Annotated in this window: 53 protein-coding genes and 1 pseudogene (1 of these 54 running past the window's edge); 12 read left to right on the top strand and 42 right to left on the bottom strand. The window is 73.1% G+C overall.

Features of this window, described 5'->3' with window-relative positions; genetic code table 11:
* The 14 genes and pseudogenes from nuoL to ACFUC1_RS01955 form a co-directional block, all read right to left on the bottom strand.
* Positions 1-1,844, bottom strand: partial view of an NADH-quinone oxidoreductase subunit L gene (nuoL, locus tag ACFUC1_RS02020; protein WP_379116230.1) — the 5' portion only. 94 nt of this gene lie to the left of the window's left edge; only the first 1,844 of its 1,938 coding nucleotides appear in the window; the start codon lies at positions 1,842-1,844; the stop codon falls past the left edge of the window.
* A gap of 13 nt (positions 1,845-1,857) precedes the next feature.
* Positions 1,858-2,157 (bottom strand): NADH-quinone oxidoreductase subunit NuoK, encoded by a 300-nt coding sequence (gene nuoK / locus ACFUC1_RS02015; RefSeq protein WP_310153813.1) that lies wholly within the window; start codon positions 2,155-2,157, stop codon positions 1,858-1,860.
* Positions 2,154-2,924 carry an NADH-quinone oxidoreductase subunit J gene (locus ACFUC1_RS02010; RefSeq protein WP_316007548.1) on the bottom strand — a complete coding sequence of 257 codons (771 nt, stop codon included), beginning with the start codon at positions 2,922-2,924 and terminating at the stop codon, positions 2,154-2,156. Before ACFUC1_RS02010 ends, nuoK begins: the two co-directional genes overlap by 4 nt.
* Entirely contained in the window at positions 2,921-3,625 is a 705-nt protein-coding gene (gene nuoI / locus ACFUC1_RS02005; RefSeq protein ID WP_379116228.1) for an NADH-quinone oxidoreductase subunit NuoI, read from the bottom strand. Before nuoI ends, ACFUC1_RS02010 begins: the two co-directional genes overlap by 4 nt.
* The gene (gene nuoH, locus ACFUC1_RS02000; RefSeq protein WP_379116286.1) at positions 3,618-4,976 is read right to left on the bottom strand and encodes an NADH-quinone oxidoreductase subunit NuoH; all 1,359 of its coding nucleotides are present in this window, start codon (positions 4,974-4,976) and stop codon (positions 3,618-3,620) included. Before nuoH ends, nuoI begins: the two co-directional genes overlap by 8 nt.
* Positions 4,977-5,023: 47 nt before the next feature.
* The gene (locus tag ACFUC1_RS01995) at positions 5,024-7,534 is read right to left on the bottom strand and encodes an NADH-quinone oxidoreductase subunit G (protein WP_379116227.1); all 2,511 of its coding nucleotides are present in this window, start codon (positions 7,532-7,534) and stop codon (positions 5,024-5,026) included.
* On the bottom strand, positions 7,531-8,844 hold the full coding sequence (nuoF, locus tag ACFUC1_RS01990; protein ID WP_379116226.1) for an NADH-quinone oxidoreductase subunit NuoF: 1,314 nt from the start codon (positions 8,842-8,844) through the stop codon (positions 7,531-7,533). Before nuoF ends, ACFUC1_RS01995 begins: the two co-directional genes overlap by 4 nt.
* Positions 8,841-9,737: an NADH-quinone oxidoreductase subunit NuoE gene (gene nuoE / locus ACFUC1_RS01985; protein ID WP_379116225.1), complete on the bottom strand. Its 897-nt coding sequence runs from the start codon at positions 9,735-9,737 to the stop codon at positions 8,841-8,843. Before nuoE ends, nuoF begins: the two co-directional genes overlap by 4 nt.
* Entirely contained in the window at positions 9,737-11,089 is a 1,353-nt protein-coding gene (locus tag ACFUC1_RS01980) for an NADH-quinone oxidoreductase subunit D (RefSeq protein WP_379116224.1), read from the bottom strand. The genes nuoE and ACFUC1_RS01980 overlap by 1 nt, the downstream gene beginning before the upstream one ends.
* Complete coding sequence (locus ACFUC1_RS01975) at positions 11,089-12,000, bottom strand: NADH-quinone oxidoreductase subunit C (protein WP_379116223.1); 912 nt, start codon at positions 11,998-12,000, stop codon at positions 11,089-11,091. The genes ACFUC1_RS01980 and ACFUC1_RS01975 overlap by 1 nt, the downstream gene beginning before the upstream one ends.
* A gap of 107 nt (positions 12,001-12,107) precedes the next feature.
* Positions 12,108-12,656, bottom strand: a pseudogene (locus tag ACFUC1_RS01970) (NuoB/complex I 20 kDa subunit family protein); the annotation flags it as partial.
* A 76-nt stretch (positions 12,657-12,732) separates the two neighbouring features.
* A complete protein-coding gene (locus tag ACFUC1_RS01965) occupies positions 12,733-13,095 on the bottom strand; it encodes an NADH-quinone oxidoreductase subunit A (protein WP_310153794.1) in 363 nt (120 codons plus the stop codon).
* A 148-nt stretch (positions 13,096-13,243) separates the two neighbouring features.
* On the bottom strand, positions 13,244-14,566 hold the full coding sequence (locus tag ACFUC1_RS01960) for a geranylgeranyl reductase family protein (protein WP_379116222.1): 1,323 nt from the start codon (positions 14,564-14,566) through the stop codon (positions 13,244-13,246).
* 113 nt (positions 14,567-14,679) lie between these two features.
* Complete coding sequence (locus ACFUC1_RS01955; RefSeq protein ID WP_379116221.1) at positions 14,680-15,378, bottom strand: demethylmenaquinone methyltransferase; 699 nt, start codon at positions 15,376-15,378, stop codon at positions 14,680-14,682.
* A gap of 87 nt (positions 15,379-15,465) precedes the next feature.
* On the opposite strand from ACFUC1_RS01955, the gene ACFUC1_RS01950 reads away from it, so the two are divergent.
* Positions 15,466-16,761: an isochorismate synthase MenF gene (locus tag ACFUC1_RS01950; RefSeq protein ID WP_379116220.1), complete on the top strand. Its 1,296-nt coding sequence runs from the start codon at positions 15,466-15,468 to the stop codon at positions 16,759-16,761.
* Positions 16,762-16,774: 13 nt separating this feature from the next.
* Here the strand turns inward: ACFUC1_RS01950 and menD are convergent, their stop codons facing one another.
* Positions 16,775-18,562, bottom strand: coding sequence for a 2-succinyl-5-enolpyruvyl-6-hydroxy-3-cyclohexene-1-carboxylic-acid synthase (gene menD / locus ACFUC1_RS01945; protein WP_379116219.1), 1,788 nt, complete (start codon positions 18,560-18,562; stop codon positions 16,775-16,777).
* A gap of 45 nt (positions 18,563-18,607) precedes the next feature.
* Positions 18,608-19,900, bottom strand: a complete 1,293-nt coding sequence (locus tag ACFUC1_RS01940; RefSeq protein WP_379116218.1) for a DUF1479 domain-containing protein — start codon at positions 19,898-19,900, stop codon at positions 18,608-18,610.
* Positions 19,901-19,986: 86 nt separating this feature from the next.
* Between ACFUC1_RS01940 and ACFUC1_RS01935 the strand changes: the two genes are divergently transcribed.
* Complete coding sequence (locus tag ACFUC1_RS01935) at positions 19,987-21,207, top strand: ROK family transcriptional regulator (protein ID WP_379116217.1); 1,221 nt, start codon at positions 19,987-19,989, stop codon at positions 21,205-21,207.
* Positions 21,208-21,241: 34 nt separating this feature from the next.
* Here ACFUC1_RS01935 and ACFUC1_RS01930 read toward each other — a convergent pair whose 3' ends face one another.
* The 8 genes from ACFUC1_RS01930 to ACFUC1_RS01895 form a co-directional block, all read right to left on the bottom strand.
* Positions 21,242-22,675: a hypothetical protein gene (locus ACFUC1_RS01930; protein ID WP_379116216.1), complete on the bottom strand. Its 1,434-nt coding sequence runs from the start codon at positions 22,673-22,675 to the stop codon at positions 21,242-21,244.
* On the bottom strand, positions 22,668-22,994 hold the full coding sequence (locus ACFUC1_RS01925) for a hypothetical protein (protein ID WP_379116215.1): 327 nt from the start codon (positions 22,992-22,994) through the stop codon (positions 22,668-22,670). The genes ACFUC1_RS01930 and ACFUC1_RS01925 overlap by 8 nt, the downstream gene beginning before the upstream one ends.
* 368 nt (positions 22,995-23,362) lie before the next feature.
* Complete coding sequence (locus tag ACFUC1_RS01920; protein ID WP_379116214.1) at positions 23,363-24,754, bottom strand: dipeptidase; 1,392 nt, start codon at positions 24,752-24,754, stop codon at positions 23,363-23,365.
* Positions 24,751-25,473, bottom strand: coding sequence for an esterase family protein (locus ACFUC1_RS01915; RefSeq protein WP_379116213.1), 723 nt, complete (start codon positions 25,471-25,473; stop codon positions 24,751-24,753). Before ACFUC1_RS01915 ends, ACFUC1_RS01920 begins: the two co-directional genes overlap by 4 nt.
* A 10-nt stretch (positions 25,474-25,483) precedes the next feature.
* Positions 25,484-26,629 (bottom strand): alpha/beta hydrolase-fold protein, encoded by a 1,146-nt coding sequence (locus tag ACFUC1_RS01910; RefSeq protein ID WP_379116212.1) that lies wholly within the window; start codon positions 26,627-26,629, stop codon positions 25,484-25,486.
* Positions 26,630-26,698: 69 nt separating this feature from the next.
* Complete coding sequence (locus tag ACFUC1_RS01905) at positions 26,699-27,613, bottom strand: hypothetical protein (RefSeq protein WP_379116211.1); 915 nt, start codon at positions 27,611-27,613, stop codon at positions 26,699-26,701.
* 15 nt (positions 27,614-27,628) lie between these two features.
* On the bottom strand, positions 27,629-28,858 hold the full coding sequence (locus ACFUC1_RS01900) for an acetyl-CoA carboxylase biotin carboxylase subunit family protein (protein WP_379116210.1): 1,230 nt from the start codon (positions 28,856-28,858) through the stop codon (positions 27,629-27,631).
* Positions 28,859-28,916: 58 nt separating this feature from the next.
* Positions 28,917-29,909, bottom strand: a complete 993-nt coding sequence (locus ACFUC1_RS01895) for an o-succinylbenzoate synthase (RefSeq protein ID WP_379116209.1) — start codon at positions 29,907-29,909, stop codon at positions 28,917-28,919.
* Between the two features lie 94 nt (positions 29,910-30,003).
* On the opposite strand from ACFUC1_RS01895, the gene ACFUC1_RS01890 reads away from it, so the two are divergent.
* Both ACFUC1_RS01890 and ACFUC1_RS01885 read left to right on the top strand, forming a co-directional pair.
* Positions 30,004-30,486, top strand: a complete 483-nt coding sequence (locus ACFUC1_RS01890; RefSeq protein ID WP_379116208.1) for a glutathione peroxidase — start codon at positions 30,004-30,006, stop codon at positions 30,484-30,486.
* A gap of 208 nt (positions 30,487-30,694) precedes the next feature.
* Positions 30,695-31,633 carry a 1,4-dihydroxy-2-naphthoyl-CoA synthase gene (locus tag ACFUC1_RS01885; protein ID WP_379116207.1) on the top strand — a complete coding sequence of 313 codons (939 nt, stop codon included), beginning with the start codon at positions 30,695-30,697 and terminating at the stop codon, positions 31,631-31,633.
* Here ACFUC1_RS01885 and ACFUC1_RS01880 read toward each other — a convergent pair.
* Positions 31,630-32,082, bottom strand: coding sequence for a hemerythrin domain-containing protein (locus tag ACFUC1_RS01880; protein WP_379116206.1), 453 nt, complete (start codon positions 32,080-32,082; stop codon positions 31,630-31,632). The two genes, ACFUC1_RS01885 and ACFUC1_RS01880, sit on opposite strands and share 4 nt — an antisense overlap.
* A gap of 90 nt (positions 32,083-32,172) precedes the next feature.
* Here ACFUC1_RS01880 and menE point away from each other — a divergent pair, with 90 nt between their 5' ends.
* Genes menE through ACFUC1_RS01865 form a run of 3 tightly spaced genes read left to right on the top strand, consistent with a single transcriptional unit; the run spans position 32,173 to position 34,598 of the window.
* Positions 32,173-33,396, top strand: a complete 1,224-nt coding sequence (menE, locus tag ACFUC1_RS01875; protein WP_379116205.1) for an o-succinylbenzoate--CoA ligase — start codon at positions 32,173-32,175, stop codon at positions 33,394-33,396.
* Complete coding sequence (locus ACFUC1_RS01870; RefSeq protein ID WP_379116204.1) at positions 33,393-33,665, top strand: PLD nuclease N-terminal domain-containing protein; 273 nt, start codon at positions 33,393-33,395, stop codon at positions 33,663-33,665. Before menE ends, ACFUC1_RS01870 begins: the two co-directional genes overlap by 4 nt.
* 45 nt (positions 33,666-33,710) lie before the next feature.
* Positions 33,711-34,598 (top strand): 1,4-dihydroxy-2-naphthoate polyprenyltransferase, encoded by an 888-nt coding sequence (locus ACFUC1_RS01865; RefSeq protein ID WP_379116203.1) that lies wholly within the window; start codon positions 33,711-33,713, stop codon positions 34,596-34,598.
* Positions 34,599-34,664: 66 nt separating this feature from the next.
* On the opposite strand, the gene ACFUC1_RS01860 is transcribed toward ACFUC1_RS01865, so the two are convergent.
* From ACFUC1_RS01860 to ACFUC1_RS01825, 8 genes are all read right to left on the bottom strand, one after another.
* Complete coding sequence (locus ACFUC1_RS01860) at positions 34,665-34,946, bottom strand: DUF4229 domain-containing protein (RefSeq protein ID WP_379116202.1); 282 nt, start codon at positions 34,944-34,946, stop codon at positions 34,665-34,667.
* Position 34,947: 1 nt separating this feature from the next.
* Positions 34,948-35,946 (bottom strand): c-type cytochrome biogenesis protein CcsB, encoded by a 999-nt coding sequence (ccsB, locus tag ACFUC1_RS01855; protein WP_379116201.1) that lies wholly within the window; start codon positions 35,944-35,946, stop codon positions 34,948-34,950.
* The gene (locus ACFUC1_RS01850; protein ID WP_379116200.1) at positions 35,943-37,574 is read right to left on the bottom strand and encodes a cytochrome c biogenesis protein ResB; all 1,632 of its coding nucleotides are present in this window, start codon (positions 37,572-37,574) and stop codon (positions 35,943-35,945) included. The genes ccsB and ACFUC1_RS01850 overlap by 4 nt, the downstream gene beginning before the upstream one ends.
* A 1-nt stretch (position 37,575) precedes the next feature.
* The gene (locus ACFUC1_RS01845; RefSeq protein WP_379116199.1) at positions 37,576-38,358 is read right to left on the bottom strand and encodes a cytochrome c biogenesis CcdA family protein; all 783 of its coding nucleotides are present in this window, start codon (positions 38,356-38,358) and stop codon (positions 37,576-37,578) included.
* Between the two features lie 12 nt (positions 38,359-38,370).
* Positions 38,371-38,982, bottom strand: a complete 612-nt coding sequence (locus ACFUC1_RS01840) for a TlpA family protein disulfide reductase (protein ID WP_379116198.1) — start codon at positions 38,980-38,982, stop codon at positions 38,371-38,373.
* A gap of 8 nt (positions 38,983-38,990) precedes the next feature.
* Complete coding sequence (locus ACFUC1_RS01835; RefSeq protein ID WP_379116285.1) at positions 38,991-39,605, bottom strand: histidine phosphatase family protein; 615 nt, start codon at positions 39,603-39,605, stop codon at positions 38,991-38,993.
* 35 nt (positions 39,606-39,640) lie between these two features.
* A complete protein-coding gene (gene hemL / locus ACFUC1_RS01830; RefSeq protein ID WP_379116197.1) occupies positions 39,641-40,975 on the bottom strand; it encodes a glutamate-1-semialdehyde 2,1-aminomutase in 1,335 nt (444 codons plus the stop codon).
* A 127-nt stretch (positions 40,976-41,102) separates the two neighbouring features.
* Positions 41,103-41,633: a MarR family winged helix-turn-helix transcriptional regulator gene (locus ACFUC1_RS01825; RefSeq protein WP_379116196.1), complete on the bottom strand. Its 531-nt coding sequence runs from the start codon at positions 41,631-41,633 to the stop codon at positions 41,103-41,105.
* 139 nt (positions 41,634-41,772) lie between these two features.
* Here ACFUC1_RS01825 and ACFUC1_RS01820 point away from each other — a divergent pair, with 139 nt between their 5' ends.
* On the top strand, positions 41,773-42,306 hold the full coding sequence (locus tag ACFUC1_RS01820; protein ID WP_379116195.1) for a YceI family protein: 534 nt from the start codon (positions 41,773-41,775) through the stop codon (positions 42,304-42,306).
* A gap of 365 nt (positions 42,307-42,671) precedes the next feature.
* A complete protein-coding gene (locus ACFUC1_RS01815) occupies positions 42,672-43,610 on the top strand; it encodes a LysR family transcriptional regulator (RefSeq protein ID WP_379116194.1) in 939 nt (312 codons plus the stop codon).
* On the opposite strand, the gene hemB is transcribed toward ACFUC1_RS01815, so the two are convergent.
* The 6 genes from hemB to ACFUC1_RS01785 form a co-directional block, all read right to left on the bottom strand.
* Positions 43,600-44,634 carry a porphobilinogen synthase gene (hemB, locus tag ACFUC1_RS01810; protein ID WP_379116193.1) on the bottom strand — a complete coding sequence of 345 codons (1,035 nt, stop codon included), beginning with the start codon at positions 44,632-44,634 and terminating at the stop codon, positions 43,600-43,602. The two genes, ACFUC1_RS01815 and hemB, sit on opposite strands and share 11 nt — an antisense overlap.
* A gap of 1 nt (position 44,635) precedes the next feature.
* On the bottom strand, positions 44,636-46,276 hold the full coding sequence (locus ACFUC1_RS01805; protein ID WP_379116192.1) for a uroporphyrinogen-III synthase: 1,641 nt from the start codon (positions 46,274-46,276) through the stop codon (positions 44,636-44,638).
* Positions 46,273-47,346, bottom strand: coding sequence for a hydroxymethylbilane synthase (hemC, locus tag ACFUC1_RS01800; protein WP_379116191.1), 1,074 nt, complete (start codon positions 47,344-47,346; stop codon positions 46,273-46,275). Before hemC ends, ACFUC1_RS01805 begins: the two co-directional genes overlap by 4 nt.
* Positions 47,343-48,650 carry a glutamyl-tRNA reductase gene (locus tag ACFUC1_RS01795; RefSeq protein WP_379116190.1) on the bottom strand — a complete coding sequence of 436 codons (1,308 nt, stop codon included), beginning with the start codon at positions 48,648-48,650 and terminating at the stop codon, positions 47,343-47,345. The genes hemC and ACFUC1_RS01795 overlap by 4 nt, the downstream gene beginning before the upstream one ends.
* Complete coding sequence (locus ACFUC1_RS01790; RefSeq protein WP_379116189.1) at positions 48,647-49,336, bottom strand: redox-sensing transcriptional repressor Rex; 690 nt, start codon at positions 49,334-49,336, stop codon at positions 48,647-48,649. The genes ACFUC1_RS01795 and ACFUC1_RS01790 overlap by 4 nt, the downstream gene beginning before the upstream one ends.
* A gap of 181 nt (positions 49,337-49,517) precedes the next feature.
* Complete coding sequence (locus ACFUC1_RS01785; protein ID WP_379116188.1) at positions 49,518-49,775, bottom strand: glutaredoxin family protein; 258 nt, start codon at positions 49,773-49,775, stop codon at positions 49,518-49,520.
* 50 nt (positions 49,776-49,825) lie between these two features.
* On the opposite strand from ACFUC1_RS01785, the gene ACFUC1_RS01780 reads away from it, so the two are divergent.
* The 3 genes from ACFUC1_RS01780 to ACFUC1_RS01770 all read left to right on the top strand — a co-directional run bounded on the left by ACFUC1_RS01780 (position 49,826) and on the right by ACFUC1_RS01770 (position 52,940).
* The gene (locus tag ACFUC1_RS01780) at positions 49,826-50,635 is read left to right on the top strand and encodes an HAD family hydrolase (RefSeq protein WP_379116187.1); all 810 of its coding nucleotides are present in this window, start codon (positions 49,826-49,828) and stop codon (positions 50,633-50,635) included.
* Between the two features lie 148 nt (positions 50,636-50,783).
* The gene (locus tag ACFUC1_RS01775) at positions 50,784-51,635 is read left to right on the top strand and encodes a sigma-70 family RNA polymerase sigma factor (protein WP_379116186.1); all 852 of its coding nucleotides are present in this window, start codon (positions 50,784-50,786) and stop codon (positions 51,633-51,635) included.
* Positions 51,636-51,746: 111 nt separating this feature from the next.
* Positions 51,747-52,940 (top strand): DUF5667 domain-containing protein, encoded by a 1,194-nt coding sequence (locus ACFUC1_RS01770; RefSeq protein WP_379116185.1) that lies wholly within the window; start codon positions 51,747-51,749, stop codon positions 52,938-52,940.
* A gap of 52 nt (positions 52,941-52,992) precedes the next feature.
* Here the strand turns inward: ACFUC1_RS01770 and ACFUC1_RS01765 are convergent, their stop codons facing one another.
* The 3 genes from ACFUC1_RS01765 to ACFUC1_RS01755 all read right to left on the bottom strand — a co-directional run bounded on the left by ACFUC1_RS01765 (position 52,993) and on the right by ACFUC1_RS01755 (position 55,955).
* The gene (locus ACFUC1_RS01765; protein ID WP_379116184.1) at positions 52,993-54,615 is read right to left on the bottom strand and encodes a lysophospholipid acyltransferase family protein; all 1,623 of its coding nucleotides are present in this window, start codon (positions 54,613-54,615) and stop codon (positions 52,993-52,995) included.
* Entirely contained in the window at positions 54,615-55,664 is a 1,050-nt protein-coding gene (locus ACFUC1_RS01760) for an NAD-dependent epimerase/dehydratase family protein (RefSeq protein ID WP_379116183.1), read from the bottom strand. Before ACFUC1_RS01760 ends, ACFUC1_RS01765 begins: the two co-directional genes overlap by 1 nt.
* A 192-nt stretch (positions 55,665-55,856) precedes the next feature.
* Positions 55,857-55,955, bottom strand: a complete 99-nt coding sequence (locus tag ACFUC1_RS01755) for a 30S ribosomal protein bS22 (RefSeq protein WP_003792170.1) — start codon at positions 55,953-55,955, stop codon at positions 55,857-55,859.
* Positions 55,956-56,105: the final 150 nt, after the last annotated feature.

Below are 56,105 nucleotides of genomic sequence, written 5' to 3'. Positions count from 1 at the left end.
AGGCGGCTCGACGTGCCACCGACGAGGGCGGCCAGGCCACCGACGCCACCGTCGACGCCGCGGTTGTCGGCGAAGACGAGGGCGCGGGTCAGGTGGATGCCGGGGCGCATGAACGCACCCTCGTTGACGTCGTCCTGGTACAGGTCACGCCGGGCCGCACGGGTCAGCAGCGAGCCGGTCGGCTGCACCTGCGGGACCTCGTCGCGCCAGTAGCGCATCCACGCCAGGACGATGCCGCCCGCGACGAGCAGCAGCGTCAGCGTCATCAGGACCGGCACCGACAGGACGGCGTGCGCGTTCTCGTCGTGCGCGCCGACGACCGGCTCGAGCCAGTGCGCGAACGTGTTGCCGAGCGCCAGGACGAGGCCGAGCAGGGCGGACCCGACGGCCAGCACCATCATCGGGACCGTCATGGTCAGCGGCGACTCGTGCGGGTGCACGTCGTCGGTCCAGCGCTTCTTGCCGTGAAAGGTCATGAAGAACAGGCGCGACATGTAGAAGGCGGTGATGCCGGCGCCGATGAGCGCGGCGCCGCCGAAGACCCACGGCCGCCAGCCCTCGCCGACGAACGCGGCCTCGATGATCTTGTCCTTGGACCAGAAGCCCGAGAACGGCGGCACACCGAGGATCGCGAGCCAGCCGAGGCCGAAGGTGATCCAGGTGGTCTTCATGGCGCCGGACAGGTTGCCGAACCGGCGCATGTCGACCTGGTCGTTCATGCCGTGCATGACCGAACCGGCCCCGAGGAACATGCCGGCCTTGAAGAAGCCGTGCGTGAGCAGGTGGAAGATCGCGAACGCGTACCCGACCGGGCCGAGGCCTGCGGCGAGCATCATGTAGCCGATCTGGCTCATCGTCGAGGCGGCCAGCGCCTTCTTGATGTCGTCCTTGGCGCAGCCCACGACTGCCCCGAACAGCAGCGTGATCGCGCCGACGATGACGACGACGAGCTGGGCGTTCGGCGCGTGGTCGAAGATGAAGTTGCTGCGCACCACGAGGTAGACGCCGGCGGTGACCATGGTCGCCGCGTGGATGAGCGCCGACACGGGGGTCGGGCCGGCCATGGCGTCACCGAGCCAGGACTGCAGCGGGAACTGCGCCGACTTGCCGCAGGCGCCGAGCAGCAGCATGAGGCCGATCGCGGTGAGGACGCCCTCCCCCGCCTTGCCGGATGCCTGCGCGACACCGGCGAAGGTGACCGTCCCGAACGCCGCGAACATGATCATGATCGCGACCGAGAGGCCGAAGTCGCCGACGCGGTTGACGACGAACGCCTTGTTGGCGGCCGTGGCATACGCCGGGTTGTGGTTCCAGAACCCGATGAGCAGGTACGAGGCGAGGCCGACGCCCTCCCAGCCGACGTAGAGCAGCAGGTAGGAGTCCGACAGGACGAGCAGGAGCATCGCCGCGACGAACAGGTTGAGGTAGGCGAAGAACCGGCGCTTGTCGGGGTCGTGCTCCATGTACCCGAGCGAGTACACGTGGATCAGCGAGCCGACGAAGGTGATGAGCAGGACGAACACCACCGACAGCTGGTCGACCAGCATCCCGGCGTCGAGGTTGAACGACCCGGCCGGCACCCAGGTGAACAAGTGCAGGTGCTCGGCCCGGGCCTCGCCGTGGCGGCCGAGCATCGCGATCCACACGAGCAGGCCGACGACGAACGCCGCCCAGGACATGGCGACCGCGAACAGCGGGCCCCACTTGTCGGTGGCGCGGCCACCGAGCAGCAGGACCGCGGCGCCGAGCAGCGGCAGCGCGACGAGCAGCCAGGCGTATGCCGTGACGCCGGTGGCCGCCGAGGCGGCCCCTCCGGCGGTGGCGAGGGTTGCGAGGGAAGTCACCGGGTGGCCCCTTCTACAGCTTCAGCAGGTTGGCGTCGTCGACCGAGGCCGACCGGCGGGCACGGAAGATGGCCATGATGATGGCCAGCCCCACGACGACCTCGGCCGCGGCGACCACCATGACGAACAGGGCGATCACCTGCCCGTCGAGGCTGCCGCGCATCCGCGCGAACGTCACGAACATCAGGTTCGTCGCGTTGAGCATGAGCTCGACACCCATGAACACGACGATGGCGTTGCGGCGCATGAGCACCGTCGCACCACCGATCGCGAACAGGATGGTCGCGAGGTAGATGTAGTTGACGAGGTTCATCGGGCGTCGCCCTCCTCGATCTCGTGCTCGATGGCGTGCTCGGCGTCGACGTGGCGGGTGGGCACGGCCACCTGCTCACGGGCGTTCAGCACGCGCGAGACGGACAGCTCGCTGGGGGTGCCGTCGGGGAGCAGCGCCGGGGTGTCGACCGCGTTGTGCCGGGCGTAGACACCCGGGACCGGAAGGCCGGCGACGTTGCGGTTCTCACGGATCCGGCGCTCGGACAGCTGCCGCTGGGTCGGCTTGGTGCCGATCCGCTCGCGGTGGGCGAGGACCATCGCGCCGAGGGCTGCCGTGATGAGCAGGGCGGAGGTGACCTCGAAGGCCCAGACGTACTGGCCGAAGATCAGCTCGGCCACGCCGGAGACGTTGCCCTTGGAGGCGTTGACCTCGGAGAGGCCCTTCATCGGGCCGAACTGCACGCGGCCGACCGCGCTGAACAGCAGGACCGCGAGGCCCAGGCCGAGCAGCAGCGAGGCGACCTTCTGGCCCTTGAGGGTCTCCACGAGGGAGTCGGAGGAGTCGACACCGACGAGCATGAGCACGAAGAGGAACAGCATCATGACCGCGCCGGTGTAGACGAAGATCTGGATGATGCCGAGGAAGTCGGCCTCCTGGGCGATGTAGAAGATGCCCAGGTTGACCATGACCAGCGCCATGCCGAGCGCCGCGTGGACCGCCTTCTTGGCGAAGAGCAGGCCCAGGGCCGCCAGCACGCAGATCGGGCCGAGGATCCAGAACATGATCTGCTCGCCCAGGCCGGTCATCGGTGCACCGCCTCGGTGGTCTCACGGGTGGCCTGGCGGCCGTGGTCGACGACGTCGACACCCTCCACCGGGTCGCCGCTGGGGGCCAGCCCCTCCTCGGGCTGGGCGTGGTGAGCCTTCACCCACTCCTCCTGCTCGTCGGTCGCGCGCGCGACCTTGCCCTGGTAGTAGTCGCGCTCCTCGAGCCCGTCCACCATCGGGTGCGGCGGCAGCAGCATCCCCTCCTGCAGCGGCGCGAGCAGCTGCTCCTTGGTGAAGATCAGGTCGCCACGGTTGTGGTCGGCCAGCTCGTAGAAGTTGGTCATCGTCAGCGCGCGCGTGGGGCAGGCCTCGATGCACAGGCCGCAGAAGATGCAGCGCAGGTAGTTGATCTGGTAGACGCGGCCGTACCGCTCACCGGGGCTGAACCGCCCGGTGCCGCCCTCGCTGTCGTCGTTCGACGCGCCCTCGACGAGGATCGCGTCCGCGGGGCACGCCCACGCGCACAGCTCGCAGCCGACGCACTTCTCGAGCCCGTCGGGGTGGCGGTTGAGCTGGTGCCGCCCGTGGAACCGCGGCTGGGTCGGCCGCTTCTCCTCGGGGTACTCCTCGGTCTCCAGCTTGCGGAACATCGTCGCGAAGGTGACGCCGAAGCCGCCGACGGGCGCGAAGAGGTCGGCGAAGAAGCCGCCCTTCTTCTCCTCGGTGGGGCGGTCAGGCATGGATGTCCTCCTCGGTGGGGTCGGACGCCCGGTCGCTCAGGGAGAGCGAGGGCTCGCGCAGGCGCTGGCCGGGCAGCGGCGGCACAGGGTAACCACCCGCGAACGGGTCGATCTCCTCCGGCGGCGCGGCGTTGCGGGCCGCGTCGCGCTCGATCCTCTTGTTGTCCCGGATCCACACGACGAGCAGTGCCGCCAGCGCGACGACCACGACGAAGACGATGCTGAAGACCGGGAACCTGCGGTTGCCGAGCGTGAACGCCGCGCTCCCGAAGTAGCCGAACTGGCTGCCGCGGATGAAGGCCACGACGACGACCCAGGCGAGGGTGACGGGGATGAGGAACCGCCAGCCGAACCGCATGAACTGGTCGTAGCGCACGCGGGGCAGGGAGCCACGCAGCCAGACGAAGAAGAACATGAACAGCCAGAGCTTGATGACGAACCAGAGCAGGCCCCACCAGCCGTGGTTGAAGTAGCCGTGGCCGATCGCCGCGATGCCGGGAGGCGCCTGCCAGCCACCGAGGAACATCGTCGTGGCCAGGGCCGAGACGGTGAACATGTTGACGTACTCGCCGAGGAAGAACATCGCGAACTTCAGCGAGGAGTACTCGGTGTGGAAGCCACCCGTGAGCTCGCCCTCACCCTCGGCGAGGTCGAACGGCAGCCGGTTGGTCTCGCCCACCATCGTGATGACGTAGACGAAGAAGCTGAAGAACGCCGGGATGATGAACCACAGGTTGGACTGGGCCGCCACGATCTGCGAGGTCGACATCGACCGGCTGTAGAGGAAGACGGCGACGAGCGACAGGCCCATCGCGATCTCGTACGAGATGACCTGGGCGGTCGAGCGCAGGCCACCGAGCAGCGGGTAGGTCGAGCCCGAGGACCAGCCGGCGAGCACGATGCCGTAGACGCCGACACCCGCGACCGCGAGCACGAGCAGCACTGCGACCGGCAGGTCGGTGAGCTGCAGCGGCGTGCGGTGCCCGAACATCGACACCGTCGGCCCGAGCGGGATGATCGCGAAGGACACGAACGCCATCGCGCCCGCGATCGCCGGGGCGAGCGCGAAGACGAACTTGTCGGCGTTCTTGGGGGTCAGGTCCTCCTTGAGCGCCAGCTTGATGCCGTCGGCGAGCGTCTGCAGCAGGCCGAACGGACCGGTGCGGTTCGGGCCCGGGCGCTGCTGCATCCGGCCGATGACGCGACGCTCGAACCAGATGACGATGAGCGTGTTGACGAGCAGGAAGACGAAGACGAACAGCGCCTTGACCAGGTGCAGCCACCACGGGGTGTCGCTGAAGTCCGCGGTCGGGTTGTCCCCGCCAGGTGCGGCGCCGGCGAGCGGCGCCACGAGGTGCGGTACGCCGGCGAGCACCTCGCCGGCATACGTCACGGTGCTCACGGGGTGACCTCCAGGGTGGTCTCGGCCTTGGCCAGGGTGACGACGGCCCCCGCGTCCACCGCCAGGGTGGCGCGCACGGCGCTGCCCGCGGAGTTCGTGGGCAGCCACACGACGTGGTCGACCATGTCCTCGGTGACTGCCAGCGGGACGGTCACCGCCCCGGCCGGGCTGGCCACGCGCACGGTGTCGCCGTCGGCTAGGCCGAAAACCTCGGCCGTGGCCGGCGAGACGCGCGCCAGGGTGCGGTGGGCGGTGCCGGCGAGGAACGGCTCGCCGTCCTGCAGCGACCCGCGGTCGAGCAGGTGGTGCCAGGTGGCCAGGACGACCTCGCCCTCGCCGAAGGTCGGCACCGCAGCGGGCTCGGCGGTGGGCGCCGGCAGCCGGTCGCCGCCCCATGGCCCGAGGGCCGCCATCTCGGAGCGGACCTCGGCGAGCGTGCGGGTGCCCAAGAAGGAGCCCATCTCACCGGCCAGCATGTCCAGGACGCGGTAGTCGGACATCGCGTTGGTGTCGAGCGCGGTCGCGAACTGGCGGGTGCGGCCCTCCCAGTCCACGAACGTGCCGCCCTTCTCGGCGTGCGGGGCGACCGGCAGCACGACGTCGGCGACCTCGGTGACCGAGGACGGGCGGAAGTCGAGCGAGACGACGAACGTCTTGGCCAGGGCCTCCTCGGTGCGCGGGTCGGCCAGGTCGGCAGCGTCCACGCCACCCACGAGCAGGGCGTCGACCTCGCCGGTCGTGGCCGCGCGCAGGATGCCCGCGGTGTCGCGACCCGGCTGGTCGGGCAGGCCCACGACGTCCCAGACGTCGGCGACCTGCTCGCGTGCCGCCGCGTCGCCGACGGGACGGCCGCCGGGCAGGAGCGTCGGCAGGGCGCCGGCCTCGAGCGCGCCGCGCTCGCCGGCCCGGCGGGGCACCCACGCGAGGCGCGCGCCGCTGGACGACGCCAGCGCCACGGCCGCGGAGAGCGCGCCCGGCACGGTGGCCAGTCGCTCACCGACGAGCACGACGACGCCGTCACCCTCGAGCGCTGCGGCAGCCTTCGCGGCAGCGCCGTCGCCGGTCACGCCGTCGCCGAGGGCGCGGAGCACCTCGGCCTCGGTCCCGGGTGCGGACGGGATCAGGGTGCCGCCGAGCTTCTCCAGGCCGCGCGTGGCGAACGGCGCCACGGCGTACACGGCCGTCTTGTTGCGGCGGTGCGCCTTGCGCAGCCGCAGGAAGACGATCGGGCTCTCCTCCTCGGGCTCGAAGCCCACGAGGACGACGGTCTTGGCCTTCTCGAGGTCTGCGTAGGTGACGGCGCCACCGTCCGGACCGGTCGCCACGACGGTGGAGGCGAGGAACTCGGCCTCCTCCTGCGAGTGCGGCCGGGCGCGGAAGTCGACGTCGTTGGTCGCCAGGACCGCACGGGCGAACTTGCCGTAGGCGTAGGCGTCCTCGGCGGACACACGCCCACCGGTCAGGACACCGACGGCCTTGGCGGCCGCGAGCCCGCGGGCCGCGGCGGTGAGCGCCTCGGGCCACGACGCGACCTGCAGCTCGCCGTCCTCGTCGCGGACCATCGGGAACTCGAACCGGTCACCGGTCGTGGCGTACTGGAAGGCCCAGCGGCCCTTGTCGCAGTTCCACTCCTCGTTGACAGCCGGGTCGTTGACGGCCATCCGGCGCAGCACGGCGCCGCGGCGGTGGTCGGTGCGGATCGAGCAGCCGGAGGCGCAGTGCTCGCAGACGCTCTGCGTCGACACGAGGTCGAACGGGCGGCTGCGGAAGCGGTAGGCAGCACCGGTCAGCGCGCCGACCGGGCAGATCTGGACCGTGTTGCCGGAGAAGTAGGACTCGAACGGCTTCTCCTCGTAGATGCCGACCTGCTGCAGCGCGCCGCGCTCGACCAGGGCGATGAACGGGTCACCGGCGATCTGGTCCGAGAAGCGGGTGCAGCGGGCGCACAGGACGCAGCGCTCGCGGTCGAGCAGCACCTGCGAGGAGATGTTGATCGGCTTGGGGTAGGTGCGCTTGACGTCCTCGAAGCGGGACACCGCGCGGCCGTTGCTCATCGCCTGGTTCTGCAGCGGGCACTCGCCGCCCTTGTCGCAGACCGGGCAGTCGAGCGGGTGGTTGACCAGCAGCAGCTCCATGACGCCCTGCTGCGCCTTGTCGGCGACCTTGGACGTGTGCTGGGTCTTGACCTCCATGCCCTCGGACACGGTGATGGTGCACGAGGCCTGCGGCTTCGGCATGGCGCGCAGGGACCCGTCGGGGCCCGGCGTCGCGACGTCGACGAGGCACTGGCGGCACGCACCGACCGGCTCGAGCAACGGGTGGTCGCAGAACCGCGGGATCTCGACGCCGACCTGCTCGGCCGCGCGGATCACCAGCGTGTTCTTGGGGACGGACACGGCCACGCCGTCGATGGTGAGGTTCACCAGGTCGACGGGCGGCGGCGTGCTCGCGTCGCCGCCCTTGCTGACGGCGTTCCCGCCGGCGGCCGGGGAGGTGGTCACGGTCATGCGGACACCGAATCCTTCGCGAACAGGGTCGAGTCTCGACGGTCGAACGGGCAGTGGCCCAGCTCGAGGTGCTGCAGGTACTCCTCGCGGAAGTACTGGATGCTGCTCGTGATCGGGCTGGTCGCGCCGTCACCCAGCGCGCAGAACGACCGACCGAGGATGTTGTCACAGATGTCGAGCAGCTTCTCGAGGTCCTCCTCGGACCCCTGCCCGTGCTCGAGCCGCCCGAGGATCTGCTTGAGCCACCAGGTGCCCTCACGGCACGGGGTGCACTTGCCGCAGGACTCGTGCTTGTAGAAGTCGGTCCACCGGTCGACGGCGCGCACGACGCAGGTCGTCTCGTCGAAGATCTGCAGCGCGCGGGTGCCGAGCATCGACCCGGCCGCGGCCACCGACTCGAAGTCGAGCGGGGTGTCGAGGTGCTGGTCGGTGAACAGCGGCGTCGAGGATCCACCCGGCGTCCAGAACTTCAGCTTCTTGTTGGGGTCGCGCATGCCGCCGGCCATGTCGAGCAGCTCGCGCAGCGTGATGCCGAGCGGGGCCTCGTACTGGCCGGGGCGCTTGACGTGGCCCGAGAGGCTGAAGATGCCGAAGCCCTGCGACTTCTCGGTGCCCATGCCGGAGAACCAGTCGGCCCCGTGGAGCAGGATCGGCGGGACCGACGCGATCGACTCGACGTTGTTGACCACGGTCGGGCGGGCGTAGAGGCCCGCGACGGCGGGGAACGGCGGCTTGAGGCGCGGCTGGCCGCGACGGCCCTCGAGGCTGTCGAGCAGCGCCGTCTCCTCACCGCAGATGTACGCGCCGGCACCGGCGTGCACGGTGACGTCGAGGTCGAAGCCGGAGCCGTGGATGTTCTTCCCGAGGTGGCCGGCGGCGTACGCCTCCTCCACCGCGCGCAGCAAGCGGCGGTAGACGTGCACGACCTCGCCGCGCAGGTAGATGAAGGCGTGGTTGCAGCCGATCGCGAAGGAGGTGATCGCCACGCCCTCGATGAGGAACTGCGGCGCCGCCATCATCAGCGGGATGTCCTTGCACGTGCCCGGCTCGGACTCGTCGGCGTTGACGACGAGGTAGCGGGGACCGCCGTCGTCCGGGGGCAGGAAGCCCCACTTCATGCCGGTGGGGAAGCCGGCGCCGCCGCGGCCACGGAGGCCGGAGTCCTTGGTCATCTGGACGAGGTCGGCCGGCTTCATGCCGAGCGCCTTCCTCAGCGCCTGGTAGCCCTCGTGCTTCTCGTACGTCGCGAGGGTCCAGGACTGGGGGTCGTCCCAGAACTTCGTGAGGATCGGGGTCAGCGTGGTGCTCACTTCGCGTCCTTCCCGTCGCCCTTGTCGTCGGCGTCGAACAGGGTCGCCGGGGCGACCGAGCCCTCACCGGGCTTCTCGTCCGGCTCGTTCGCGGGGCTGTCGGTGGAGCCGCTCAGGCCGGGGGCCGTGCGGTCCGACGTCGCCTCGGGCTGGTGCTCCTCGCGCGACTGGGCGCCGTCCGGAGCCGTCCAGTCGTTCTCCTTGGCCAGGCGCAGGCCCTCCAGGGAGGCCGGCCCGGCACCGACGCCCTCGTCGGCCAGGCCGTCGGGGAAGCCGGCGAGGACGCGCGAGACCTGCTTGAAGGTGCAGACGCGGGCGGGGCCACGCGTGGGGCGGACGTCCTTGCCCGCGCGCAGGTCGTCCACGAGCTGCTTGGTCGACTCGGGCGTCTGGTTGTCGAAGAACTCCCAGTTCGCCATGACGACCGGCGCGTAGTCGCACGCCGCGTTGCACTCGACCCGCTCGAGGGTGATCTTGCCGTCGGGCGTCGTCTCGTCGTGGCCGATGCCCAGGTGCTCGGACACCTCGTCCCAGATCTGGTCGCCGCCCATGATCGCGCACAGCGTGTTGGTGCAGACGCCGACGGTGTACTCACCGTTGGGGTGGCGCTTGTACTGCGTGTAGAAGGTCGCGACGCCGGAGACCTCGGCCGTGGTCAGGTCGAGGACCTCGGCGCAGAAGTCGATGCCGCGGCCGGTGACGTAGCCGTCGACGCTCTGCACGAGGTGCAGCAGCGGCAGCAGGGCCGAGCGCTTCTGGGGGTAGCGGGCCACGACCTGCGCGGCGTCCTCGTGCAGGTGCGCGAGGACGTCCGCGGCATACGGCTCCTTGGACTCGGCGGGCACCGTGAGGTGGCCGGCCGCGGTCTGCATCCCGAAGTTGTCTCCGCTCATCAGCGGTCCACGCCTCCCATGACGGGGTCGATCGAGGCGACGGCGACGATGACGTCGGCAACCTGGCTGCCCTCGCACATCACGGCCGTGGCCTGCAGGTTGTTGAACGAGGGGTCCCGGAAGTGGGCGCGGTAGGGCCGCGTGCCCCCGTCGGAGACCGTGTGGCAGCCCAGCTCGCCCTTGGGCGACTCGACCGCGGCGTACGCCTGGCCCGGCGGGACGCGGAAGCCCTCGGTCACCAGCTTGAAGTGGTGGATGAGCGACTCCATCGAGGTGCCCATGATCTCGCGGATGTGGTCCAGGCTGTTGCCCATGCCGTCGCCGCCGATGGCCAGCTGCGCCGGCCAGGCGATCTTCTTGTCCGCGACCATGACCGGGCCCGGCGTCGAGGCGAGGCGGTCGATGGCCTGCTCGGCGATCTTGAGCGACTCGTACATCTCGTCGATGCGGATCCGCAGGCGTGCGTAGGCGTCGGCCTCGGTGCGGGTGATGACCTCGAAGTCGTAGGTCTCGTAACCGCAGTACGGGTCGAGCTTGCGCAGGTCGTGCGGCAGGCCGGTCGAGCGCAGGATCGGGCCGGTGATGCCCAGGGCCATGCAGCCGGCGAGGTCGAGGTAGCCGACGTCGACGGTGCGGCCCTTGAGGATCGGGTTCTCGTTGAGGAGCAGCTCGAGCTCGCCGAGGCCCTTGCGCACCAGCGGGATGGTGTCGCGCACCTTGTCGATGGCGCCCGGGGGCAGGTCCTGCGCGACGCCGCCGGGACGGACGAACGCGTGGTTCATCCGCAGGCCGGTGACCATCTCGAAGATCGACAGGATCCGCTCGCGCTCGCGGAAGCCGACCGTCATGACGGTGGTCGCGCCCATCTCCATGCCACCGGTGGCCAGCGCCACGAGGTGGGAGGTGATGCGGTTGAGTTCCATCATGAGCACGCGGATGACGCTGGCGCGCTCGGGGATCTGGTCGGTGATGCCGAGCAGCTTCTCCACGGACAGGCAGTAGGCCGTCTCGTTGAACAGCGGCGTGAGGTAGTCCATCCGGGTGCAGAACGTGGTGCCCTGCGTCCAGGTGCGGAACTCCATGTTCTTCTCGATGCCGGTGTGCAGGTAGCCGATGCCCGCACGGGTCTCGGTCACCGTCTCGCCGTCGAGCTCGAGGATGAGCCGGAGCACTCCGTGCGTCGACGGGTGCTGCGGGCCCATGTTGACGACGATGCGCTCCTCGTGGAGTGCCGCCGCCTCGTCGACGAGCTGGTCCCAGTCACCGCCGCTCGCGTTGAACACGTGCGCGCCCTCGGCAGCGGCCGCGTCGGCCCCGGAGGTCGCGTAGATGTCGTCGTGGGTCGTGGTCATCAGCTGTAAGACCTCCGCTGGTCCGGCGGCGGGACGGTGGCGCCCTTGTACTCGACGGGGATGCCGCCGAGCGGGTAGTCCTTCCGCTGCGGGTGGCCCGGCCAGTCGTCGGGCATGAGGATGCGAGTGAGCGAGGGGTGGCCGTCGAACTGGATGCCGAACATGTCCCAGGTCTCGCGCTCGTGCCAGTCGTTCGCCGGGTACGTCTCGACGATCGACGGGATGTGCGGGTCGGTCTCCGGGCAGGTCACCTCGACCCGGACCCGGCGACCGCCGTGGGTGATGGAGAGGAAGTGGTAGACCGCGTGCAGCTCGCGGCCCTCCTCGTGCGGGTAGTGCACTCCGGAGACGCCGGTGCAGATCTCGAACCGCAGGCTCGGGTCGTCGCGCAGGGCCCGCGCCACGGCAGGCAGGTGCTCACGCCGGACGAACAGGGTCAGCTCGCCGCGGTCGACGACGACGCGCTCGACCGCCTCGGAGTACGACGCGGTGCCCCCGACGAGGGCGGACTCGAGCCGGTCGGCGACCTCGTCGAAGTAGCGGCCGTAGGGCCGGGTGGCGGCTGCCGGGAACAGGATCGGGCGGACCATGCCGCCGTACCCCGTGGTGTCCCCGGTGTCACGGGCGCCGAACATGCCGTGGCGCTCGCCGATGACGACCGGGTCCGGGCCGGTGCCGGGGGCTGCGGGCAGCCGCTCGTCGGTCTCGCGGTCGACCACGGTGCCCGGCTGGGTGGCCGCGGTCGAGGTCGCGATCTCGGAGGCCGGCTGGTCGGTGGCCTCGCCCTTGTCGGCGGCGGCGTCCTTCGCCTTGTTGCCCAGCACGTCGCTGTTCGCGGTCGCCTGCGTCGGGTCCTTCTCGGGCGTGCCGTCGGCCTTGTCGGGCGTCACGTCGTCCTTCTCGTCGGCCATCAGGCCACACCTCCACGAGCGGTGTCGTGCGCGTGGTCGTGGCCGTGGGTGTGGCCGACCGCCGACACGGGCAGCTGGTGCGGGCTGCGGCTGCCGGCGCCCTGCGCGAGCAGGCCGGTCATCTGGTGCGTCGGGGTGGCCGCGAGGGCGGCCTCCTCCGCGGCCCGGGCGGCCTTGACGCGGTTGACGCCGAGCTTGGAGCCCTGGATCTGCTCGTGCAGGGTCAGGATCGCGTTGAGCAGCATCTCCGGGCGGGGCGGGCAGCCGGGCAGGTAGACGTCCACGGGCACGATGTGGTCGACGCCCTGCACGATCGCGTAGTTGTTGAACATGCCGCCGGAGCTGGCGCAGACACCCATGGAGATGACCCACTTGGGCTCGGGCATCTGGTCGTAGACCTGGCGCACGACCGGGGCCATCTTCTGGCTGACGCGGCCGGCGACGATCATGAGGTCGGCCTGGCGCGGGGTGGCGGAGAACCGCTCCATCCCGAACCGGGCGATGTCGTAGTCGGGCGTGCCGACGGCCATCATCTCGATGGCGCAGCAGGCGAGGCCGAACGTGGCCGGCCAGACCGAGCTCTTGCGCATGTAGCCCGCGACCTGCTCGACCGTGGTCAGCAGGAAGCCGGCGGGCAGCTTCTCCTCAACACCCATCAGGCGATCCTTCGTTTCGAGGGCGAACCGGTCGCGGTCCGGCGGTCGTGCCTACCCGGCGTGCACGGCATACCGGTCAGTCCCAGTCCAGGCCGCCGCGGCGCCACACGTAGGCGTACGCGACGAAGACGGTCAGGATGAACAGCACCATCTCCACGAGCGCGAACAGGCCGAGCTTGTCGAAGGCCACCGCGAACGGGTAGAGGAACACCGACTCGATGTCGAAGATGATGAACAGCATGGCCGTCAGGTAGTACTTGATCGGCACGCGCCCGCCACCGGCCGCCTGGGGCGTCGGCTCGATGCCGCACTCGTACGCGTCGAGCTTGGCCCGGTTGTAGCGCTTGGGGCCGGAGATGGCGGCTGCGAAGACGGAGAAGACCGCGAAGCCCCCACCGATCGCCAGCAGGAACAGCAGCGGGACGTAGGGGTTGCTCATCGCCGTGCCACTTCCCTTCTGTTCGTGCGCCCGGAGGGGCGTTCGTCGTGGTCTGCCTGGGGGCATGCGGACGCCGTGACGACGGTCACGCAGTGCCCAATCCTAGGAGCGTGCCCGGAGAATGCACGCGCGGGTCCCCCGGCGGTGCTCATGCGTCCGGCGCCATCTTCGACAGGGCCGTGATGAGGCGGTCGCTCGCGTCGCCGCCGTGCGGCTCGGCGAGGTTGGCCATCACCTTGAGCAGGAACTTCATGAGCGTCGTGCGGGGCAGGCCGTACTTGGTCGCCAGCCGCATGACCTCGGGGTTGCCGATCATCTGGGCGAACCAGCGGCCCAGCGTGTAGTACCCGCCGAGCGAGTCCTTCATGACCTTGGGGTAGCTCTGCAGCACCCGCTCACGCTGGGCGTCGGTGCCACGCGCGAACGCCTGCGCGATCACCTCGGAGGCCAGCCGGCCCGACTCCATCGCGTAGGCGATGCCCTCGCCGTTGAACGGGTTGACCATGCCACCGGCGTCGCCGACGAGGAGCAGGCCCTTGTCGTAGTGCGGCTGGCGGTTGAAGCCCATGGGGAGCGCGGCGCCGCGGATCGGGCCGACCATGGTCTCGTCGTTGTAGGTCCACTCCTCCGGCATGGTCGCGACCCAGCGACGCATGACGTCCTTGTAGTCGGTCTTGCCGAAGGCGCTGGAGGTGTTGAGGATGCCGAGGCCGACGTTCGAGGTGCCGTCGCCGACGCCGAAGATCCAGCCGTAGCCGGGCAGGAGCACGCGCTTGCCCTGGTCGTCCGTGGACCACAGCTCGAGCCAGGACTCGAGGTAGTCGTCGTCGTGCCGCGGGCTCGTGTAGTACGTGCGGACGGCCACGCCCATCGGGCGGTCCTCGCGCTTCTCCCGGCCCATCGCCAGGCTCAGCCGCGAGGAGTTGCCGTCGGCGGCGACGACGAGGGGCGCGGCATACCGCAGCTCGGGGCCGGTGGAGCGGCCCTTCTCGTCGGTCGCGCGGGCGGTGACCCCGACGATGCGGCCGCGGTCGTCCAGGACCGGGCCGGTGACGTTGGTGGACTCGCGCAGGCGGGCCCCGTGCTTGACGGCGTGCCTGGCGAGGATGTCGTCGAAGTCCTGCCGCGTGCGGACCAGGCCGTAGGGCGGGAAGCTCGCGAGGTCGGGCCACGGCAGGGACAGGCGCATGCCGCCGCCGATGATCCGCAGCCCGTGGTTGCGGATCCAGCCGTCCTCCTCGGGCGTGGGGATGCCGAGGGTGATGAGCTCCTTGACCGCGCGCGGGGTGAGCCCGTCGCCGCAGACCTTCTCGCGCGGGAACGCGGTCTTCTCCAGGACGAGGACGTCGAGCCCCGCCATGGCGAGGTATGCCGCCGTGGCCGACCCTGCGGGGCCGGCGCCGACGACGATGACGTCGGCCGTCTCCGTCGGGTTCGCGGCCGCACTCGCCGCGCTGGTCGTCTCTGTCACCCTCGTGCCTCGCTTGTGAACGTCTTCACGAACTGCTCCTGCGGAGACTACTCCGCTCCCCGGCGATGGTCACCAGTGAGGGCAGCCTTACCTGAGAGCCTCACGAGACGGCCTCAGGAGACGGGCTTCACCGCTCGGTGCAGGGCGACGATGCCGCCCGTCAGGTTGCGCCACTCGACGCCCTCCCAGCCCACGCCACGGACCGCCTCGGCGAGCTCGCGCTGGGCCGGCCAGGCCTGGATCGACTCGGCGAGGTAGACGTAGGACTCGGGGTTCGAGGACACCGTGCGCGCGATCGGCGGCAGCGAGCGCATGAGGTACTCGGTGTAGACCTTGCGGAACGCGCCGTTGGTCGGGTGGCTGAACTCGCACACGACGAGGCGCCCGCCCGGCCGGGTCACCCGCAGGAACTCCGCGAGCGCCGTCTCGACCGAGGCGACGTTGCGCAGCCCGAACGACATCGTCACCGCGTCGAAGCTGTCGTCGGCGAACGGCAGCCGCATCGCGTCCGCCGCCGTGAAGCCGAGGTCGGGCCGGCGCCGGTTGCCGACCCGCAGCATGCCGAGCGAGAAGTCGGCTGGCACGACGTGCACGCCCGCGTCGGCGAACGGCTCGCTGCTCGTGCCCGTGCCGGCAGCGATGTCGAGCACGGTCTCCCCCGGCTGCGCCGCCACGGCCTTGAGCACCGCGCGCCGCCACAGCCGGTCCTGCCCCAGCGACAGGACGTCGTTGGTCAGGTCGTACTTGCCGGCCACGTCGTCGAACATCGCGGCGACGTCACGGGAGTCCTTGTCCAGGCTGGCGCGGGTCATGGCGCCCATCCTCCCAGAGCGCGTGACCGGCGCCTCACGGTCCCGTCGCCGTCCGGCCCCACCCCCGGTCGTAGGCTTGCCCCCGACATGAGCAGCCTGCCCACGCCCTCGGGTGCCGCGAGCCTCCAGCCCGCGCCCCTGGTGACGCGCACCGTCGCGCTCGACGACCCGGGGCCCCTGCTGTCGCTGCTCCCCGACCTCGGCGACCCGCGGGCGCTCACCAGCTGGGTGCGCCGCGGCGAGGGCCTGGTCGGCTGGGGCCGCGCCCTGGAGTTCACGGCGCACGGGGAGGACCGGTTCGCCGAGTGCGAGCGCTGGTGGCGCCAGGTCGTCGAGACCGCCGTCGTCCGCGACGACGTCCGGGTGCCGGGCACCGGGCCGGTCACCTTCGGCTCCATCTCGTATGCCGCGGGGTCGCCGGCGGGTGCCACGCTCGTCGTGCCCGAGGTCGTCGTCGGCGCCCGCGACGGCCGCTGGTGGGTGACGACGATCGGGACGACGTCCGAGCTGCCCGCGCCGGTCGCCCCGAGCGCCCGGCCCGGGCCGGCCGAGCCGGTGGGCGTCACCTTCGCCGACGGGTCGCTGTCACCGGCCCGCTGGGCGGTCGCCGTCGACGAGGCGGTGCGGCGGATCACCGCGGGCGAGCTCGACAAGGTCGTCCTGGCGCGCGACCTGCGGGTGCAGGCGACCGAGCCGGTCGACGCCCGCTGGCTGCTGCAGCGGCTGGCCGAGCGCTACGACACGACGTGGGTCTTCGCGGTCGACGGCCTCGTGGGCGCGTCTCCCGAGATGCTGGTCCGGCTCGAGCGCGGGCTCGTGACCTCGCGGGTGCTCGCCGGCACCATCCGGCGCACCGGCGACGACGAGCACGACCTGGCCCTGGCCGCCTCGCTGGCCCGGTCGAGCAAGGACCTGGAGGAGCACGAGTACGCCGTGCGCTCCGTCGCCGACGCCCTGCGCCCGCACTGCTCGTCGATGAACGTGCCCGAGTCGCCGTTCGTGCTGCACCTGTCCAACGTCATGCACCTCGCCACCGACGTGGCGGGAGTGCTGGCCGACGGCTCGACCTCACTGGTGCTGGCGGCCTCGCTCCACCCCTCGGCCGCCGTCTGCGGGACGCCGTCGGACCGCGCCGACGCCGTCATCACCGAGCTGGAGCACATGGACCGCGGCCGCTACGCCGGGCCGGTGGGGTGGATGGACTCCAGCGGCGACGGCGAGTGGGCGATCGCGCTGCGGAGCGGCGCCTACGAGGCCGGCTCGACCACGTCGATGCGGCTGTTCGCCGGGTGCGGCATCGTGGCCGGCTCGGACCCCGACGCCGAGGTCGCCGAGTCGGACGCCAAGCTCGTCCCGATGCGCGACGCGCTCACCGGTCGCTAGCCCGATCGGGTCGCTAGCCGGACCGGAGCGCCTCGCGGGCGAGGGCCGTCATGCGGTCGCGCTCGTCGCGGTGGCGGGACCGGTCGAGCCGCACCTCGACCACCGTCGTCCCGACGGGCTCGGCCGCCACCAGGGCGGCCAGCTGCTCCGCGTCGGCGGCGACCACGTGGCGCACGCCGTGGGCGGCGCACAGGGCCGCGAGGTCGGTCCCGGTCGGCGTGCCGAAGACCCGTTCGAAGTCGTCGGCGAGCGCCGGCGCGCCCGGCTCGAGCAGGGTGAAGATGCCGCCGCCGTCGTCGTTGACGACGACCACCGTGAGGTCCGGGTGCCGTTCCAGCGGCCCGACCAGCAGCCCGTTGGCGTCGTGCTGGAACGTCAGGTCACCCATGAGCGCGTATGCCGGTGCCGCGCCGGCCAGCGCCAGCCCCGACGCGGTCGAGACGCACCCGTCGATGCCGGCCAGTCCCCTGCTCGCGACGACCTGGACGGGTCCGCCGTGGCGGCGTGCGCCGGCGACGTCGACGTCACGGACGGAGTTCGAGGAGCCGAGGAAGAGGGTGGCGCCGTCGGGCAGCGCGTCGAGCACCGTGCATGCGACCGCGGTGCCGCTGGGCCAGGCGGGACGGGTGGCATCGAGGGCTGCGGCGACCCGCTCCCCCGCCCGGCGCCACTCGCGGGCCCAGCCCGTCTCCGCGGAGGGCCCCCCGAGGTCGCCGAGGTGGTCCAGCACCGCCACGGGATGGACGGCCGCCACGGACGGACGCGAGCGCACCCAGGCGTGGGTCGCGACGGCCTCGACCCGGGTCCCCGGTCGCCGCAGCAGCGCCGACACGGGCCGCGAGAGCGTGAGGCGCCCGACGCTGACCACGCGCTCGGGTGCGTGGGCGTCGAGCCAGTCGGGGTCGGCCAGGACGAGGTGTCCGTGGGGCAGGACGCCGGGTCGGGGGTGCGGGCCGAACGGCTCGGCCAGCACCGGCCACCCGTGGCTGCCGGCCCACGCGACGGCGCGCTCGAACTGCCCCGGCTCGGGGAGGTCCCCCACGACGACGAGCGTGCGCGCCGGCTCTGGGTCGACGGCGGCCGCCGCGGGCGAGGCTCCCTCGACGCTCGGGACCCCCGGCGCGGCGCCGGCCTGCGACGGGTCGGGCAGCGGATCCCTCGGGCCGGGCCAGGTGGGGCCATCGGTGGGGACCAGAGGCTCACGGAGCTGGACGTTGAGGTGGACGGGACCGGGCTCCGAGGTGGGCAGCCCTGCTGCAGGCCGCACGTCGGTGTCCGGTCCGGCCCGGCCTGTCCACGTCCCGGTCGCAGCGGCCACCGCATCGCGCGCCGCCCTGCGCCAGGCGACCGCCTCTGCCATGGCCCCGTCGGCGTCGGTGGCCTCCGGTGCCGCGACGTCGGCGGACCAGCGGACGGCGTCGGCGAACATCCCCGGCTGCGTCGTGGTCTGGTTCGCGCCTGTGCCGCGCAGCTCGACGGGGCGGTCGGCGGACAACACGACCAGCGGGACCACGCCGTGGTGCGCCTCGAGGACGGCCGGGTGCAGGTTCGCGACCGCGGTCCCCGACGTCGTGACGACCACCGCAGGCACCCGCGTCAGCTTGGCCAGCCCGACGGCCAGGAACCCGGCGGACCGCTCGTCCACCCGGACGTGCATCGTGAGACGTCCTGCGCGCTCGGCGGCGAGCACGGCATACGCGAAGGGGGCGGACCGGGACCCGGGACACAGCACCACGTGCCGCACGCCCCGCTGCACCAGCTCGTCGACGACGACGGTGGCCAGCGCGGTCGACGGGTTCACACCGGGGATTGTGTCAGCCGGTCGGCCTCCGCCGGCCGAACCCCGTCACTCCAGGCCCAGGCCCCGGCGGCCGGTCTCGTTGAGGTCCTCGAGGTGGAAGCGGTCCGGCCACTCGCGCTCGTAGTGCTCCTCGGGGAAGTCGCTCGGGCTGGACCCGGTGAGGAACGCCTCGCGGACGCTCTCGGCATACCGCTCGTTGCGAGGGCACCACGGTGCGGCGGGGATGTACATGACGTTGCCCCAGCCCTTCTGGTCCTGGACGGGCGCGACGCTGTGCACCATGTCGCAGTGCCACCAGACGGAGTCGCCCGCCTTGACGTCCGGGATGCCGGCGAGGCCCTCCATGAGCAGCGAGTGCCACTTCCAGTCGGCGGGGAACACCTGGTTGACCGTGACGCCGCACATCTCGTCGTCCGGCACGTCGTCGAGCAGCGGGCGGAGCATGAGGTAGGCCATCGCCTCGGGGATCGGGACGGTGTGCAGGACGCCCTGGTCGTGGTCCATGTCGGACAGCGCGGTCCAGCCCTGGAACGTGCGGAAGACCGAGCACATCGTGGAGCCGGGGTACTGCGGCCCATCGGTGCGGTGGCTCGCGTCCCAGGGGTCGTACTGCTCGACGGTGCCGTCGAAGAGGTGACGGAAGGCCTGCTGGTAGGCCTGCGTCATCCACAGGTCGAGGGTGCCGGGGTCCAGGTGGGTTCCGAGACCGGCGGAGTCGGCGCCCTCGGGGCGGCGGCGGATGCGGTCGGGGTAGAGGGAGTCGCGGTGCGGGTCGAACCACTGCACGCCGTCGGACTCGCAGACCCACTGGGAGTTGAGGAAGCCCTGGACGGTGGCCATCCGGTCGCTCTGGCGGGCCTGCATCTGGGCGCTCGACCAGTAGATCGGGTAGATCTCGGGCTTGGACCCGACGCTGCCGAAGAAGTCGTCGCCCGGGCCGCGGTAGGCCTCGAAGAACCCGTTGCCCTCGACGTAGTCGACGATGTCGCGGTCCCACTGCAGGGCCTGCTCCCGCGGGAAGTGGCCGCGCACCACGAGGCAGCCGCGGCGCTTGAGCAGGGCCACCTGCTCGGGGATGACGGTGCCGGCCTCGATGTCGGCGTAGTCGATCACCGGCCAGACCTGCTCGCCGCGCTCCTTGGCCGCGGTGATCTCGGCGACGCGGTCGGCGACGAGCCGCTCGACGACGCCGAAGACCTCGTCGACCGTCCGCCCCGACGCCTCGATGCGGGCGCGCAGCGCGGCCTTGACCTCGCGGATGGCGCCGGACAGGTCCGCCGGGACGGTTTCCCAGTGCGGCAGCTCGGGGCGGGTGGTCGTGAACGCCGGCGCGGTCATCACAGCTCCTTCGGTAGGACTCCTTACCAAACGCGAGGCTAGCCGGTTCCCGCTGTTTGGGCAACAGTCCTTACTAGGATGGCGGCATGACTCCCGAGAAGCCGTCGCTCGACCTCCTGCGCCGGCTGACCGACCGCCACGTGGTCGGCGCGGTCGTGGACCACGGACGACAGACCCGGGCGGAGCTGGCGAGCACCACGGGGCTGTCGAAGCCGACCGTGGCCGACAGCGTCCGGCGGCTGGAGGCGGCCGGGGTCCTCGCCGACACCGGCGAGCGCAGCAGCGGTCCGGGCCGGGCCGGTCTGTACTACGACCTGGCGCCGGGCACCGGCACCGCGCTCGCCGTCGCGATCGCCCCCGAGGGCGTCGTCGCCGAGGTGCTCGACGTCCGGGGTGCGATCGTCGGTCGGGGCACGGCGCAGGTGTCCCGGCCCGCCCGGCCTGCGACGGCGGCACGCGCGCTCGAGCGTGCGGCGCGGTCTGCGGTGGAGGCGGGCCGCGGCGCAGGCGCAGGACCTGTGCTCCTGTCGGTCGTCAGCGCCGCCGACCCCGTGGACCGGGCGACAGGGCGACTGGTGCACCTGCCCGACGCGCCGTTCCTCGTGGGCGCGCTCGACCCCGCCGCCGTGCTCTCGGACCTCGTCGAGGGACCGGTCGTGGTGGGCAACGACGTCAACTGGTCCGCACTCGCCGAGCTCGCCGCGCGGGCGCAGCAGGCCCCCGGCGGCACGGCCGACGCTGCCCCCCGCGGGACGCCCGACGCCGGGACCGGCCCGGACGCGACCCCCGCGGACTTCGCCTACCTGTACCTGGGCGAGGGACTGGGGTGCGCGGTGGTGGCGGACGGCCGGGTGCTGGAGGGCGCCCACGGCCTGGCCGGCGAGGTCGCGCACGTCGTCGTCACCGGGGCCCGCGGACGCGCGACGGCGTTCACCGAGGTGTTCGCCGAGCTGGGGCTGCGGCACGAGGGGGCGACCGCCATCGACGTCGACCGGCTGCTGGACGTGGTGCACGGGGGCGGCGCAGGCGGCGAGCGCGCGCTGCGCGCCCTGGCGGTCGCGGTCTCGGACGTCGTGTCGGCCCTCGTCGCCCTCACCGACCCGCAGGAGGTCGTGCTGGGCGGGTCCTGGGGCGGGGACCGGGCGATCGTCGAGGCGGTGCGGGACCGGGTCGGGGACGCCAAGCGGCCTGCGGTGGTCAGCCCGGCGACGGTACCGGGTGCCGCGCTCGCCGGTGCGCGGGCGCGGGCCGTGGCGTCCCTGCGGAGCCACCTCGTGGAGCGCGGGGCCGGTCCGGCCACCGCCTGACACGTCGCTGCACCCACGACCCGACCTCCTCCGCTCATCCGCCGGGCCGGGGCACGCCGAGGACACGGGCGACGCGGTAGTCGCGCACGACGGGCGCAGCCCCCTCGTGCGGAACCAGGAACGCCCTGCTGCCCTCGCGCCACGCGACGGTCGACCCGTCCGTCGCCGAGTCGACGACAGCGGCCGTGCGCGCGTACTCGCTCGTCGCGTGGGCACCGCTGGCCGTGTGGACGGGGCCGCCGCGCAGGTCGCGGGTGACCGTGACCCACCCGCGCCGGTCGGGGCTCGCCTGACCCTCCAGGCGCGGCACGGCGTCCTGCACGTGCTCGAGCGACAGGACCGACACCTCCGCCGGGACCGGCATGCGCCCGACCGGCGAGCCCATGGTCACGACGTGCGTGACGTGGTGGGACGCCCGGAACCGCGGCGAGGAGGCCAACCCCGCAGCGACGATTCCGCCCAGGCTGTGCCCGGCGAGCAGGACCGGCTCGCCCGAGGTGTCCCGGCCCGTCTCGGCCATCGCCTCGTCGAGCGCTGCCGTCACACCCTGCGCGAGCGCCGTGGACTGGCCCGCCATGAGCCGGACGTCCGACGTGGCGTCGAACGGGTTGGCGCCCGCCTCCGCGCCCCACTCCTGCGTGCCGCTCACCTCCACCAGCCAGGCCGAGCTGCCGTCGGGTTGCGGCACCTCGACGACCCGGACGTGCCCCGGGTAGCGCTCGCCGTCGCTGAGGTTGCCGAGGTCGTCAGCCAGGGAGGCGAGGTCGTGCGGTGCCCGGGCCCCCTGCCGCGGGCTCGCCTCACGGGTGACCACGGCCCCACCGGTCTCGCGCAGCAGCCCCGCCGCCGCGGCGGTCTCGGCGACGACCCGCAGCGCTGCCTCGTAGTCCCCCGCGGGCCGGTCCGCCGTGGGCAGCCGGGGCGCGAGCGGCGGGAGCGCCGGCGCCAGCTCGACCAGCCCGTCGACCCCTCCGGCGAGGTCGGCAACCCCCGGCACGTCGAACAGCACCTCGTCGGCGGCACCCGCGACGTCGACCCCTGCGGCATGCAGGGCGAGCAGCCCCACAGCGAGCTCCGGCGCCGCACGGGCGACGGCGACGAACGCGACGTCCTGGGCGACCTCCACCGAGGCCGCGACCGCGCGCTCCGTCGCGCGGTAGGTCTCGACAGCGCCCACGGCTCCCGCCGACAGTCCGAGGAGGGCCACGGCCTGGCCACCGGCACCGACCGGCCCGCGGGCCAGGGCCAGCGCCGCCTGGGCTCGCGCGGCAGTGACCGGTGCCAGCGCCGCGCTGGCCACCAGGCACGGGTCGACCGCCACTGTCGTGAGCCGCACGCACGCCGCCCCCACGGCCGCCGCCTCCAGGGCCAGGACGCGGGCCGCGTCCTCGACCGCGTCCAGCTGCACCGCGACCCCCGCAACGCCACCGCGCACCCGGACCGGCTGGGCTCCCGGCCCGTCAGCCATCGAGCCCTCGGAGCACCGTGTGCCCGGCTCGGTCGACGACGTGGGCGGCGGCGCCGGCGGCGGACGCGAGCTCGGCCACCACCACGTCGACCTGCCGGGCATGGGCGTCGAGGAGGTCCGCGGCGGAGTCGAGCCGGCTCGCCGCCAGGCGCAGCCCATGGACCCGCTCCCCGACCCGGTCGCGGAACAGCGCGCCCGCAGGCGAGTGCCACCTGACGTCGCGCACCACGTCGAGCCGTCGCGCCGCACCGCGCACCCGAAGCGCCTCCTCGCGTACCACGGCCGCGAGTACGCGGATCCGCCCAGCATCTACCTCCACCCCACCAGCCTGCGTGCCAGGCCCTTGGCTGCGCCCCTGTCGCGTCGTTCCTTGTGGACGAGACCGACGGAGACGCACGGCTGTGGACACTCGACGGCCGGTGCGGCCGGGCTCAGCTCCGCGGCGACCGCCCGGTCGCGCGCCGGCTCGAGCGGCCCCTCGAGGTCGAGGTCGACGTGGAGGCCGCCCGGCCACCCACCCGCTGCACTGTGACCCACGCGTCCCCGCGCTGCGGCAGGAGCGTGGCGAACTGGCCCCCGTCGCCTCGGGGCGGGGAGACGTGGGTCCGTGTCACCGACCGCCAGAACTCCACGGACTCCCGAACCCGGCCTCGGGCAGGTCGAGGAACGCCCACACCCAGCGCACCCTCACGCGCCGTCCCCCTCCGCGCCGAGCAGGCCGCCGAGGTCGGCCAGGAAGAGCGCCTGCGCCAGGGCCGTGCGCTGCAGCTCGCCGGGGTCCACGGACTCGTCGGCGGCGTGGATGCGCGAGGCCGGCTCCTCGACCCCGAGCAGGAGGATCTCTGCGTGCGGCACCAACTCCGCGAACGCGGTGGCGAGCGGGATCGAGCCGCCCTGGCCGGTGGTGACCACGTCGTGCCCGAACGCCGTGCGCATCGCCCGCCCCATGGCCGCGTATGCCGGGCCGTCGGTGCGAGCGCGGAAGCCCTGGCCCAGGGACACCGGCCTGGCCTCGACCTGGGCGCCGTAGGGGGTGTGCCGCACCAGGTGCTCGACCAGGAGCCGCTGGGCCTCCGCCGCGTCGATGCCCGCGGGCACGCGAAGGTTCACCACCGCCCGGGCCTCGGCGTGCACGGCCGCGGTCACCTGGGAGACCGGCGTGGCGTCGAGGGCGATCACGGTGGCCGCCGGGCGCGCCCACAGGAGGTCCGCGACGGTCCCCTCGCCAGTGAGGGGGTCGACGCCGTCGAGAAGGGCGGCGTCCTCGCGGAACCGGCTCTCCTCGAACGGGTTCCCGTCCCACCTCCCCGAGTGGTCGAGGCCGTCGATGGTGGTCTCGCCGGTGTCGTCCCGAAGGGTCGCCAGCGTCGCGACGAGGGCCTGCAGCGCGTCCGGCGCGGCACCGCCGAACATCCCGGAGTGCGCGGCGTGCTCCATGGTGCGGACGGTGACCAGCACGCTGCCGGTGCCACGCAGCGACGTGGTCAGCGTGGGGAGTCCCAGCTCGACGTTGCCGGTGTCGGCGATGAGGAGGGCGTCGCAGTCGACGAGACCGGGGGACTGCCGCGCGAGCGCCTCCATGCCGCCGCTCGACTGCTCCTCGGAGCCCTCGCACACGACCGCGACCTCGACCGGCCACGACCCCAGGACCTCGCGCAGCGCACGCAGAGCCAGCACGGAAGCCATGAGGTTGCCCTTGCAGTCTGCGGATCCCCTGCCGTACCAACGGCCGTCACGCTCGGTCAGCTCCCAGGGCGGGACCGTCCAGGCGTCCGGGTCCCCGACCGGGACGACGTCGTGGTGGGAGTACAGCAGGACCCGGGGAGCACCGTCCGGGCCGGGGGTGCGGCCCACCACGGCCTGCGACCCGTCCGGGGCCGGCAGTGCCTCCACCCCGTGGAGCCCGACGTCGACGAGCAGCTCCGCGACCAGCGACGCCGCGCGCCGGCACTCCTCCACCGGCTCGACCGCCGGGTTGGCGACCGACCGACACGCGACGAGCCGAGCGAGGTCGTCGCGCACCCGCGGCATACCGGCCTCCACGGCCGCGGCCAGGCGCGCGCCGAGGCCCCCGCTCACGGGACCAGGTCGTCGAGGTAGAGCGGGAGCATCTCCCACCACGTCGGCCAGTCGTGGTCGTAGGACGGGCCCCAGTCGTCGACGCGGTTGGGCACCCGCTTGTCGCCGAGCACCCCGGCCACCTCCCACGCGCCGCCCGGGTCCTCCCACCGGCCCGAGCCCGTCGCCAGGACGACGAACCGGCTGCGCAGGGTGTCGAGCTGCGGCCCCTCGAGGCCGGGCAGGAAGTGCAGGGGCGACGCGTAGTAGAAGTCGTCGGTGAACCTGCCGCCGATGAACCGCTCGATCGAGTACGTGCCGCTCATGCAGACGGCGGCCCCGAACAGGTGGGGGAAGCGGCACAGCAGGGCGAGGGAGTTGAAGGCGCCGATCGATGCGCCGGCGACGACGACGGGCTGGGTGGCGGAGTCGGCATGGATGGCCGGCACGACCTCCTCCGCGACGGTGCGCTGGTACGCGTCGAACAGCCAGCGCCGGTGGTCGGTCGAGCCCTCGCGGCGGATCATCGCCTGCCCCGCCGCGCTGTCGCAGGAGTAGACCTTGACCCGGCCGGCCTCGACCATCGGCCACAGGTGCCCCACGAGCTGGTTGCGCTCGACCTCCTCGGCGTCGCCGCCCGCGGTCGGCAGGAGCAGCACGGGCGCGCCGTAGTGGCCCCAGCGGACCAGGGTGATGTCGCGGTCCATGCGCTCGGAGTGCCAGCGCTCGGTCACCTTCACGTCGGGCTCCTCACTCGTAGACGAACTTCTGCGGGCCGGGGAACAGCCACGAGAGGCCGTCGCGCAGACGGTCGCGCCAGTCCTCCCAGTTGTGGCCGTCGCGCGCCTCGACGTACTTCACGTCCATGCCCGCGGCGCGGAACACCTGCACCATCGACCGGTTCGGCGTGATGAGCGGCTCGTAGGTGCCGCAGGACATGAAGATCCGCTCGACCGGTGCCGTCGGCCTGGCGCGGTACCGGTTCACGAACTTCACCACGGGGTCGAACGGCGGCCCGCCACCGTGGTCGGTCCCGATGTCGGTGAAGACCAGCGACGCCGACTGCAGGAACAGCGAGCCGAACACCCCCGGGTAGCGCACCGCCGTCGACAGCGACGCGATCCCGCCGAAGCTGCTGCCCATGAGGCACCGGCCGGCGGGGTCGTCGACCAGGGGCAGTCGCTCGGCCAGGGTCGGGAGCAGCTCGCGGGCGACGAACCGGGCGTGCGGTGCGTGGTTGGGGTACTCCCTGAGCCGGTCCCGCGGGGGGACGAACGCGGCCACGAGGGGCGCCACGTCGAGGCGGTGGATGAGGTTGTCGAGCACGGTCTTCATCGCCGCGTAGTCGAGGTAGTCCGTGCCGTCGTGCACGACGAGGAGCGGGTAGCGCTGGGCCGTCGTGTAGCGCGCCGGCAGGTACAGCTTGACCGGCTGCTCGCGCCGGAGCGCCTTGGAGCGCAACGTGTCCTCGACGATCTCACCCTGCCGCGCCTCCGGGTCGTGGTGCACCCAGTCGGGCACCTCGTACCCCGTCGCGGCGCACACCGAGCTCGACCCGACGGGCGAGTGCGCGACCCGCGGGTTGAGCGGGTCGTTGAACGTCTCGTAGTGGTCGCCGCGGCGGGTCTCCAGCTGGTACTCCACCCGTGACCCGCTCGGCAGCTCGGTCGTGACCGCCCACAGGTCCGTCCCGGGCAGGAGCCGCATCGGCAGCGGGTCGGTCAGCCCGACCACGCGGTGCCGCACGCGCACCTCGTCCGCCTCCCCCCGGAACAGGAACGTGACCCGCTCCCCCTCGACGATCGGCGCGCCGTACCGGGCGACGAACCGGTCCACGGACGCCGGGCCCACGGGCAGGCGGTCGCGCAGCCGGTTGACGGCCAGCCTGCCGCTCACTGCCACCCCTCCCGCGTCCTGACGTCCCGGCCTCGGGCCAGCAGCCTGCCGCTCACCGAAGCACCCCCGTCACCGCAGCGCCTCACGCATGTCGTGGACCGCGCCGTCGAGCCCCAGGATGCGGGCACCGGACGGCAGACCGCCGTCCTCGCCGAGCTCGAGCGCCGTCCCGTCGTCGAGCAGGACGCAGTGCTGGTCCCCGAACCGGCGCGCCAGCACCGAGCACCGCGCCGGGTCGTCGAGCCGCAGCCGGCGACGGGCGTGCGGCAGCGCGATGACGCCGCGCACCCGGCCCAGGCCGCGGTCGTACACCTCGGCCTCGCTCGCACCCTCCGGCCCGTGGTCGTGGATGAGCACGACCCGCTCGGTCAGGGCCATCGCGCCGGCTGACCAGGCCACCACGGGCAGCTCGTCGGGGATGCGGATCGCGAACAGCCGCAACGCCCGCAACAGGGTCCCGACGTGCCCGCCGGTCATCGCGAGGGCCGCCGAACCGGCCAGCAGCGCCGCGATCTCGCCCCGGTGCCAGCCGATCACGCCGCTGTCGTCGATCGGGGCCGTCGCGTCGAGCTCCGCGTACAGCTCCTTGAGCTTCCCGGCATACCAGCGGTCGACGTGCCGCACGACCTCCACCGCGTCGTCGAGCGCGTCGAAGCCGGCCCCGCGCCGCTGGATGGCGTACGCGTCGTCGAGCGCGCCCTGCAGCCGGAGCCGGTAGACCGACAGCAGCGCGTCGTGCCGGTCCCGGAAGGCGAGGCCCGCCGCGGCGAAGACGGGGTCCTTCTCGAGGACGTCGAACATCCGGTGGTGCAGCCGCAGGTGCCGGGTGTCGCCGCCGAGGACGCCGTCGAGCTCGGCGACGTCGTCCTCGCGCTCCTCCCACCCGGCGTTGATCGTCGCGACCGGGCCCTCGACGCCGAGGGAGCGCAGGGCGGTGCCCGCGGTCGTCATGAAGCGCTGGGGACCCAGCAGCACGGTGCGCATGGTGCAGCAGGCGCCTCAGCAGGCGACCGCGTGGACCTGGACCGTGCGGCCCACGTCGTCGAGCATCCCGCGCAGCACGTCGTAGTCCGGGTGGCGCATCCGGACGTAGGCGTTGGCCATGTAGCCGGCCTCCACCGGCTGGGTCAGGTGGCCCTCGGGCGGGAAGTACGCATCGATCACCCACTCGTTGTAGCGGTCCCGGATCTCGTGCAGACCGCTGTGGCCGACGATGCGCCCGTCGCGGTCGGGCCGCAGCGCGATGATCCCGGCCGAGTAGGGACGGTCCATCCGGCGCTCCGGCGTCCCGTGAACGATGACGTGCGCCCACTCGCGGTAGACGTCGACGTCGTTGCTCGCCGAGTACAGGTCCCAGCAGCCGACGCCCGGCGGCCGGGCGCCGATCTCGGAGAACTTCAGCCCCTTGGGCCCGTTGAACCACTCCATGTGGGTGGCGCTGGTGCCGATCCCGAGCGCCTCGATGACCCGCTGCCCGAGGTCGCGCACCTCGTCGTAGAACGGCGAGTCCGCCATCCGGTTCGTCGTGACGAACTGCGGCGAGATCCAGCGGGTGCGCATCGCCTCGAGGACGTTCGGGTAGTAGTGGGTCGTCCAGTCGTGGACGACGCCCCCATCGTGGGCGATGGTGTCGTAGAAGCCCTCGTGCCCCTCGACGAACTCCTCGATCGCGATGGAGGTCGCGCCGTGCGACCCGAAGCCGGTGAGGGCGTGCGCCAGCTCGCTGTCGTCGTCGACCCGGACCGTGTCCTTGGCCCCGGCCCCGTCGCGCGGCTTGAGGACGAGCGGGTAGCCCACGCGCGCGGCGAACTCCCACGCCTCGTGCGCGTGGTCGACGGCGGCCGAGGCCGCCGTGGGGACGCCGGCCTTGCGCAGCGCCTCCTTCATCGAGGGCTTGTCGCGGCACAGCCACGTCGTGTGCACCGAGGTGCCCGGTATGCCGGTCGCCTCGCGCACCTGCGCGGCGACCATCGTGTGCGCCTCCACCGTGGCCTCGAGCCGGTCGACCCAGACCTTGGACTGGATGAACCTCGCGGCGTCGGTCATCTCGCGCAGGTTCGTCACCGAGCCGACCTTGTAGTAGCCGGACAGGGCTCCGCGCAGCTCGTCGTCGAGCGCCCACTCGTCGGACTCGCCGATCCCGAAGACGTTCGCCCCCACCGAGGCGAGGGCGAGTGCGAACCGGCGCTGGTTGGCCGGGAACCCGGGCTCGACGAAGACGATGTTCACCCGTCCGACCGTAGCGGCGATCGGGTCCGCCGTCGCGCCACGCAGCGGCGTCCTGAACTCAGCCGGCGAGCACGGCGTGCGCCGCCGCCACCCGCTCGCGCCACCAGCCGACCCGGTCCTCGGCCGCCGCCCACCGGTCGAGCAGCGCCTCGTCGGCCACGACGTCCCGTACCGGGAGGACCCCACCGACGGGGACCAGCGGGTCGGCCGCGACGTCGCCCTCGAGCAGGGCCACCGTGCCGAGGCCGCACGCGTGCTGCAGCTCCGGCAGCGCCGCGGCCAGGGCCACCCCGGCCCGCATGCCGATGGTGGTGTCGAGCGCCGAGGAGACGACCGCCGGCAGTCCGCACTCGGCCACGACCTCGAGGGCCCGGCGCACCCCCGCCAGCGGTGCGACCTTGACCACCACGACGTCGGCCGCGCCCTCTCGGGCTACCCGGACGGGGTCGTCGGCCTTGCGGATCGACTCGTCGGCAGCGACCGGCACGTCGACGCCGCCGCGGGCGAGCGCGAGGCGCAGGTCGCGCAGCTCCAACACCGTGGCGCACGGCTGCTCGGCGTACTCCAGGTCGTGGCGGGCCAGCGCGGTCAGGGCGCGGACGGCGTCGTCGAGCGACCAGGCGCCGTTGGCGTCGACGCGGATGCGGCCACTGGGACCCAGCACGTCGCGCACGGCGGCGACCCGGGCGAGGTCGTCGGCCAGGGACTGGCCGGGCTCGGCCACCTTCACCTTGGCCGTGGTGGTCCCGTCGTACCGGGCCAGCACCTCCGGGACCCGCTCGGCCGGCACCGCGGGCACGGTCGCGTTGACGGGCACGTCGGCGCGGACGGGCTCGGGCCATCCGTGCCAGGCCGCCTCGACCCCGGCGGCGAGCCAACGCGCGGCCTCCGGGGCGGCGTACTCCAGGAACGGCGAGAACTCGCCCCAGCCGGCCGGTCCCCGCAGCAGGGCCGCCTCGCGCACGGTCACGCCGCGGAAGCGGGTCCGCATCGGGATCGAGACCACCCGCATCCCGTCGAGCAGCTCCTCGAGCGGCGGGAGGTCGGTCATGGAGCCATTCCACCAGACCGGCACACCCGGCAATCCGGGCGCACCGGTACGCCGAATACCGTGTCGGCGAGTCCCATCCGACGTCAGGAGCCCCATGCCCACGCTGTCCGACTTCTCCGCCACCACCCTCGAGGGTGCCGAGCAGGACCTCTCCGCGTATGCCGGGAAGGTCGCCCTGGTCGTGAACACGGCCAGCGAGTGCGGCTTCACGCCGCAGCTCGAGGGGCTCGAGCAGCTCTACCGCGAGTACGGCGAGCAGGGGCTGGTCGTGCTGGGCTTCCCGTGCAACCAGTTCGGCGGCCAGGAGCCCGGCGACGCCGAGCAGATCGGCCAGTTCTGCCAGCGCAACTACGGCGTGAGCTTCCCGATGTTCGACAAGGTCGAGGTCAACGGCGACGGTGCGCACCCGGTCTGGAAGTGGCTGCGCTCGGAGAAGGGCGGCCTGCTGGGCAGCGCGATCAAGTGGAACTTCACCAAGTTCCTCGTCGGCCGCGACGGGCAGGTCATCAAGCGCTACGGCTCCACGACCAAGCCCGCCGACATCGCCGGGGACATCGAGAAGGCGCTCGCGGCCTGACGTGCCGTCGCCCGCGCAGCGCTGGGGCCGGCAAGCAACGGGCATCCCACCGACAGCGACCACCCGTCGCTGCTCCGTGCTGCGTCACTGATCGGCTGCGTCGATCAGTGACGCATCAGTCGCAGACACTGCGCGTGCCCACCGCCGCTGGCGAGCAGGCGGCGACCAAGCGGCATACCGCCGGCACCCCGCCGTTAGGCTCGCGCGGGTGAGCGAGCAGACGAACGTCAGCGACACCTTCGACCCGGCCGCGTGGGACGAGGTCGACGGGTTCGACTTCACCGACATCACGTACCACCGGGCGAGGGACGTCGGCGCCGTCCGGATCGCGTTCGACCGGCCCGAGGTGCTCAACGCGTTCCGCCCGCACACCGTCGACGAGCTCTACCGCGCACTCGACCACGCCCGCATGACGCCCGACGTCGGCTGCGTCATCATCACCGGCAACGGCCCCGGCCCGGCCGGCACGGGCAGCGAGGGCAAGTGGGCGTTCTGCTCCGGGGGCGACCAGCGCATCCGCGGCCGCTCGGGCTACCAGTACGCCACGGGCGAGACCGCCGACACCGTCGACGAGGCGCGGGTCAAGGCCATGGGCGGGCGGCTGCACATCCTCGAGGTCCAGCGGCTGATCCGCACCATGCCCAAGGTCGTCGTCGCCGTCGTCAACGGCTGGGCGGCCGGCGGCGGCCACAGCCTGCACGTCGTCTGCGACCTCACCATCGCCAGCCGGGAGCACGCCCGGTTCAAGCAGACCGACGCCGACGTGGGCAGCTTCGACGGCGGGTACGGCTCGGCCTACCTCGCCCGCATGGTCGGCCAGAAGTTCGCCCGCGAGATCTTCTTCCTCGGCCGCACCTACTCCGCCGAGGACATGCACCTGATGGGCGCGGTCAACCTCGTCGCCGACCACGCAGAGCTCGAGGCCACCGCGCTCGAGGTCGCCCGGGAGATCCTCGGCAAGAGCCCTCAGGCGCAGCGGATGCTCAAGTTCGCGTTCAACCTCGTCGACGACGGGCTCATGGGGCAGCAGGTGTTCGCCGGCGAGGCGACCCGCCTGGCCTACATGACCGACGAGGCCGTCGAGGGCCGCGACCAGTTCCTCGAGAAGCGCGACCCCGACTGGTCCCCCTTCCCCTGGTACTTCTAGCCGGACCCGCCCAGGTCCACCTCGAACGCCTCGTAGACGAGGTCGGCCCCCTTCTGGCGGTGCCGCACCAGCTGCCCCATGAGGGTGGTGACCTCCTCGCGGAAGACCGGCAGGTCCGCCATCGTGCCGCCGTGCTCGAGCACGGCGAGGTAGGCGTCGATGTCCTCGCGGAAGCGGTCGTGCTCGCGGCGCAGCCGCCGCACCTGCCCGGCCAGGCGTGGGTTGTCCCGGCTCACCGAGTCGTAGAGCCCGCCCGGGCCCTCGGTCAGCTCGACGTGGTCGCGGAAGTCGTGGGCGAGCTCGGCCAGCGCCGCGCGCACCCGCTCCCGCCACGCCCCGCCGCGGGCCAGCGGCGAGGCGAGCGCCTCGTCGACGGCGGCGACCGAGTCGCGCAGCTCGGCGCGGTGGGTGCGCACGCGGTCGAGGTATGCCGTGAGCTGCTCGTCCATCGCCGACCTCCCGCGCGCGTGGTCCCCCCGCCCATGGTCCCGCCGAACCCTCGGGGCGTCCATCGTCACCGCGACCAGTAGCGTCGACCCGTGACCGCCGTGCGACCGCTGCCGATCCCTTCAGGGGAGCAGGCGCGCGAGGCCCTGCCGGCACTGCGGGCGGCGCTCGAGGGGACCGGCCCCGCGGTCCTGCCGTGCGCCCCGGGCGCACGTCCCCCGGAGCTCCCCGACGGTGCCGTCCCGGACGAGGGCACCGCGCTGGTGGTCGGCACGTCCGGCTCGACGGGGAACCCCAAGCTCGCGATGCTGCCTGCCACGGCACTCGGCGCCTCCGCCGACGCGACGCACGACCGCCTGGGCGGCCCGGGCACCTGGCTGCTGGCCATGCCGCCGCACCACATCGCGGGCGTTCAGGTGGTGCTGCGCTGCCTCGCGGCGGGCACCGAGCCGCACTTCGTCGACCTCTCCGGCGGGTTCACCCCTGCCGCCCTGACGCGGGGCGTGGCACGGATGACCGCGGCACCGGGGCCAGCGGGGGCCGCGGGCGGGACGGCACCCCGTCGCTACACCGCGCTCGTCCCCACCCAGCTGGTCCGGGTGCTGGCCGACCCCGAGGCGGTCGAGGCCCTCGCCGGCCTCGACGGCGTCCTCGTCGGCGGCGCCGGAACACCGCCGTCCGTCCTCGCCGCCGCCCGCGCGCAGGGGATCCGCGTCGTCACGACGTACGGCATGAGCGAGACCTGCGGCGGCTGCGTCTACGACGGCGAACCCCTGCGCGGCGCGCTGGTCCGCATGGACGACGAGGGCCGGCTCAGCCTCGGCGGGGCGACCCTCGCGACCGGCTACCTCGGCCGGCCCGACCTGACGGCCGCGGCCTTCTCCACCGACCCCGACGGCACCCGCTGGTTCCGCACCGACGACGTCGGCCACCGCGACGGCGCCGGGCGCTGGCGCGTCGACGGCCGGCTGGACGACCTGGTCAACACCGGCGGCCTGAAGGTGGCCCCCCGGCTCGTCGAGGAGGCCCTCACCGAGGTGGTCCCCGGCGTCGACGAGGCGGTCGTCGTGGGGCTGCCCGACGCAGAGTGGGGCCAGGTCGTCGCCGCCGCGCTCGTCCTCGCGCCCGGGGCCGAGGCGCCCACGCTGACCGGCGCCCGCGAGGCCCTCCGCGGCGCTCTGCCTGCGCACGCACTCCCCCGCCACCTGCTCGTCCTCGACGCGCTCCCGCTGCGCGGCCCGGGCAAGCCGGACCGTCGTGCGGTCACCGGCCTCCTCGAGGCCGACCGCGACGCCCGTGCGACCATGGAGGCATGATCCGGGTCCTGCCCTGGCTGCTGACGATCGCGCTGACGATCTACGCCGCCGTCGACTGCGTGCAGACCGACGAGCGCCGGGTCCGGAACCTGCCCAAGCTGATCTGGCTGCTGGTCGTCCTGGTGTTCCCGATCGTCGGGCCGATCGTCTGGTTCATCGCCGGGCGCCCCCAACGGGGCCCCACCGGCCCGTCCGGCCGCGGGGGCACGCAGCGTCCGCAGGCCCCGCGTGGCCCCGACGACGACCCGGACTTCCTCCGTAGGCTCTGACCGACAGCCCCGCCCGCACCACCCGAAGCGAGATCCCACACCCCCATGGCCACTCCCGCCCAGTGGGTCGCCGGCGCCCGCCCGCGCACCCTGCCCGCCGCCATCGCCCCCGTCGTCGTCGGCACCGCCGCGGCATACCTGCTCGAGAAGGCCAACCTCGGCCTGGCCCTGCTGGCCCTCCTGGTCTCGGTGTCGCTGCAGGTCGGCGTCAACTACGCCAACGACTACTCCGACGGCATCCGCGGCACCGACGCCGACCGCGTCGGCCCGGTGCGGCTCGTCGGCCAGCACAAGGCGAACCCCGAGAACGTCAAGCTCATGGCGTTCGCGTTCTTCGGCTTCGCGGCTCTGGTCGGGCTCGCGCTCGTGGCCCTGAGCCAGGCCTGGATCATGATCCCGCTCGGCGCCCTGGCCGTGCTGGCGGCGTGGCGGTACACCGGCGGCGACAACCCGTACGGCTACCGCGGCCTCGGCGAGCTCTACGTCTTCGTCTTCTTCGGCCTGATGGCCACGCTCGGCACCCTCTACACCCAGGCCGGGCACCTCTCCTGGACCGGTGTGGCCCTGGCCGTCGGCGTCGGCTCCATCGCGTCGGCGATCCTGGTCGCCAACAACCTGCGCGACATCCCCACCGACCGGGAGAACGGCAAGCTCACCCTCGCCGTCCGCCTCGGCGACCGCGGCACCCGGGTGCTCTACGTCGCGCTGCTCGTCGTGGCGCTCGTGATGGTCCTCGTGGCCGCCCTGGACCAGCCGTGGGCCCTGCTCGCGCTGCTCGCCTTCGCGCTGGCGTGGAAGCCGGTGCAGGTGCTGCGCAGCGGTGCGACGGGCCGTGACCTCGTCCCCGTGCTCGCCGCGACGGGCCTGTTCGAGGTCGCGTATGCCGTGCTGCTGGCGATCGGCCTCGTGGTCGGCCACTCGGTGACCGGCTGACGCCGGCTCCGGACCGAGAGGGGGTCGCCCGGGGGCCCCTGCTGACGCCCGGGGGCCCGGGCCGCGTCAGCGGTACTCGGTGCGCTCGTCCTCGGCGTCCTCGGCCGCCTCGTCGCCGTGGGCGGCGGCCGCCTGACGGGCCTGGGCGCGGCGCTCGATCCGCTCCTGCAGCCGCTGGGTCGACTCCTCGCGGAACCGCCCCAGCACGAAGTACGAGATCACCATCGAGAGCAGGGCCGACAGGACGAGGAGCATCCACTCCTGGCCGCGGTCGCGCAGGCCGAGCAGCCAGAGCAGGCAGACGACGCCGAAGAAGATCAGCAGCCGCAGGACCGAGTAGCGCAGCATCTCAGAGGCCCGAGTAGGAGTGCTGGCCGACGAAGAACACGTTGACGACGGCGAAGTTGACGATGACGCAGGCGTAGCCCGCCAGCGAGATCCAGGCGGCCGTCTGCCGGCTGATGCCGCTCGTGGCGCGCGAGTGCAGGTAGGCGGCGTAGACGACCCAGATCACGAACGTCCACACCTCCTTGGGGTCCCAGTTCCAGTAGGACGCCCAGGCCTGCCGCGCCCAGATGGCGCCGGCGATGAGGGTGAAGGTCCACAGCGGGAACGCCACGATGTGCAGGCCGTATGCCGTGCGCTCGATCGAGGGCGCCTCCGGGAAGCGGTCGAGCACCGACGGACGCCCGGCGCGCTGGAACGCGTCCTTGAGCAGGTAGATGGCCGTCGCCGCGGCGGCGAGGGTGAACAGCGCCGTGGAGATCACGGCGACGGTCACGTGGATGACGAGCCAGTAGGACTTCAGCGAGGGCAGCAGCTCGGCGGCCTCGGTGTACCAGACGGCGACGGCCATGCCGAGCACGAGCAGCACGGGGCCGGTGATGAACAGGCCGAGCCAGCGCAGGTCGCGACGGGTGGACCAGATCGAGTACGCGAGGGAGGTGAACATCGAGCCCATGACGGCGAACTCGAACATGTTGCCCAGCGGCCAGCGGTCCACCGACAGGCCGCGCAGGACGACCGAGGCCAGCAGCAGCAGGCCGCCGAGCCAGGTCGTGGTCGAGGCGATGCCGGCCGCGGACCGGGCCCGCTTCGAGAGCTCGGGGCCGTCGCCGGGGGTCACGGTCGCGGTCGCCGCGGCGGGTGCGGAGACCGTCTCGGCGGGCGCGCCCGCGCCGACCAGTTCCCGCTCCCGCGTGGACGTGGCGTCCTTCGCGGCCACGCGGTCGCGCGCCGGGAGCAGCCCGGCGAGGTAGATCGCGTGGCACACCATGGCGATCGTGAAGACGGCCATGGCCGAGTAGAGGCTGAGGTTGGCGTAGCCCGCGAGGGTCTCGTTCGTCATGAGCGTGGGTCCATCTCCGTGCCGGTGGGGGCGGTGGCTCGAGGCCGGCTGTCGGCCGTGGTGCCGGCTGCCGCGGTGGCTCGTGTCGTGACCTCGCCGAGCACCTGCTCGACGACCTTGCGCAGGCCGTCGTCGTCACCCTTCGCGAGGCCGGCGACGGTCACCACGGTACGTCCCCCACCCTCGGCGGGGGAAACCCGGACGAACACCCGGCGGCGGCGCACGACGAGCGAGGCGATCAGACCGGCCAGGGCCAGCAGGGCCGCGACGAGGGTGATGCCCTTGCCCGGGTCGTGCCGGATCGACAGTCCGGCGAACCGGTCGACCGAGTCGAAGGTGATCGACCCGCGGCCACCGGGCAGCTGGTAGGTCTGGCCGGGCTCGAGCCAGATCCGCAGCGGCGAGCCCTTGGCGTCCTTGAGCTGGGTCATCTCGGAGGTGTCGAGCACGTAGACCGACTGGGGCCGTCCGCCGGGGAGCAGCTCGCCCTCGTAGACCGTGAGCGCCAGGGCTGGGCGCTTGGCGTCGGGGAAGATCGAGATCGGGCCCTGCTCCTTGTCGATGACCGCGGTCGGCAGGAACAGGCCGGAGAAGCCGAGCGGCTTGGGGTCGGCCCCGGTGACCTTGATGGCGCCGACGGACCGGTAGTTGTTGTCCTGGGCCAGGAACGGCACCGGGCCGCTGTAGGTCTCCTGGCCCTTGGCGTCCTTGACCGTGACGACGGGCGCGTACCCGTTGCCGAGCAGGAACACCCCCGCCCCGCCGATCTCCAGCGGGTGGTTGACCTTGACCGTCTCGGTCGTGGGCCTGGCGCCGGGGCGCGTCGTGGTCGTGAGGTGGGCCGTGAAGTCGCGCGGCTGGCCGAACTGGCCCCGGCCGGTGACGTTCTCCTCGAACTTGGCGTCGAGCTTGTCGACCGTGATGGTGAACGGCTGCAGCGTGTCGGGGTTCACCCACGGGCCCGGGTCGAAGGTGTCGTACTGGGACAGGGTGTTCGAGAACGACTTGCCGACCGGGACGATGACGTCGCCCTTCCAGCCGAGCAGGTGGCCGATGGCGACGCCGACGATGACGCCGATGAGGGCGAGGTGGAAGACGAGGTTGCCGGTCTCCTTGAGGTAGCCGTTCTCGGCGCTGACCGTGGCGTCGTCATGGCTGTGGACCCGGAACCGCCGGCCGCGCAGGACCTCGCGAGCAGCTGAGACGACCTGTTCGGGGGACGCGTCGACCTCGGCCCGCGCCGAGTCGTCCAGCCGCTCCAGTCGCGAGGGGGTGCGGGGCGGTGTCGACCGCATCGCCCGCCAGTGCACGCGGCTGCGCGGCAGCACGCACCCCACGAGGGAGATGAAGAGCAGGAGGTAGATGGCCGCGAACCACGGCGACGCGTACACCTCGAAGAACCCGAGCCGGTCCAGGACCGGTCCGGCCTTGGGGTGCTGGGCGATCCAGTCCGCGGTGCGCGCGGGGTCGATGCTGCGCTGCGGCCAGATCGACCCCGGCAGTGCGCCGATCGCCAGCAGCAGCAGCAGGAACAGCGCGGTGCGCATGCTCGTGAGGTTGCGCCAGGTCCAGCGGGCCCAGCCCATGGCCCCGAGGCGTGGCTGCGTGATCGTCGTGGAGTCGGCCATGTCAGATCACCGTCTGGAATCCGCCGACGAGGGCGGTCTGGAGGTAGCGGGTCCAGCTCTCCCAGACCCCGGTCACGAGCATGAGGCCGATCACGAGCAGCAGCACGCCGCCGAACAGCTGGATGGCGCGCTGGCGTCGGCGCAGGAACGCCGACACCGCCCCGAACCGCTCGAAGCCGGCCGCGATGAGCAGGAACGGCACGCCGAGGCCGAGCGAGTAGGCCACCGCGAGGACGATGCCGCGCGTGACCGCGGAGGAGTTGCCGGTCGTGGTCGCCAGGATGGTGACCGCGCCCAGGGTCGGCCCGGTGCACGGCGCCCAGCCGAGCCCGAAGACGGCACCCAGGAGCGGTGCCCCGGCGAGGCCGGACGTCGGTCGCCAGTGCAGCTTGAGCTCGCGCTGCGTGCCCGCCCCGAGGAAGACCAGCGCCATGAGCAGGACGAGCACGCCGCCTGCCCGCATGAGCAGGCCACGGTGCTCGACCAGCGCCGCCCCGACGCCGGCGAGGAAGGCGGTGACGAGGATGAAGACGACGGTGAAGCCCAGGACGAAGAGCAGCGCGCCGAGGACGAGCCGGTGGCGGCGACGCTGCTCGAGGGTCTCGTCCGACAGCCCCGTGACGTAACCGAGGAACCCCGGCACCAGGGGCAGCACGCAGGGAGACGCGAACGACACGAACCCGGCGAGCATCGCGACGGCGAGGGCCACCGGCAGCGCGCCGGAGGTCACCGTGTCCTGCACGCCGGAGGCGGTCGCCGCCACGACGGGGATCGAGCTGGTCATCGTCGAGCTGCCTCAGCCCTTCGCCAGCACGTCGTCGACCAGCCCGGTCAGGGTCGAGGCCTGGACCTCGCCGTTGACCCGGGCGGCGATCCGACCGGTCTTGTCCAGCACCAGGGTCGTCGGCGGTGCGCTGACCTTGCCCTGCAGGCTGAGGATCAGCACGCCCGACGGGTCGGCGAGCGACGGGAACGTGATGCCCCAGCGCTGCGCCGAGGTGATGGCCGAGGAGGTGTTGTCACGGGTGTTGATGCCCATGAAGGTGACCGGCTTGCCGGCCTTCTGCGCGGCCTGCCACGACTTCTCCAGCTCGGGGGCCTCGGTGCGGCACGGGCCGCACCACGACGCCCAGACGTTCAGCACGACGACGTCGCCGCCGGCGTCCGGCAGGGCCCACGGCTTGCCGTCGAGCAGCGTGCCCGACAGGCCGACCGGCTTGCCGCGGTCGGCGGGGGCGATGACCTGGACCGCGCCGTCCTGGGAGATGTAGCCCTTGCGGCTGCCGTCCTTGGCCTGCGCGGCGATGGAGTTCGGGTCGCTCCCGCAGGCGGCGAGGCCGGCGGCGAGGACCGGCACGGCGAGCAGCGCCGACAGGCGCGGCAGGCGCGGCAGGCGCCGTCGCGGCATACGCGGGCTCATCCCGTGCCTCCCCGGGACCGGGCGAGCAGCACCCTGGCCGGCTCGGAGTAGGTGATCGACTCGAGCTCGTCACCGACCCACGTCAGGGTGGTGAGGGACGCCAGGCGGCACTCGCGCCTGCGCGGGTCGTGCCAGAGCCGGTTGCCGAGCAGCTCGTTGCGCGCCGTCCAGATGGGCAGCTGGTGGGAGACCACCACCGCCTCGTGGCCGCGGGCGGTGTCCCGCGCGTCGGCGATGGCGGCCAGCATCCGGCCGGCGACCTCGGCGTACGGCTCGCCCCACGACGGCTTGAACGGGTTGGTGACCAGCTTCCAGTGCCGCGGGTGCAGGAAGTCGACGGGGCGCATGGAGCCCACCCGGTGGCCCTCGAAGACGTTGGTCGACTCGATGACGCGGTCGTCGGTCGTCACCGCGACGCCGTGGGCCGCCGCCACGGGGGCCGCCGTCTCCTGGGCGCGCAGCAGGGACGAGGCGACGACGTGGGTGACGTCGTGGTCGGCGAGGTGGTCGGCGACGGCCTGCGCCATCTCGCGCCCGAGCTCGGACAGGTGGTAGCCGTCGAGCCGGCCGTAGAGGACGCCCTCGGGGTTGTGCACCTCACCGTGGCGCATCAGGTGCACGACGGTGCGGGCGTGGGGGGCGGAGCTCACGACTCGATTGTCGCAAACGCCTCTGCGGCCGCCGACGCCGCCGCCGGCAGGGCCGCCACGACGCGCTCGACCGCCGCGTCGTCGTGCGACGCGCTGACGAACCAGGACTCGAACGCGCTCGGCGGCAGGTAGACGCCCTGCGACAGCATCGAGTGGAAGAACGCGGCGAACGCCGCCACGTGCTGGGCCCGGGCGGTGTCGTAGTCGGTGACCGCGCCGTCGCGGAAGAAGACGCTGAACATGCTGCCCGCGCGCTGCACGACGTGGGGCACACCGGCCTTCGACAGCTCCTCGCCGACGGCGGCGGTGAGGGTGTCGGCGACGGCGCCCAGGTGGTCGTAGACCGCCGGGGTGCACTGCTGGAGGGTGGCCAGGCCGGCAGCCGTCGCGACGGGGTTCCCGCTCAGCGTGCCGGCCTGGTAGACGGGGCCGAGCGGCGCGAGCAGCGCCATGACGTCGGCGCGACCCCCGAAGGCCGCGGCCGGGAAGCCGCCGCCCATGACCTTGCCGAAGGTGAAGAGGTCGGGCGCGCCGGCGGCATACGGGGCCTCGAGGCCGTACCAGCCGCTGGCCGAGCACCGGAAGCCCGTCATGACCTCGTCGGAGATGAGCAGGGCACCGTGCTGGGCGGTGACCCGGCGCAGGCCCTCGGTGAAGCCCGCGGTGGGCGGGACGACGCCCATGTTGCCCGGGCTGGCCTCCGTGATCACGGCCGCGATGTCGGCGCCGCGCTCCGCGAACGCCTCCTCGACGGCGGCGAGGTCGTTGTAGGGCAGCACGATCGTCTCGGCGGCCATCTCCTTGGGCACGCCGGCGGAGTCGGGCAGCGCGAACGTCGCGACTCCCGACCCGGCCTGGGCGAGGAGGGAGTCGACGTGGCCGTGGTAGCACCCCGCGAACTTCACGACCAGCGACCGGCCGGTGTAGCCGCGGGCCAGCCGGATCGCGCTCATGGTCGCCTCGGTGCCGCTGGAGACGAGGCGCACCTGCTCGACCGGCTCGACCCGGCGGACGATCTCCTCGGCGAGCGCGACCTCGTTCTCGCTCGGGGTGCCGAAGGAGAAGCCCTTCTCGATGGCACCCCGGACGGCGTCGAGCACGGCCGGGTGCGCGTGGCCCAGGATCATCGGGCCCCACGAGCAGACGAGGTCGACGTACTCGCGGCCGTCGACGTCGCGCAGGTACGGGCCGCTGCCCGACTCCATGAACCGCGGCGTGCCGCCCACCGCGCGGAAGGCGCGCACCGGCGAGTTCACGCCTCCCGGGGTCACCGAGGTCGCGCGGTCCAGCAGCGCCTGCGAGACGGGGGCGTCGAGGGGGTATGCCGTCATGTCCGCCATTGTCCCAGCCGTCCCTGAGTGCCCCGTGGGTGGGAGGGCGTGGCCGGCGCCCGCGCCGGCCGCCGACGGGGTCGGACCGTGCGCGGTGAGCCGTCGGCGGGGGTCGGCCGTCGCGCGGTCAGCCGTCCGCGGGGAACGGTCCGTGGTCGCGGGCCTCGGCGGTCACCGCGGGGTGCGGGCCGTCGTTGTCGGGCGCGAGCACGGCGCGGATGTGGTCCATCGCCTGGCCGAGGGCGAGGAACAGCTCCGGGGGCACGGGGTCGATGACGTTCTTGCGGACGCTGTCGACGTGGACGACGGCCATCTCGCGGACGGCGTCCCAGCCGGCCGGCGTCAGGACGAGCTCGACGCCGCGCTTGTCCTCCAGGCACGACTCGCGCCGCACCCACCCGCGCTTCTCCAGGCGGGACGCGGTGTGGGTGAGGCGGCTGCGGGACTGCACGACGAGGTCTGCCAGCGTGGACATGCGCAGCCTGCGGCCGGGCGCCTCGGAGATCATCGAGATGATCTCGTACTCGGTGAGCTGGACGCCGTGCGACTGCAGGTCCCGGTCCAGCGCCTCCTCGATGAGCCGGCTGCCGCGCAGGTAGGCGCGCCACGCCCGCTGCTGCTCGGCGCTGAGCCAGCGCGGTTCCCCCTGGGTGCTCATGCCCGGAGTATGGCACCGGGCACCGGTGTGACCCACGTCACTCCGTAGTAGTTGAAATATAAATGATGGCTGCTATGTTGGACAGGACGAACCAGCCGGGACCTCCCCGGCGGAACCCGAACCACAGGAGACACCCACCATGGCCAGCATCCACGACCTCCCCGCCGGCACCTGGACCGTCGACGCCTCGCACAGCGTGATCGGCTTCACCGCCCGCCACCTCATGGTCACCAAGGTCCGCGGACAGTTCAAGGAGTTCGAGGGCACCGTCAAGGTCGGCGACGTCATCAGCGACTCGCAGGTCACGGCCGTCGCCCAGCTCGCCTCCGTCGACACCGGCTCGGCCGACCGCGACGCCCACCTGAAGTCCGCCGACTTCTTCGACGTCGAGAACAACCCCACCATGAGCTTCACGTCCACCCAGGTCACCGCGGACAGCCTCAAGGGCGACCTGACGATCAAGGGCGTCACCAAGCCGGTCGAGTTCGACCTCGACTTCAACGGCCTGGCCACCGACCCGTGGGGCAACCAGAAGGCCGGCTTCGAGGCCACCGCGGAGATCAACCGCAAGGACTGGGGCCTGGAGTGGAACGTCGCGCTCGAGGGTGGCGGCGTGCTCGTCTCCGAGAAGATCAAGATCACGCTGGACGTGCAGCTGCTCAAGGCCGCCTGAGCCAGCACCACCCCAGACCGCGAGACGGCGGTTGCTCGACAACCCTCGGGATCCTGTCCCGAGGGACGTCGGGCAACCGCCGTTTCGCGTGTGCCTGCGTCCGGGTGACCGCCAGCCGATCACGAAACACGATCACCAACCTGCCCCCGACCCCTCCCGCCGCGCCGCCACCACTGCGACCCTGTTCCGCGAGGGACTCCGGGCGGGCCGTCAGGGGCACGGGGGAAACGGCCCGCCCGGCACCCTCCTCCCGCTCGCGCATGAGACCTCGCACCCGCGACCTGTGGCATTTCGCTTGCCGGGGCTGCGTGCACGCGCGCACCATGGGCTGCACCCCCAGACGTTCGGGCAGGAGGGGTGGTCGCGTGGAGCTGCGGCAGGTGCAGGCCTTCCTCGCCGTGGCCGAGCACGGGGGCTTCCGCCGCGCGGCGGCCCGCACGTACGTCAGCCAGCCGGCCCTGTCCGCCCAGGTCCGCGACCTCGAGCGCACCCTGGGCGTGACCCTGCTGGTCCGCCGACCCGGCGGCGTCGAGCTCACGCCCGCCGGGGCCGCCCTCCTCGGCCCGGCCCAGCACCTCGTCGACGCCGTCGAGAGCGCGCGCCGGACGGCCGCGAACCTGCGCCACACCGGAACGGTCACCGTCGGCCTCATGCCCGGCGGCGCGGCCGAGCTGACGACACCGTTGCTCACGGGCCTGGCCAGCCGCTTCCCCGGCGTGCGCGTCGTGGTCCGGGACGTCGAGCTCCGCACGTGGCACGACGACCTCTGCGACGAGCTCGACCTGCTCGTCGCGAGCCCTCCCTGGCCGGACCGCGAGCTGCTCGTGACCGAGCTGCTCGAGGACGAGGTCGTCCTGGCCTACCCGTGGAACCTGCTGCCCGAGCGCCCGGGCGTCATCAGCCTCGAGGACGCCCTGCGGCTGCCCCTCGCCGACCTCGCCCCCGAGACCGGGCCGTCGGTGACGCGCTTCTGGACCCTCGCCTGGCTCACCAACGGCGCTGGCGACTACCGGCGCGCCGGCCCTCCGGTCGGTGGCCTCGAGCAGACCCGCGACGCCATCCTCTCCGGCGCCGTCGGGGCGTTCGGCCCGGGCTGGGTGGCGCGGGTCCTCGCCTCCCCGGAGTACGGCACCGCGCGGCTGGTCGAGCGCCCCGCGGCGGGGGTGCGCCTGCTGTCCAGGCCGCACCCGCCCGAGGTCGTGCAGGCGATGCACGTCGAGGCGCGGCACATCGCCCGGGAGATCGGCCCGTGGGTGCTCGGCAGCCCCCTCGACCCGGCGCCCGGCGGCGGCGTCAGCCCGTGACGGACCGGCGCAGCACCGCGGCCGCCTCGAGGGCGTAGTAGGTCAGGATGACCTGCGCCCCGGCTCGCCGGATGTTGAGCAGCGACTCCATGACGGCGCGCTCGCGCTCGATCCAGCCGTTGGCGGCAGCCGCCTCGATCATCGAGTACTCGCCCGAGATCTGGTACGCCGCAACGGGAACCGGCGACATCGCCGCCGCCGCGGCCACGATGTCGAGGTTCTGCATGGCCGGCTTGACCATGACCATGTCGGCGCCCTCGGCGATGTCGAGCTCCAGCTCGCGCAGCGACTCCGTGGCGTTGGCCGGGTCCTGCTGGTAGGCCGCGCGGTCGCCCTGCAGCGAGGACTGCACCGCCTCGCGGAACGGGCCGTAGAGCCCGGAGGTGTACTTCGCGGCATACGCGAGGATCACCGTGTCGGTGAAGCCCTCGGCGTCCAGGGCCGCGCGGACGTGGGCGACCTGGCCGTCCATCATCCCCGAGAGCCCCAGCACGTGGGCCCCGGCGCGCGCCTGCGCCAGGCCCATCGCGGCATACCGCTCGAGCGTGGCGTCGTTGTCCACGACGAGGTGGCCGGGGCGACGCTCGGTGAGCACGCCGCAGTGGCCGTGGTCGGTGAACTCGTCGAGGCACAGGTCGGCCATGACGACGGTGCCGTCGCCGACGGCCTCGACCACCCGCCGCAGGGCGACGTTGAGGATGCCGTCCGGGTCGTCGGCGCCGGAGCCGACGGCGTCCTTGTGCTCGGGCACCCCGAAGAGCATGAGGCCGCCGATGCCGGCCTCCACCGCCTCCTGCGCCACCGCGACGAGGGAGTCGAGGGTGTGCTGGACGACGCCCGGCATCGCGGAGATCGGCTGCGGCTCGCTGATGCCCTCACGGACGAACACCGGCAGCACCAGCTCGGCCGGGTGCAGGCGCGTCTCTGCGACGAGCCGCCGCAGGGCAGGGAACTGGCGCAGCCGCCGCGGCCGGAGGACCGGACCTGCCGGCTCCGGCCGCGGCGCGCTGCTCAGGTGCTCCACGTCAGCGGGCCCGCCGGCGCGCGGAGGCCTTCTTGCGCGAGGGGCGCACGACCTCCTCGCCGGCCTCGAGCGCCGCGGCCGCGAGGCCCAGGCCGTAGTCGGCCAGGGCGTCGACGAGGGCGTCGGAGGACGCCTCGGGCGCGAGGACGTCGACCCGCAGGCCGTGCTCCTCGGCGGTCTTCGCGGTGGCCGGGCCGATGCAGGCGATCACCGTCGACGGGTGCGGCTTGCCGGCGATGCCGACGAGGTTGCGCACCGTCGAGGACGAGGTGAAGACGGCCGCGTCGAACTGGCCGCCCTTGATCGCCTCGCGGACCGGCGCGGGCGGCGGGGCGGCGCGCACGGTGCGGTAGGCCGTGACGTCGTCGACCTCCCAGCCCATCTCCTGCAGGCCGGCCACGAGGGTGTCGGTGGCGATGTCGGCGCGGGGCAGGAAGACCCGGTTGATCGGGTCGAGCACCTCGTCGAACGGCGGCCAGTCGGCCAGCAGGCCCTGGGCCGAGTTCTCGCCGGACGGCACGAGGTCGGGCACGATGCCCCACTCGTGGAGCGCCTCGGCGGTCACGCCGCCGACGGCCGCGATCTTGAGGCCGGCGAAGGCGCGGGCGTCGAGCCCGAACTCCTCGAACCGCTCACGGACGGCCTTGACCGCGTTGACGGAGGTGAAGCCGATCCACTCGTACCGGCCGGTGACCAGGCCCTTGACGGCACGCTCCATCTGCTGCGGCGTCCGCGGCGGCTCGACCGAGATGGTCGGGACGACCTCGGCGGTCGCGCCGTAGGACTCGAGCCTGGCGATCGTGCGACCGGACTGCTCCTTGGTGCGCGGCACGAGGACGTTCCAGCCGAACAGCGGCTTGGTCTCGAACCAGGACAGCTCCGAGCGCATGGCCACGGTCGAGCCGACCACGGCGAGCGCGGGGAACTCGACCGACTTCATCACCTTGGCGACCTCGCCGAGGGTGGTGACGCGGGTCGACTGCCGGATGGTGGTGCCGCGCTCGGTCAGCGCGACCGGGCTGTCGGCGGAGCGCCCGGCGTCGAGCAGCTTCGCGAGGGCCGCGCCGAGGTCGTCGGGCGGCCCGAGCAGGACGACCGTCACCGAGTCGGCGGCCGAGGCCGCCCAGTCGACGTTGCGGTCGTTGGCGGAGATCACGTGGACCGCGGGCGAGCTGCTCGAGGTCAGCGGGATGCCCGCGTATGCCGGGACGGCCGAGACCGCGCTCACGCCCGGGACGATGTCGAACCCGATGCCCGCCTTGTGGCAGGCGAGGGCCTCCTCGGCCAGGCCGTTGAACAGGGCCGGGTCGCCGTCCATGAGGCGGACCACGAGGCCGCCGGGGGCGGACTTGGCGGCCTTGACGACGAGCTTGGCGCGCATCGCGTGGGTCAGCGGCTGGCCGTGGTCGCCGTGGCCCGCGTCGACGACCTCGACGTCCGGGCCGCAGTAGCGGGCGACCACCGACTCACGGGCGACCTGGTCGATGACGACCACGTCGGCCGCGGCCAGGAGGTCGACCGAGCGGACGGTCATGAGGCCGGAGTCGCCCGGGCCGGCGCCGACGAAGGCGACGCGACCGGGCGCCTTCGCGGCGCGGGCGGGGCGGGTCTGGGTGGGCTGGGTCGAGCGCGTGGGGCTCACAGTGCACGCTCCGTGCTGTCTCGTTCTGGGCTGCGGGGGTTGCTGCTGTCGAGGGCGGCGACCGAATGCGGTCCGGTCGCCCCGGCTGGGTCGGGCGGACGGGGTTCGGTGCGCCGCCCGGGGTCGGCGCCGGCCGGCGGTCGGGGCTCGGGGCCGACGATCTCGGCGGCACCGTCCCCGAGCAGCACCTCGGCGAGGCGCCGGCCCAGGGACTCGGCGTCACCGACCGGCCCCACGAGGGAACGGCGCAGCTCGAACGAGCCGTCGACCGACCCGACGAACGCGCGCAGCGACAGCTCGACGCCGTCCTCGCCCTCGACGACCTCGGCGAGCGACCCGACCGGGGCGGAGCAGCCGGCCTCCAGCGCGGCGAGCAGCGCCCGCTCGGCGGTGACGCAGGCGCGGGTGTCGGCGTTCTCGAGCGGCGTGAGCACGGCGAGCGTGTCGGCGTCGTCGGCGCGGCACTCGACGGCCAGTGCCCCCTGGCCCGGGGCGGGGAGCACCTGCAGCGGGTCGATCGCCTCGGCGACCTCGTCGAGCCGGCCGAGGCGGGCCAGGCCGGCCCGGGCCAGGACGACCGCGTCGAGGGCGCCGTCGCGGACCATCGCCACGCGGGTGTCGACGTTGCCGCGGATGTCCTTGAACGACAGGCCCATCCCGAGGGCCGCCAGCTGGGCGACCCGGCGCGGCGACCCGGTGCCGACGACGGCGCCGTCGCCGAGCTCGCCGAGGGTGCGACCGTCGGCGGACACGAGCACGTCGCGCGGGTCCTCCCGCGTCGGCACGGCTGCGACGACCAGACCGGGCTCGGGCGCGGTGGGCAGGTCCTTGAGGGAGTGGACGGCGAGGTCGACCTCGCCGTCGAGCAGCGCCCGGCGCAGCGCCGCGGCGAAGACGCCCGTGCCACCGAGGGAGGCCAGCGACGCCGTCGAGGTGTCGCCCTCGGTCACCACCTCGACGAGCTCCACGGTGTGGCCGAGCGCGCGCAGGCGGTCCGCCACCCAGCCGGACTGGGTGGTGGCGAGGGCGCTGCGACGGGTGCCGAGGCGCAGGGTGCGAGTGCCGCTCACGGCATACCTCCCTGCGAGGGCGGTACCGACGCGGTCGCGGTCTGGCCGGGGCGCAGGTCGAACAGCTCGCGCAGGGCCTGGGCGTAGTCGTCACCCTGCCCGCCCACGGCGAGCTCCTTGACCCGGACGGTCGGGGTGTGGAGCAGCTTCTCCACGATGCGGTGCACCGCGAGCTGCACCTCGGCCCTGGTCGCCTCGTCGAGCTGCGGCAGCCGCTGCTCGAGCCGGCCGAGCTCGCCGGCGACGACATCGGCGGCGTGGCGGCGCAGCGCCGCGACCGTCGGGGCCACCGACTCGGCCGCCCGCGAGGTGAGGTAGGCCGCGACCTCGCCGATGACGAGGTCGGCCACCTCCTGCACCTGCGCGGACGCCTGCCCAGCGGACAGGTCGTCACCCAGGGCGGACAGGCCGGCGACGACGACCCCGCGCAGCGAGGCGACCTCGGGCGCGACGTCGTGGGGCAGGGCGAGGTCGACGTACGCCTGCGGGCGCCCGGCACGGGCCACCTGGGCGTCGGCGGCCGTGGCGAGGTCGACGACCACGCCGGTCGAGCCGGTGCACGACACGACGAGGTCGGCGGCTGCGAGGGCGTCGGCCAGCTCGGCGAGCGGACGTGCCGTGCCACCGGTGCGCTCGGCCAGCCGCTGCGCCTTGGACAGGGTCCGGTTGACGACCGTGAGGGAGCCGACACCGCGGCGGGTCATCGTGGTGGCGGCCAGCGAGGACATGCCACCAGCGCCCACGACGAGGACCGACAGGTCCGCCAGGTCGCCGAGGTGGGCCTCGGCGCGGGCGATCCCGGCCTCGACCAGCGAGACGCTGACGGCGTCGATCCCGGTCTCGGTGTGGGCACGCTTGCCCACGCGGAGGGCCTGCTGGAAGAGGGCGTTGAGCGAGGGTCCCGCGTGGCCGGTGCGCTGGGCGTCACGCAGCGCGGTGCGCATCTGCCCCAGGATCTGGGCCTCGCCGACGGCCATCGAGTCCAGGCCGCAGGCGACCGTGAACGCGTGCGCGATGGCGCGGTCCTCGTAGTGCACGTACAGGTGCTCGCGCAGCTGGGCGTTGTCGACGCCGGTGGCCTCGGTGAGCGCCTCGGTGATGTCGCTGACGGCACCGTGGAAGGTGAGCGACTCGGCATACACCTCGGTGCGGTTGCACGTGGAGACGACGATGGCCTCGGAGACGTTCTCCCGCGCGGTGAGCCGGCTCTCGAGGTCGGCACGGCGGGAGGGGTCGAGCGACATCGCCTCGAGCAGCGGCAGCGGGGCGGTGTGGTGGGACAGGCCCAGGATCACGAGGCTCACCGGACCACCGCCTTGGCGAGCGGTCGCAGCCCCTCGCCCGCGAGCGCCTTGCGCTGCTCGTGGAACGCGAGGATCTGCAGCTCGGTGGACAGGTCGACCTTGCGCACGTCGACGCCCTCGGGCACGACCAGGACGCTCGGCGCGAAGTTCAGGATGGAGGAGACGCCGGCGGCGACAAGCTGGTTGCAGACGTCCTGGGCGGAGGCGGCGGGCGTGGCGATGACGCCGATCGCGAGGCCCTGCTCCTCGACGAGGCTGGGCAGCGCGTCCATGGACTGCACCGTGATGCCCGCGATCTCCTGGCCGTGGAGCTTCTCGTCCTGGTCGAGCAGGGCGACGACGCGGAAGCCGCGCGTGGCGAAGCCGCTGTAGGCGGCGAGGGCGTGGCCGAGGTTGCCCATCCCGACAATGGCGACGGGCCAGTCCTGGGTCAGGCCCAGCTCGCGCGAGATCTGGTAGGCGAGGTGGTCGACCTCGTAGCCCACGCCGCGCACGCCGTACGACCCCAGGTGGGAGAGGTCCTTGCGGAGCTTGGCGCTGCGCACGCCGGCGGCTGCCGCGAGCTCCTCGGAGGAGACGGAGGTGATGCCTCGCTCGGCGAACCCGGTGAGGGCTCGGAGGTACTCGGGTAGCCGGGCAACCGTGGCGTCGGGGATGCCCCGACGGGCGCTCGGTTCGGCTGACACGTTCTCTCGGGCTCCTTCTCGACACAGGCAGCCCGCACCTGGCTGGAGCGGACGGGAGCCATTGCAGGTTACGCTTTTGTGAACGGATGCACAAAGTCACAAGCAGGCCCCCGTCCCGTGCGTGAGACAGGTCACGCCGGCGGCGGCGAGAGGCCCTCCGCCCGTCCGTGCCGCGCCCGGGTCAGGCCCCCAGTGCAGCCCTCAGCCGTGCCTCGTCGACCCTCCAGTAGTCGTGCTGCCGGCCGTCGACGAGGGTCACGGGGATCTGCTCGGCATACCGCTCGAACAGCTCGCGGTCGTCCAGGACCGACATCTCGTGCCAGCCCACGCCGAGGTCGACGGCCACCCGCTCGATGACGGCGCGGGCGTCGTCGCACAGGTGGCACCCCGGCTTGCCGATGAGGGTGATGCGCGGCTGCGGCGCGGGTGTGGCGGACACCGCTCCAGCGTATGCCGCGGAGCACGGGGGCGAGCCCTAGGCTCGGGCCCATGACCGAGGCCGCCGCCACCGAGCTGCAGACCGAGCCGGCGACGCCCCGCGACCCCGGGGCGGCCGCGTTCTTCGACGTGGACAACACCGTCATCCGCGGCGCGAGCATCTGGCAGCTCGCCCTCGGCCTGTGGCGACGGGACTTCTTCACCCTGCGCGACGTGAGCGCCATGGCCTGGAAGCAGGTCCGCTTCGCCCTCCTGGGCGAGAACCTCGCCCACGTCGAGCAGATCCGGCAGCAGGCGCTGGGGTTCATCGCAGGGCACTCGGTGGCCGAGATCCACGCCATCGGCGAGGAGATCTTCGACGAGGCCATGCACGACCGCATCTGGCCCGGCACCCAGGCGCTCACCCGCACCCACCTCGACGCGGGCCAGGAGGTCTGGCTGGTCACCGCCACCCCTGTCGAGGTGGCCACCGTCATCGCCGACCGGCTGGGGCTCACCGGCGCACTCGGGTCGGTGGCCGAGTCCGTCGACGGGATCTACACCGGGCGCATGGTCGGCGACTTCCTGCACGGTGCGGCCAAGGCGCGCGCGGTCGAGGCACTGGCGGCCGAGCGCGGGTTCGACCTGTCCCGCTGCGCGGCCTACTCCGACTCGGCGAACGACATCCCGATGCTCTCGCTCGTGGGGCACCCGGTGGCCATCAACCCCGACGGGGCGCTGCGCGACCACGCCCGGGCCCACGGCTGGGCCATCCACGACTACCGCACGGGCAGGCGGGCGGCCAAGGTCGGCGCCCAGGCCGTGGGCGCCACCGCGCTGGCCGGCGTGCTGGCCGCCGCTGCCCGTCGCCGCCGGCGCTGAAGCACCGGCCGAGGGTGCATCGCGGGCGCGTCGATGTGACGGGGGTCTCCTGACAAATGCTCCGGAATCGGGGAAACTGTCCCTCGGTCAGGAGGTGCCTCCCATCGGATCTCGCCCACGTCGCATCGCGCCCGCAGCACCCCTCCGGGTGCGCGCCACGGTTGCGCGCGCCCTGACAACGACCCGGGTCGGGTCGGGTTACGGCGGACCTGCGACGTGCTTCGCGGGGGCCTGTGTCGGCACGGGCAGCGGCACCGGCGGTGTTTCTGTCGGCGGGGCCCCCGGCACCAGGGGCGCCCACGGCATCGGCGCCGCCACGGCCGACTTCCTCTCCACGCTGCGCGTCCTGCTGAGCGTCGCCGGCGACGCCGGCACCCTGTCGGGCGACGGCCGCGGCGCCGGTCGGGACGCCGCCAGCGCAGGCTTCGGCCCGGGCGAGGCACCCCAGGACTTCGAGCGCGTGTCGGCCCTCGTCGAGCTGGCCCAGCGGGGGGACTCCGAGGCCTTCGGCATGCTCTACGAGCGGTACGTCGACACCGTGTACCGCTACGTGTACGTGCGGGTCGGCACCAGCCAGCTCGCGGAGGACCTCACGTCCGAGACGTTCCTGCGCGCCCTGCGACGGATGGACTCGTTCTCCTGGCAGGGCCGCGACATCGCCGCGTGGTTCATCACCATCGCGCGCAACCTCATCACCGACAACGCCAAGTCCGCGCGGTTCCGCATGGAGGTCAGCACGGCCGACATGCTCGACGCCGACCCGCGGGTGGAGGCGGCGCCCGAGGGCGAGGTGCTCGAACGGCTGCGCGACGAGCGGCTCCTGCAGGCCGTCAAGGGGCTCAAGCCCGAGCAGGCGGAGTGCGTCGTGCTGCGGTTCCTCCAGGGACTCTCTCTGGCCGAGACGGCGAAGGTCCTCGGCAAGTCCGAGGGGGCGGTCAAGCAGCTGCAGCTGCGGGCCGTCCGGGCACTGCACCGGGAGCTGGCCGATGTGGAGCTGTGAGCCGTCGCAGGCACCCGGCGGATATCGCTACGAATCGGCGCGTAACTTCCGCACCCGCCGCTCGTTCTCAGCGCGGACAACCGTGACCGAGCTGGGGAGGGAGGTGCCGGCATGCCCCTGCTGAACCGCTCCGCGGACCGCTTCCAGCGAGCGCTGGAGGGCGGGCGTGTCGACGACGCCCAGCTCGAGCAGCTCGTGCGCACCACCCAGCGCGTCACCGGCGCCGGCACGCACCTCGCGGGGCCCGACCCGGAGTTCGTCGCCGCCCTGCGCACGCGCCTGATGGCCGAGGCGGAGCGTATGCCGGCCCCCTCGCCCGCCGCCGCCAAGGCCGCCGCCGCGCGCCGCGCCGCCGCACGCACCACACCGGGGGTGGTCGTGCTCGGCCGCGGCACCCCCCGGCTCCTGGCCGGCGTGGCTGCCTCCGCGGTGCTCGTCAGCGGCATCGTCGGCGCCGCCTCCCGCAGCGCGCTGCCGGGGCAGGCGCTCTACCCGGTCAAGAGCTGGCTCGACGGCGTCCAGGTCCGCCTGGCCGACAACGACCTCGACCGCGGCCGGACGTACCTCGACCAGGCGCAGGAGCACATCTCCGACGCCCGCGACCTCGCCGAGCACCAGGCCCCGCACGACGACGTGGACGTCGCCCTCAAGGCCGCCATCACCTCCCTCCGGCGCGGCCAGCAGTCGCTCGACACGGCATACGCCACCACGGGCAACCCGCAGGCGCTCATCTCGATGCGCGACTTCACCGCACGCGCACTGCCCCAGGTGGACGTGCTGCGTCGCGAGGTGCCGCAGCAGTCGATCCCGCTCGTGGCCGAGCTCGAGTCGCTGCTGCTGCAGTCGCAGCAACAGACGGCCCGGCGCATCGCGGCCTGCGGCTCCCCCTGCTCCGAGCTCGCCTCGACCATCGGCCCGGCGACCCTCCCGTCGCTGACCACGAGCGTCGCGCCCGGCGCGACGTCGTCGACCCGGCCCTCCGGCAGCCCCACGGTCGTTGCCAGCGTCCCGCGGGCCACGGCGACGCAGTCGGGTGGGGGCGCCGGCGGATCGGTCTCCGGCCCGTCGGCCGGCGTGGGCGCCGGTGCCGTCACCGCCGGCGCCGGTGGCGGTGGCGTCACCGCCGGCACCGGGGGCGTCGGCGTCGGGCTGCCCACCGTGAGCGCCTCACTGCCGCTTCCGTCGGCCTCGGCCACGCTCCCGCTGCCCTCGGCCACAGTGGGCACCGGCGGGGTGAGTGCCACCGTGCCGAGCTCGACCCTCGGGCCCGTCACGCTCCCGGGCCTCACGCCCACGCTCCCCTGACGGCCGGCGCCTTCGCGCACGGCCGCCGGTCGTCCGGGACGACGCCCCTGCGTCAGAAGAAGACCGAGCGGCGCTGCATCAGCAGCGAGTACAGCGTCTGCTGGATCGTCTCGCGGACCTGGTCCGTGAGGTCGAAGACGAGCATGGGGTCGTCGGCGGCGCTCGGCCCGAGGTCCGCCGTCGCGACCGGCGCCCCGAACTCGATGATCCACTTGCTCGGCAGCGGCACGAGCCCCAGCGGACCGAGCAGCGGCCACGTCGGGGTGATCGGGGCGTAGGGCGCGCCGAGCAGCCGGGCGACCGTCTTGACGTTGCCCAGGATCGGGTAGATCTCCTCGGCGCCCACGATCGAGCACGGGATGATCGGCACCCCGGTGCGCAGCGCCGCGGAGACGAAGCCGCCGCGGCCGAACCGCTGCAGCTTGTACCGCTCGCTGAACGGCTTGCCGACCCCCTTGAAGCCCTCGGGCCAGACGCCGCACAGCTCCCCGGATGCCAACAGGCGTTCGGCATCGGGGTTGGCCGCCAGGGTGGACCCGGACTTGCGGGCGACGTTCCCGATGACAGGTGTCTGGAAGACGAGGTCCGCCCCCAGCATCCGCAGGTGGCGGTGCGCCGGGTGCTCGTCGTGGACGGCCACCTGGGTCATGAGGGAGTCCATGGCGATGGTGCCGGAGTGGTTCGCCACGACCAGGGCCCCGCCCTCGGAGGGGATGTTCTCGACGCCTCGGACCTCGACCCGGAACCACCGGCGGTACAACGGGCGCAGCACCGGCAGGTAGAAGTGCTCGGTGAAGTCGCGGTCGAAGCCGAAGTCGTCGACGGTGTAGTCGCCCGTGAGCCGCCGGCGCACGAACGCCAGCATGGCCGCGAGGTGGCGCTCGACGTCGTCGGGCGACAGACCGGCACCCTCGGCAGCCATCCGGATGGCGCTGACACCGGCGGTGAGCAGCTCCTCGACGCCGGGACCGGTCCCGCCGGCGCCGGCCGCACCCGCCCCCGGCTGGGGGCCGGGGCGGAACGCCTGCTCGTCCGGCTCGTCCCGGACCGCCGTCAGCACGCGGACCGGCGCGTCCTGGGCGCGCGCGGCGGAGCTGCCGCGGCTGCGTCGTCGCGAGGTCGTGGCGCGTGGGGCCCGGACGCCGGAACGGGCGACCGCCTTGGTGGACGGGACGGCCTTGGCCACCGGACGCGGACGGTGCTTGGCCGGCGTGGTGGCAGCCGTCGGGGCGCCCTCGGTCGCGGTCGCCGTGGTCGTGGTCGCCGTGGTCGTGGTCGCGTCGTCGTCGCGCGGGGTGGAGGTGGACGCGGACGTGGCCCGGGCCTCGGCAGGTCCGGCGCCGAGCAGCGGCGTGCTGCGGCGCCTGGCGCGCTCGCCGGACGCGCGGGCGGCCCCGGCGGCCAGGGCTCCCGGGCGGGTGGCCCCCCGCGACGCCCGGCCCGCGCCCGAGGTGGCGGCGGACGCCTTCGCCGCGGGGGCCTTCTTCGCCGTGGCGGCCTTCTTCGTAACGCCGGCCTTCTTCGTGCCGCCGGCCTTGGTCGCGGCCTTCTTCGTGGCGCCGGCCTCGGCGGCGGACTTCCCCGGCGTGGCGGCCTTCGCCGCCGAGGTCCTCGTGGCGGCTGCCCTGCTCGTGGTCGCCTTCTTCACGGCGGACTTCCGGGTGGGTCCGGGCATCAGTCGTTCCTCCCCGCGGCCCAGACCGAGCCGATCGCGTGGGCGGCCGTGCCGGCGACGCCGGAGACGGCCGAGCCGACGGCGGCGCTGCCGGGCACCACCGGTCCGAGGCCGCTCGCGAAGTCCGCGAACGCCTCCCGGGTCGTGTACGCCGGCGCGAAGCCCATCTCCTCGTGCATCCGGCGGGTGTCCAGCCCCCGCCCGAAGGCGAGGAACTGGACCTGGTCGCTGCTGAAGTCGGCCAGGCCCGAGCGCTTGACGAGCCCCCCGAGCAGGCCGGCGGCCTGGATCGGGACGGGCAGGACCGGGCGCCCGGCCATGCTGGCCGCCTGGGTGACGGTGATGACCCCGTCGCCGGCGATGTTGGTGATGCCGATGCTCGGGCCGGTCGTCGCGCGCAGCAGGGCTCCCACGGCGTCGCTCTCGTGGACGAACTGCAGCCGCGCGTCGTACCCGAACGGCACGGGCACGACCGGCAGCGAGAAGTAGTCGGTGAGGGCGGTGCGGATCACCGGCCCGATGATGTTGGCGAACCGCAGCATGGAGATCTCGACGTCGGGGCGCCGGCGGGAGAACCCGCGCACGTAGCCCTCGACCTCGACCGAGTCCTTGCCGAAGCCGGCCCGCGGCAGCGACTTCGGGCCCATGTCCTCGGTGAACATGGCGGGGTCACGCGGGCTCGAGCCGTAGACCGCGGCCGAGGACTTCACGACGAGCCGGCGGATGCTGGGCGCCTTCTGGCAGGCGGCCAGCAGCTGCATCGTGCCGATGACGTTGATCTCCTTCTGGGAGACCCGGCCGCCGGCGTGCACCGGGGTCGCGATGACGTTCATGTGCACGACCGTGTCGACCTCGGCCTGGGCGATGATCTTGCCGATCATCGGGTTTCGGATGTCTGCGCGGACGAACTCCGCCCGCCCGATGTCGTGCGGGGGCGGGATGACGTCCACGCCGATCACCCGCGACACGGCCGGGTCCTGGGTCAGGGCACGGGCAAACCGCCCGCCTAGGTAGCGGGAGACCCCGGTCACCAGGACGACGTCAGCCACGGACGAAACCCTACCGAGCCGGACGCCAGCCGGCCGGGTGACGTCCGTCGCAACGGCCTGTCCGGGCGTCCCGCGCCCACCCGCGCCGGTGACCGGCACGGCACACCGCACCGGTCCCGCCCGGGGGCGGGCCTGCCCGGGAACAGAGGGTGCCGGGAACGAGAAGACCCCCGCCGTGGCGGGGGCCGTCCATCACTTCTTGTTGCGACGCTGGTGACGCGTCTTGCGAAGGAGCTTGCGGTGCTTCTTCTTCGCCATGCGCTTGCGGCGCTTCTTGATGACAGAGCCCATGGTGTCCTCTTGGTCGTGGTCGTGTTGCCGGACGGGGCAACTACGCACCACGCCGAACAGTGGTCGACACTCTAGCGGCGAAGGCCGGGGAGCCCAAACCCGGGTCCCGAGCCACACGAACGGGGGCGGGCCCGGCCGACCGGCCGGACC

This window comes from Pedococcus sp. NPDC057267 (genome assembly GCF_042668795.1).
Taxonomy (GTDB): Bacteria; Actinomycetota; Actinomycetes; order Actinomycetales; family Dermatophilaceae; genus Pedococcus.
Note: the sequence above shows the minus strand (reverse complement) of the source record. Positions and strands in the feature narration are given on the sequence as shown.

What these genes read in the sequence shown, in the direction of transcription:
- nuoK (WP_310153813.1), bottom strand. Translation starts at nt 2,157, where the DNA reads ATGAACCTCGTCAACTACATCTACCTCGCGACCATCCTGTTCGCGATC.
- ACFUC1_RS02010 (WP_316007548.1), bottom strand. Translation starts at nt 2,924, where the DNA reads ATGACCGGCCTGGGCGAGCAGATCATGTTCTGGATCCTCGGCCCGATC.
- nuoI (WP_379116228.1), bottom strand. Translation starts at nt 3,625, where the DNA reads ATGCCTGACCGCCCCACCGAGGAGAAGAAGGGCGGCTTCTTCGCCGAC.
- ACFUC1_RS01995 (WP_379116227.1), bottom strand. Translation starts at nt 7,534, where the DNA reads ATGACCGTGACCACCTCCCCGGCCGCCGGCGGGAACGCCGTCAGCAAG.
- nuoE (WP_379116225.1), bottom strand. Translation starts at nt 9,737, where the DNA reads ATGAGCGGAGACAACTTCGGGATGCAGACCGCGGCCGGCCACCTCACG.
- ACFUC1_RS01980 (WP_379116224.1), bottom strand. Translation starts at nt 11,089, where the DNA reads ATGACCACGACCCACGACGACATCTACGCGACCTCCGGGGCCGACGCG.
- ACFUC1_RS01975 (WP_379116223.1), bottom strand. Translation starts at nt 12,000, where the DNA reads ATGGCCGACGAGAAGGACGACGTGACGCCCGACAAGGCCGACGGCACG.
- ACFUC1_RS01965 (WP_310153794.1), bottom strand. Translation starts at nt 13,095, where the DNA reads ATGAGCAACCCCTACGTCCCGCTGCTGTTCCTGCTGGCGATCGGTGGG.
- ACFUC1_RS01955 (WP_379116221.1), bottom strand. Translation starts at nt 15,378, where the DNA reads ATGACCCGCGCCAGCCTGGACAAGGACTCCCGTGACGTCGCCGCGATG.
- ACFUC1_RS01950 (WP_379116220.1), top strand. Translation starts at nt 15,466, where the DNA reads ATGAGCAGCCTGCCCACGCCCTCGGGTGCCGCGAGCCTCCAGCCCGCG.
- ACFUC1_RS01940 (WP_379116218.1), bottom strand. Translation starts at nt 19,900, where the DNA reads ATGACCGCGCCGGCGTTCACGACCACCCGCCCCGAGCTGCCGCACTGG.
- ACFUC1_RS01935 (WP_379116217.1), top strand. Translation starts at nt 19,987, where the DNA reads ATGACTCCCGAGAAGCCGTCGCTCGACCTCCTGCGCCGGCTGACCGAC.
- ACFUC1_RS01930 (WP_379116216.1), bottom strand. Translation starts at nt 22,675, where the DNA reads ATGGCTGACGGGCCGGGAGCCCAGCCGGTCCGGGTGCGCGGTGGCGTT.
- ACFUC1_RS01905 (WP_379116211.1), bottom strand. Translation starts at nt 27,613, where the DNA reads ATGCGCACCGTGCTGCTGGGTCCCCAGCGCTTCATGACGACCGCGGGC.
- ACFUC1_RS01895 (WP_379116209.1), bottom strand. Translation starts at nt 29,909, where the DNA reads ATGACCGACCTCCCGCCGCTCGAGGAGCTGCTCGACGGGATGCGGGTG.
- ACFUC1_RS01890 (WP_379116208.1), top strand. Translation starts at nt 30,004, where the DNA reads ATGCCCACGCTGTCCGACTTCTCCGCCACCACCCTCGAGGGTGCCGAG.
- ACFUC1_RS01880 (WP_379116206.1), bottom strand. Translation starts at nt 32,082, where the DNA reads ATGGACGAGCAGCTCACGGCATACCTCGACCGCGTGCGCACCCACCGC.
- ACFUC1_RS01870 (WP_379116204.1), top strand. Translation starts at nt 33,393, where the DNA reads ATGATCCGGGTCCTGCCCTGGCTGCTGACGATCGCGCTGACGATCTAC.
- ACFUC1_RS01865 (WP_379116203.1), top strand. Translation starts at nt 33,711, where the DNA reads ATGGCCACTCCCGCCCAGTGGGTCGCCGGCGCCCGCCCGCGCACCCTG.
- ACFUC1_RS01860 (WP_379116202.1), bottom strand. Translation starts at nt 34,946, where the DNA reads ATGCTGCGCTACTCGGTCCTGCGGCTGCTGATCTTCTTCGGCGTCGTC.
- ccsB (WP_379116201.1), bottom strand. Translation starts at nt 35,946, where the DNA reads ATGACGAACGAGACCCTCGCGGGCTACGCCAACCTCAGCCTCTACTCG.
- ACFUC1_RS01850 (WP_379116200.1), bottom strand. Translation starts at nt 37,574, where the DNA reads ATGGCCGACTCCACGACGATCACGCAGCCACGCCTCGGGGCCATGGGC.
- ACFUC1_RS01845 (WP_379116199.1), bottom strand. Translation starts at nt 38,358, where the DNA reads ATGACCAGCTCGATCCCCGTCGTGGCGGCGACCGCCTCCGGCGTGCAG.
- ACFUC1_RS01840 (WP_379116198.1), bottom strand. Translation starts at nt 38,982, where the DNA reads ATGCCGCGACGGCGCCTGCCGCGCCTGCCGCGCCTGTCGGCGCTGCTC.
- ACFUC1_RS01835 (WP_379116285.1), bottom strand. Translation starts at nt 39,605, where the DNA reads ATGCGCCACGGTGAGGTGCACAACCCCGAGGGCGTCCTCTACGGCCGG.
- hemL (WP_379116197.1), bottom strand. Translation starts at nt 40,975, where the DNA reads ATGACGGCATACCCCCTCGACGCCCCCGTCTCGCAGGCGCTGCTGGAC.
- ACFUC1_RS01825 (WP_379116196.1), bottom strand. Translation starts at nt 41,633, where the DNA reads ATGAGCACCCAGGGGGAACCGCGCTGGCTCAGCGCCGAGCAGCAGCGG.
- ACFUC1_RS01820 (WP_379116195.1), top strand. Translation starts at nt 41,773, where the DNA reads ATGGCCAGCATCCACGACCTCCCCGCCGGCACCTGGACCGTCGACGCC.
- ACFUC1_RS01780 (WP_379116187.1), top strand. Translation starts at nt 49,826, where the DNA reads ATGACCGAGGCCGCCGCCACCGAGCTGCAGACCGAGCCGGCGACGCCC.
- ACFUC1_RS01770 (WP_379116185.1), top strand. Translation starts at nt 51,747, where the DNA reads ATGCCCCTGCTGAACCGCTCCGCGGACCGCTTCCAGCGAGCGCTGGAG.
- ACFUC1_RS01765 (WP_379116184.1), bottom strand. Translation starts at nt 54,615, where the DNA reads ATGCCCGGACCCACCCGGAAGTCCGCCGTGAAGAAGGCGACCACGAGC.
- ACFUC1_RS01755 (WP_003792170.1), bottom strand. Translation starts at nt 55,955, where the DNA reads ATGGGCTCTGTCATCAAGAAGCGCCGCAAGCGCATGGCGAAGAAGAAG.